We start from the raw sequence: 56,439 nt of genomic DNA, 5'->3' as shown, positions 1-56,439 counted from the left end.
GATGCTGGACAATATGGGGGCCGTACCGGTCGGCATGCCGGCACCGGATATCTACACGTCCATGCAGCGTGGCGTTATCGATGGGCTGAGCTTCCCCTGGGAAGGCCTTAAAGGCTTCCGCATCAATGAGCTGGTCAACTACCACACCGAGGTGCCGTTCTACACGTTGATTTTCGTCGCCACCATGAATCAACGCGCTTACGACAGCCTGACGCCTGAGCAACAAGCCGTCATCAACAATAACGCGGGCATGAAGTGGGCAGAGAACGCGGGCGAGGTATTTGACCGCCTGGACGTTGAAGGCAAGCAGGAAGCGGCCGACGCGGGTCACACCATCCGCGAAATCGACGATCCGCTGGATCATCCCGATTGGCAAAAGCCGCTCAAGGACGGTATCGAAAGCTATCTCACTGAGCTTGAAGAGCGGGGCCTGCCAGGCCGAGAGGTTTACGACGCCGCGCTTGACGCCAGCGAGTCCTGTGCCACCCAACAGGGGTAGTCCGTCATGCAGTCAATCCTGTCAAGGGCCAGCCATTGGCTGGCCCTGTTTTGCCGTCTGGTCGCAGGTGTTGCGCTTATCAGCCTGTTGGCAGTGACCATCGCGGATGTTTCCACGCGTTATTTATCAAAGCTTACCGAAGGGGCCATCGCGTTTCGTGTGAGCGGCAGCGTTGAGCTGGTTAGCTACCTGATGCTGTTTTCTTTATTGGCTGCCATGGCGGCCAATGTCGAGAAAAGCCAGGTGGTGGTGGAGGCTTTCTCCCATGGCCTCCCGGCACCGCTGAAAACGAGGCTGCATGGTGTCTACCTATTGGGCTTTGCAGCCCTTGGTGTGGTGCTCTTCTTCGGCCTGCTGGATTCCGCCGCCTCGGCGGCCCGCCATGGGGAGGTAACGCAAGACCTGCGTATCCCGATGGGGCCGGTTTACTATCTGGCGGCCTTCTTGAGCATATTGCTGGGCATACGCAGTGCCATTCATGCGCTGTTGGGCATGCTGTTTGGCGTTGAAGAGGAGGTGGCCCATGGGGAGTGAAGTAATCGGCGCCATGGGGCTGGGGCTGTTATTGGTACTGATGATTCTGCGTGTGCCCGTTGCCTTGACGATGCTGATCGTCGGCGTGGTGGGGTTTGCCCAGATCATCAGTTGGGATGCGGCTATCGCCCAGCTGAAGACAGTGCCTGTGGAAGTGCTCTCGAACTACAGCTTCAGTGCTGTGCCCATGTTTGTCTTGATGGGGGTGCTGGCCGCGCATTCGGGGATGGCCGGTAAGCTTTTTGATTCGACGCGAACCATCTGCGGCGGCTGGAAAGGTGGCCTGGCCATCGCGGCGGTGGGCTCCTGCGGTATCTTCTCGGCGATTTCCGGCTCTTCGCTAGCCACGGCGAGCACCATGACCCGGGTGGCGCTGCCGGAAATGGAGCGTTATGGCTACAACCGCGGCTTGGCGACAGGTGCCCTGGCCGCAGGCGGCACGCTGGGCATCATGATTCCGCCGAGTATCGCGCTGCTTATCTACGCCATACTGACCGAGCAGTCCGTTGGCGATATGTTCATGGCCGGGCTGATTCCCGGCCTGCTGGGGCTGGTCATGTATGCGTTGACCATTACGGTACTGATGCGGCTGCGTCCCTCACTTGCCGTGGCCGGTGAGCCGACCGCCTGGAAAACCAAGCTCGCTTCACTGACGGGGTTGCTGCCGTTCTTTGGCGTTTTCCTGATCATGATCCTGGGTATCTATTTCGGCGCCTTTACGCCCACCGAAGGGGCCAGCGTCGGCGCTTTCGCGACCTTGTTATATGCCCTGGCCAAAGGCATGCGCCTGAGTGGCTTGTGGCGCAGTCTTCAGGAAACATTGGCGCTTTCTGCCGTGGTCTTCTTCATGCTGGTAGGGGCCGAAACGCTTGGCTATTTCATTTCGGTATCGCGCATCTCGTTCTCGATTACCGAAGTGCTCTACGGCATGGATCTTACGCCGCTGGTGGTCGTGCTATGCATTCTGGCGCTCTACTTTGTGCTGGGCATGTTCATGGACTCCATCGCCATGCTGGTGATCACCGTACCGGTGGTATACCCCATCATCCAGGCCATGGGTATCGACCCGGTATGGTTTGGCATCATCACCGTTCTGACGGTGGAGCTGGGACTAATGACCCCGCCCGTGGGGATGAACGTGTTCGTGATCAAGGCAATGGCGCCGCACGTGGGGCTGGGGGAGATATTTAAAGGGGTGGCACCCTTTGTGGTGTCTGACCTGCTGCGCCTGACGCTTTTGATTCTGTTCCCGGTACTCTCGACCTTCTTTTTGCTATGAGGAACATTGGATGTCGACGCAATAATTGTTGGTTGGTGGCTCCACTTATGATGAGCCTGCGTCCTTCTCGGCTACCGATGGATAGCCCGGCTTCTAAACCTTCTTGATAAGGAAGCTAACCATGCAAATTCAAGCGGCAGTGATTTCTGAGCAGGGGCATGACTTCGAGTGGCAGACGGTCGAGCTGGCAGAGCCCTCTATGGGCGAGGTACGGGTGCGCATCGTGGCCACCGGTGTCTGCCATACGGATGCGGTGGCCCGTGACCTAGGCCTAGCTCCCTTTCCCATCGTGCTGGGCCACGAGGGCGCCGGAGTGGTGGAAGCCCTTGGCGAGGGAGTGAATGGGCTTGAGGTGGGCGATCACGTGGTGTTGTCGTTTGCCCACTGTGGCGGATGCGGTCACTGCCTAACGGGTCATCCCACAGTCTGCGATGCCTTTAACGAGCTTAACTTTGGTGGTGCCATGGATGACGGTAGTCATCGTCTGGCGCGGGGGGATGAGGCGCTGGCCACCTTTTTTGGTCAGTCGTCCTTTGCCACCCACGCCGTGGTTAGCGCTCGCAATGTGGTGCTGGCCGACCCGGAGGTGAACCTGGCGCTGCTCGGTCCGCTGGGTTGCGGCATCCAGACAGGCGCTGGCACGGTGCTCAACCGGCTCAAGCCTGAGTTCGGGTCAAGCTTAGTGGTCTATGGCTGTGGGGCCGTTGGGCTCTCCGCTATCATGGCAGCCAGGATTGTTGGTTGCCGTCAGATAATTGCGGTGGACGTCCACGACAACCGTCTTGAGTTGGCCCTTGAGCTGGGGGCGACTCATGCAATCAACGGACAGCAGGAAGACACTGTCGAGCGCGTGCGGGAGATCACCGGTAGCGGCAGCCAGTTTGCCGTGGAGACCACCGGGGTGCCCATGGTGGTGCGCCAGTCTCTGCAGGCACTGTGCCCGCTTGGCGTCTCGGCCATAGTTGGTGTCACTCCCGAGGTCACTCTGGACGTGCATCATGATCTGATGGCCGAGGGCAAGTCGATGATCGGGGTGATAGAGGGTGACTCGGTACCGCGCGTTTTCATCCCGCAACTAATCGCCTACTTCAAGGAGGGGCGCTTCCCCTTTGATCGGCTGGTCAGGTTCTACGCACCTGAACAGATCCACCAGGCATTCGAGGACTCGAAGAAAGGTACCACCGTCAAGCCGGTCATCCAGATTGGCCAGTGAATCGAGCCCCAGAGTAGCAAGGCCGGAATGAAGACATTGGGTTATGGGTCTGCACGCAACTGTAATTGATGCTCGGCCGCTTGAACAAGGCGCCGTCTACTCGCTCTCGTTCAGTTCGCCTGATCGGGGACTTCTTTACTAGAGGCTATACTATTATTTTGACGCGACCGAAATTCGCGAGGCGAGAACTTGGTATTACGCTTAAAAAAGCGCGTGAAGTAAGCCGGCTCAGAGAAACCTAAGCTGTCAGAGACCTGGCCAATGGTCATATTGGTATAGGTGAGCTGTCGCTTGGCCTCCAGCAGCAGACGCTCATGCAGCAACTGCAGGGCGCTGCGTCCGGCGAGCTGGCGGCAGAGCAGGTTCAGGTGCGCACTACTCACCCCGATCTGCTCGGCTAACTGCTCAATGCTAGGCTGCTCGCGATAGTGTGCTTCGATCAGCACCTGATACTGCTCTAAATGCTGCCGCCCTTTGTCACGCTTGCGGGGGCCATAGCGTTTTGCCGCGCTGCCGGTATACGCCCCAAGGCGCGATAGCTCGACCACCAAGGCTTGAATAAGTGCCTCGAGCAGGCTGTGCCGTCCGGGGGCCGGCTGGCGGTACTCCTGGTCGATCTGAGTGACCAGGGTGGCAATTCGCTCAGCCCGGTTGGTCTGGCTCAGAGGGTAGAAGTCGGCTTTTTTTAGCGTGCTGTTCTCACCCATTAACGCATGTAAGTGGTCAGCCAATGGCTTAGCCAAGGTAATGATGTGCCCCTGCACATCCGGTGAAAAGATAAAGCCGTGAATAGCCATGGCGGGCACCACGATGGCGCTGGCGCTCTGCAGCTGGTGGTTCGTTCCCTCCAGCGCTAACTCAACGCTACCTTGCGCAATAAACAGAATATGCACCAGGTCGGCATGGCGATGCGGGCGGATATGCCAGTCATGGAGCTGGCTGCGTTCGGCGATGGATTCGCAGTGGAGCAAGTCGGGCGTGGGCCAATGCTGTGTCTCGCCATAGAGCTTGAATACCGGAACGGACGTTGCCGACGAGGCAGGCATCATCTGCATCTCCTGTACGACCAAGGTTGAGTAACAAGGCGCTAAATGTCCAATAATTGATCTCGATCATGCCTTATTATGCGGCGTGTTTCATTGAAAAATACAAGTCATCAGTTTAGATAACGACAATGACGAGGTATTCACTATGAAGACACAGGTCGCGATCATTGGCGCGGGCCCCTCTGGTCTGCTGCTGGGGCAGCTACTCCATCGCCAAGGCATTGATAATGTGATTGTTGAGCGGCGCAGCGGTGAGTATGTATTGAGCCGTATCCGTGCCGGCGTGCTTGAGCAGGGCATGGTGGACTTGCTGCGCGAGGCGGGTGTTGACCAGCGCATGGATCAAGAGGGTTTACCCCACGACGGTTTTGAACTTGTTTTCGACAACCGCCGCGTGCGGGTCGCACTGGATGAGCTGACCGGTGGCAGCAACGTCATGGTTTACGGCCAAACGGAGGTAACGCGGGATTTAATGGAGGCTCGCGAAGCCGCTGGCGCAACCACACTCTATGAGGCGGACAACGTTCAGCCGCACGACCTGGAGAGCGACCATCCCTATCTCACCCTTGAGCACAACGGCGAGACGATCAAGCTGGAGTGTGACTATATCGCCGGGTGCGATGGCTACCACGGCGTTTCCCGTCAAGCGATTCCTCAAGAGCGCATCAAAGCGTTTGAAAAAGTCTACCCGTTTGGCTGGCTGGGTATGCTGTCGGATACGCCGCCAGTGTCGGATGAGCTGATTTACTCACGCCATGAGCGTGGCTTCAGCCTCTGCAGCATGCGCTCCGCTACCCGCAGCCGTTACTACCTTCAGGTGCCGCTGGATGAAAAGGTAGAAGATTGGTCTGACGAACGTTTTTGGGAAGAGCTCAAGCGCCGGCTGCCTGACGAGGTGGCCGCCAAGCTGGTCACCGGGCCTTCGATTGAGAAGAGCATCGCGCCGCTACGAAGCTACGTGGTCGAACCCATGCAGCACGGGCGGCTGTTTCTGGTCGGTGATGCGGCGCATATTGTGCCGCCCACCGGCGCGAAAGGGCTGAATCTGGCCGCCAGCGATGTGAACACGCTCTATCGGCTAATGGTGAAGGTCTACCAGGAAGGCCGCACGGATTTGATCGAGCGCTATTCGCAAACCTGCCTGAAGCGTATCTGGAAGGCAGAGCGCTTCTCCTGGTGGATGACCTCCATGCTGCACAATTTTTCGGATGAAGACGATTTCAACAGCCGCATGCAGCTGGCCGAGCTGGACTACGTGACCAGTTCTCAAGCCGGATTGACCACGATTGCGGAAAATTATGTGGGTCTGCCTTACGAGCCGCTCGAATAGTGGGTCTTTGGTGACACTTGCCACCACAATCCACCTGTCAATGTTTGGTATTACTGGCGATGGTACACGCTCGGCAATCTGCATAATCATTGAGCGGTCGAGCGCTGTGTCAAGAAAAAGGCGCGCTCATTTGTTGCTCATGATGGCGATGCCAACATTATTTAGGTGCGTCGCACATTTAGCTTATAACTGCGTCAGCCTTAGCTCATCCATTAGTCGTAAACGATACGTCGTAATTAAGTACGGGTATGCCCTGCATCCTCTTGGGGGTGACGAATAAGGAATGTTCAAAATAGCTAGGTTTTTTCATAAGCCATTGATTTTTGGTAATTGGTAATTGGTTGCGATTATGTCGACTTGCTCAATTAGGTATGCAAATCTACCTGATAGGTATTGGTAGCACAGCCACGCAAAGGTAATACTCACTGGAATTGTTATATCAATGCGGGCAATGAGCACGTCGCAAGTTCTAGGGGGAGACGAACAGACTCTCTATGTGGAAGCCTCCGCTTTCAAGCCGATCTAACTTTTTATGGGAAGCGACATTGGCTTGGGCCTTTTCTTTCTACTGCCTGATACGCTGGATCTTTGCCGTAAAGAATGATTCGTGCTGGCATCTGGCTGAATATAATTGGCCTGAAAGTGATTGTTGTAGAAGGTTTATACGGTTGTGCCAATAGTTTTGGTGTTTCTTTTTAAAGCGCTGCAAATATGTTCATTCTCTGTTGCTCATTGAGCCTAATAACAACATAAAAGAGAGAGTATCTTTATGCCTGATAAAAACTATCTAAACCGGCTGCGCTATGTGGCTTACGCATTAGTGATGCTGGGAAACGCTGGACTTCTTAGTGCTTGTAGCAGCGCAGAAAAGACACCTGTCTCTTCTTTCCCAACGCAAGCAGAGTTACGTCAATCCTGCGCAAGTTTGGCGAGAACAAAGATTCCTGAAAGTGCGATCGGCCTGCCTAGTGGCGCGGCCACTATCACTAATGCTTCCTTGATCGAGACTGCTAATCAGCCACAGTCGCTTCCCGAGTTTTGCAAGATAATCGGTAGTATTGCACCCGTCGACCCAGTGGCTCCGTCGATTACCTTCCAGCTTAATTTACCTCTGGTGTGGAATGGCAAGACCGTGCAGTACGGTGGAGGCGGATTCAATGGCTCGCTCGTAACGGCACTTGAACCGTTGCGCAATGCCCCAGAGGGTGCACCATTGCCCATCACCCAAGGCTATGTCACGTTTGGTACAGACTCGGGGCATCGTATCGAGGATGCCTCAGCAGCGACTGAGGTCGCGGAGTTTGCTCTTAATGATGAAGCATTCGAGAATTTCGCTTACGCTTCCTACAAAAAAGCAAAAGATGTCGCCTTTGAGTTGATTAAGCAATTTTATAAGCGGGAACCACTTTATAGCTATTACGTTGGCGGCTCCGAAGGCGGGCGAGAAGGGTTGACTATGGCGCAACGCTTCCCGACTGACTATGACGGTATCGTGAGCGTGGTGCCAGTGATTCGTTGGACGGGATTGTTTCACGGTTTTCAGCGTAATGCCGTTAACCTACTCAATGGGGGCTGGATGAACGCGGACGAGATCGAGATGCTAGGGCAGAGTGTAGTGAGTGCCTGCGATCAGCTTGACGGTCTGGCTGATGGAGTTATCCACAATTTTCATGCGTGTCAGGCGCAGTTCAATCCGCATTCACTGCGATGCAGCAACGATACCGCCACAGCAATGCCTCACGACTGCCTCACCTCAGCGCAGGTTGACCTAATTGAAACGGCTGGAGAGCGTTACAACTTTCCTTTCCCACTTGCCAACGAACTGACCTCCTACCCGGGCTGGCTCTATGGTGTTGAAGATGTCCCCGGCGGCTTTGCCAGCTGGGTGACCGGCCCCAAGCCACCCTCCTTACCGGTTGACCCTGATCCGCGTAGCACGGCGCGACAGTTTTTGTATGGTGATAATTTTATCCGTTACGTGATCACACAGGATCCGAACTTTGATCTACGCAACTACAATGTTAACGATTATGCGGCCCGTGTGCGGGAAGTCTCGGCGCTAATGGATTCGACAGACCCAGATCTATCCGCTTTTTTCGAGCACGGTGGAAAGTTGATTATACGTGAAGACACTGGCGACTACGCTCAGAGCCCTCTGGCCGGTATCGAATATTTCAACGCTGTCGTGGAGGAGCTTGGAATTGAAAACGTCAATAATTCAGCCCGCCTATATTTGGCGACGGCGACGACTCATGGCGGTACTGGTCAGAGCATGACCGATGGGCGAGTCATTCCAACGAACCATGACATGTTGACCATACTGGATCAATGGGTTGTGGAAGGCGAAACCCCGGATGATGCCCTACTCTTAACGCGGAATAAAACCTCGGCGCCTCATACGCCGTTTGCATCACAGTTGATGTGCCGATACCCCCATTACCCGCACTATATTGGAGGAGACTTACGGGTTGCCTCTAGCTATGAATGTCGAGGGGGTCAGTAACCATCATGTCTTAGCCCTGTATTATTTGTATCGCCATGACCGGTAGCCTGCCTCGCACCTGCTGTGCCCGTCACGGCTTAAGAGCAGATTGAAAGCACTCAGACTGCGTTTGAGGCGCGGGCTACTATTGCCCACTGCCATGTACGCAACAATGACCAAACGCCCTCATCTTACCCAGTAAAGTTTTGTCGATTGGTGAAAGGGCTCAAGAAGCACTGCCCCAGCATGATTATTCAGCGTTCTACCGGCGGGCGATCTGGCGCTGGTGAGGCTCGCGGTGGGATGCTGCCGCTAAAGCCCGACATGGCAAGCCTCTCGGTGGGCTCCAACAATTTCCCCACTCGTGTTTACGAGAATCCGCCCCAGCTGGTGGAGTAGCTTGCCGATGAGATGCTCAAGTACGACGTAAAGCCTGAAATCGAAGCGTTTGATCTGTCGCATATCCATCAGGCGGTTGCACTCTCCAAGCAGGGAAAGCTGAAAGCACCGCTCTATGTGTAGTTTGTCATGGGCGTTAAGAATTCGATGCCAGCGGACAATCCAACGTTTGATTTCTATATCGAGACGCTCAAGCGGCTAGCGCCGGATGAGCAGTGGTGTGGCGCAGGTATTGGCGTTAACCATTACCTGCTCAATGAGTGGTCAATAGCTGCAGGTGGCCATACTCGTATCGGCCTTGAAGACAACGTACGCCTGGATAGCAATACATTGTCACCTTCCAACGCGTCTTTGGTCGAGCGCACCGTCGCCTTATGCGAAAGGTATGAGCGCCCAGTGGCAACCTGGCAGCAGGCCCGTGAGTTGCTGAGTTTATAAACACGACAAAACCCGCAATAAAACCGCAGGAGTAAAGAGATGACAAATGTTACTGTCGTAGGTGATGCACCTGAGATCGATGAGATCAAACGCGTTGTGCAGCTATATGTCGATGGCTTTCAAGGCGGTCGAGAAAAGCTAGAGGAGGCTTTTCATAAGGATGCGTGGATTTTTGCTGTGGATGCTGATGGCAAGTTGGCGACTGACTTGATCAGAGACCGTTTCGAGCGCTGGGCGGCGAGCCACCGTAAAGTGAAGAGCCGCTTTATTGCTGTCACCCAGGCGGGAGAGGTCGCCAGCGTATTGCTAGGCTTTGATAATAGCGACAATCTAGCGGATTCCTGGGTCGATGTGATTGCCCTGGTGAAGGTCGACGGCATCTGGAAAATTACCAATAAAACGGCAGCCCATAGCACCCGCTCCGCGTGGGCGAAGCCGAACTCCTAGGCGTTAATGACCCCTATTCAGAGAACAGAGAAAACATCAGCCCACGCAACCAGCGGTTGCCTGGGTCTTGATGAAAGCGACGGTGCCAGAAAAGATTAATCGGGATTTCTGGGAACGTTAGGGGATGCTCACGAATGGCTAACCCGAAACGTGTTCGCGTTGCCTCGGCTAATTTATCGGTGACCGTCACCACTAGATCGCTGCTGCTGACGATATAGGGAACCGCTGCGAAATGCGGCAGTGTTAACCGAACTGGGCGCACAACCCCAGCATGCGCAAGCTGCTCTTCGATAATGCCATGCCCGGTGCCCCGGGCAACCACCACAGCGTGATGCGCTTTGCGAAACGCCTCAAGGCTAAACTCCTCCGCAGCGAGGGGGTGATGCTCGCGCATTAGGCAAACGTAGCGTTGCACAAACAATCGCTGCTGGTAGAAACCTGCCCCTAGTTGCGGGATCAGGCCAACTGCCAAATCTATCTCTCCCTCCTCCATCTCGTTTTTCAGGTCATTATGGTGACTGCGCACGGTGTTGAGTGAAACCCCCGGCGCATGGCGCGAAAGATGTTGCAGCAAGCGTGGAAGAAATACTATTTCACCGATATCGGTCATGTTGATATGGAAAGTGCGATCACTCTGCGCAGGGTTGAAATCGTCGCATAGGTTCAGGGTGTCGTTCATTCGCGACAACGCATCTGCAATGCCGGGGTGAAGTCGACTGGCACGGGGCGTAGGTTGCAGACCTTGCGACGTGCGCTCGAAAAGTTCGTCCTCCAGCAAGTGGCGTAAACGCTTCAGTGCATGGCTCACCGCCGGCTGGGTGATACCCAAGCGCAGCGCCACCCGTTGGGTATTTTGTTCTTGGTACAACAAGTCAAAAACAACCAGCAGATTCAGGTCAATGTTGGCAAGTTTCTCCATCACCTTGCGCCTCGCAACGTATTCCACAATAGTCGAATGCAGCCGTCAGAGAGGTTTTTAACTGGTTGATTCATCTTGTTATTAGCGCCGTTTATAGTCTGAATGAAGGAAGCTGTGTGGTGGCAGTTGGCGCTTCCGAATAGCGTTAGGGGAGAGCATATCGCTCCACATATAACGGTAATCCCCTGAGCAGAGTTAAACCATGGTAGCTAACAGCAAAGTAGCAAATACACAGCCAAAACGTCTTTCGATCGGCATCATCGGTGGCGGCATCGGAGGGGTCGCCTTAGCCGTTGCATTATCCCGTGATAGCCAGCTTGATGTTCAGCTTTTCGAAGCTGCGCCCCAGTTCTCTGAAATTGGTGCAGGCGTTTCCTTTGGCCCTAACGCTGTAAAGGCCATCCAACGGCTGGGCTTGGAGGCCCCCTATCAACGTATTGCCGACTCCTCGCCCGCTCCCTTTGAGGATGTCTGGTTCGAGTGGCGCCGAGGCAGTGATGATACCTACTTAACTGCCAGCCTGGCGCCAGGCGTTGGCCAATCCTCGGTACATCGTGCTGATTTTCTTGATGCGATTGTTGCCAATCTGCCTGAGGGCATCGCCCACTTCGGCAAGCTCTGTATAGGCGTTCAGCAAGATGCCGATAGCGCCACCGCCAGCTTCGACGATGGTAGCCACTTTAAGGGTGATGTGATCATCGGTTTTGACGGCATTAAGTCGGCGGTGCGCCCCCATGTGCTACCTCCGGAGCAGTACGGCGAAATTACTCCTTTCTGGAGTGGCACTTACGCTTATCGCGGCATGATCCCCACCAGGGATCTAGAGGCTGCTCTAAAGGCTAAAGGCAGCGAGAAGCGCCTGGCATTGGTGCCTCAGATGTATCTTGGCAAAGATCGCCATATTTTGACCTTCCCGGTTAAGCAGTCCCAACTTGTTAACGTCGTGGGCTTCATCACAGATCGTTCGTTACCGAACCCTAAACTGCCCGAAGGTGAAAAGTGGGTTCAAGCCGTCAGCCAGGAGGAAATGCTAAAAGTATTTGCAGGTTGGAGTCCGGCTTGCCAAGCCATTCTTGAATGCATTCCTGAGCCGACGCGCTGGGCGCTACACGAGTTACCTGAGCTTGCCCGCTACCAGCGCGACCGCGTACTGATCGTTGGCGACGCCGCCCATGCACTACTACCTCACCAAGGTGCCGGTGCCGGTCAGGCGCTTGAAGATGCCTACGTGCTGGCCAGCCTACTGACGGATGAGCATTGTGATCGTCAAACGGTAGGCGGTGTATTCGCCGCTTTTGAACAAGTACGCCACGCACGCACCTGCAAAGTCCAGAGAACGTCACATGAGGCCGGGGATGTCTACGAATATGCCGATGTTGGCATCGGTGACGATGAAACCAAGCTGATCAAAAACCTGGAAACCCGTTTCGGTTGGCTCTGGAACCATGATCCTTACCACGATGTTGTGGCGGCATGGCAGTACATATCTCAATTCTAGTTTGGCATATATGAAAGCGGATAGCCCTACGTACCTTATTCTTTTGTCGCAAACACTTTAGCTGACTGACGATACAGGTCCAGTCCATTGTTTATATGGTTATTTTTATATTAAGTATTTGATAAGTATGGATATATTTATATTTCCACGAAGGATGAAGGGTGCTTGAACGTCTCTCAGTAGGAAAGCGGCGACAGTCCTGGGAAGAAAAGACGCTAGTGCTTGGGGTTAATGACCAATGGTGATACCTCCTCGGTATGGACTAGCACCTAAACAATATTGGTTCCGTCTTCCTGGCGCCACCAAACTGACATCAAGTCAACGATTGCCAGACGCTGGAGCCTGCATGTCAACCGTCATTCAACATATTGAGACGCTGCTGGTCGACTTACCGACCATCCGTCCTCACAAACTCTCCATGACCACCATGGCCTGCCAAACCATGGTCATTGTGCGCATGCGCCACTCTGACGGTATCGAAGGGCTCGGCGAAGGCACCACCATTGGCGGTCTTGCCTATGGCCCGGAAAGCCCCGAGAGCATTAAGCGTAATATCGATATCTATCTGGCACCGCTGCTGGTTGGTCAGCCATCCCAAAATATCCACCAGTTGCGTACCCGCCTGAACCGTCATGCTCGCGGCAATATGATAGCCAAGTCGGCGCTGGAAACCGCGTTACTCGATGCCCAAGGCAAGCGGTTGGGACTAAGTGTCGCTGAGTTGCTTGGGGGGGCGCACCGCGAGCACATGCCTGTGCTGTGGACGCTTGCCAGCGGCGATACCGCTAAGGATATCGACGAGGCACTAATGCGCCTTGAGCAGCGTCGACACTGCGACTTCAAATTAAAGATTGGTGCTAATCCGCTCAAGCAGGACGTGCGCCACGTAGCGGCGATTAAAGAAGCCTTGGGCGATCGTGCCAGTGTGCGCGTTGACGTTAATCAGGCTTGGGATGAACCCACAGCAGTGCAGGGCATTCAGGTGTTGCAGGATGCCGGTGTTGAGCTAATCGAGCAGCCCATCCCCGCCCGTGAACATGCCGGCCTTGTGCGCTTAGCCAATCGCTTCAACGTACCCATTCTGGCGGATGAAGCCGTTCAGGATGCCCGTGATGGGCTGGACCTAGCGTGCAACGGCTTTAATGGAGCGTTTGCTCTTAAGCTTGCCAAATCTGGAGGTATTTACGGCGTTTTAGAGCTTGCTCATGTTGCCCAGGCGGCCGGCGTTGGCCTGTACGGCGGCACACTATTGGAAGGCACTATTGGGACTGCCGCCTCGCTACACGCCTGGGCGACACTGCCGGAAATGGCCTGGGGTACCGAGATGTTTGGTCCGCTGCTGCTAAAAGATGACATCGTCGTGAGCTCCCTTAATTACACCGAATTTGGCGTGGAGCTGCCTCAAGGCGCGGGGCTGGGTATCACGCTGGACGAAGATAAGTTAGCTCACTACTCGCGTCATTAACCGCGTGCCTGCCCCATTGGCGTTCGCCGCGATTTAAAAAGGAGAAACTCATGCTGTTCCAAGTAGAGATGACCGTTAAGTTGCCGACCGATATGCCGGCAGAGCAAGCGGCCAAGATTAAAGCCACTGAGAAGGCGTATGCACAAGACCTGCAACGCCAAGGTAAATGGCGCCACCTATGGCGGGTAGCAGGCAGCTACTCGAATGTCAGCATTTTTGACGTCGAGGATAACGGCGAGCTGCAAGAACTGGTAAGCAACTTGCCACTTTTCCCCTACATGGACATCAACGTCAAGCCGTTGTGTCGTCACCCATCTTCAGTGCGTGACGACGACAGCTAAATTAACTGCATAAACGCCGGTTCACTTTAATAAAACACTCCATAACAAACTGAGGGTTTCATCATGACCGTGAAGATATTCGACACCCCCGAAGTTCAAGACTTCCTCAAGGCCATCGCCGGATTTGACCAAAACGGTGGCAACGAGCGCGCCAAACAAATTGTGCATCGCTTGGTTAGCGACCTGTTCAAGCTGATGGATGATTTCGACGTTAGCGAAGAAGAGTACTGGGCGGCCGTCAACCTGCTCAATGCCCTCGGGCATGAAACCCAGTTCGGACTGCTCTCGCCAGGACTTGGTTTTGACCACTTCCTCGACCTGCGCCAGGACGCCATCGACGAGGAAGCCAAGCGCGTTGGCGGTACACCGAGGACCATTGAAGGTCCACTGTACGTGGCTGGTGCCCCCGAGGCGGAAGGCTTTGCCCGCCTGGACGACGGCCAAGATCAGGATGGCGAGACCATGTGGCTGACCGGCCAGGTCCGCGATGTCGACGGCCAGCCGATTGCCGGTGCCAAGGTCGAGATCTGGCACGCGAACTCCAAAGGCGGCTACTCCTTTTTTGACCCCTCTCAGTCCGAGTACAACCTGCGCCGCACGATTTATGCGGATAGCGAAGGCCGCTACACCGCGCGCAGCATCATTCCCTCCGGTTACGGGGTGCCCGAAGGCGCGCCGACCGATGTGGTGCTCAAGTCACTGGGTCGTCACGGCGAGCGTCCGGCGCATATCCATTACTTCGTCTCCGCTCCAGGCCACCAACACCTGACGACCCAGATCAATCTGGCGGGTGATCCCTACACTTATGATGACTTCGCCTTTGCCACTCGGGAAGAACTGGTGGTGCCCGCTGAGCGAATTGAGGACCCGGCCGAGATCGCCAAGCGCGACCTGGACGGCCCGTTCTCCCACGTGGTGTTCGACGTCGAATTGGCTACCACCGACGCGCTGGAGCTGCAGGTACGCCACGCCCGTCCGCGGGCCAAGGAAGACGATACAGACTTGGCTAGTCAGCTTGCCGGTACCGCCAAGGTATAAGTCTCACGCTTTGGTTTAGACAAGCCTTTCACAGGGCTTGTCATAGCGAGACCCATTCATACGAGGAGAGAGATCATGACCACGCAACTTGATCAACTCGAAGCCCGCGTGCGCGGTGCTGTACAAGATGACCCTGACAACGGTATTTTCCGCTGCCATCGCAGCATGTTCACTGACCCTGAGTTCTTTGAACTTGAGTTAAAGCACATCTTTGAAGGCAACTGGCTATTCCTGGCCCACGAAAGCCAGGTTGCCGAGCCAGGTGACTACATGACCGTCACCATGGGACGTCAGCCGGTGGTCATCACCCGCGACAAGCAAGGGGAACTGCACGGTCTCATCAACGCCTGTGCACACCGCGGTGCTACTCTATGTCGTCGCAAGCGCGGCAACAAAGGCACTTTCACCTGCCCGTTCCATGGCTGGACCTTTAAAAACGATGGCACGTTGCTCAAAGCCAAAAACGAAAAGGGCGGGGCTTATCCCGACAACTTCAAGCAGGACGGTTCGCACAACCTCAAGCGCTTACCGCGCTTCGAGAACTACAAAGGTTTTCTGTTTGGTAGCCTAAGCGATGATGTTCAACCGCTCGAAGAGCACCTTGGTGAGACCACCAAGATCATCGACAACATCGTCGATCAAGCCCCCGAAGGCCTTGAGATCCTTCGTGGTACGTCGTCGTACACCTATACCGGCAATTGGAAATTGCAGGCCGAGAACGGTGCCGACGGCTACCACGTTAGCTCTGTGCACTGGAACTATGCCTCCACCATGGAACGCCGCAACTACGACGCTGGTGGCACCCAAGCAGTGGACGCCGATGGCTGGTCCAAGAGTAAAGGCGGCTTCTACTCCTATGAAAACGGTCACATGATGCTGTGGACCCGCCTACTTAACCCCGAAGTGCGCCCAGTCTACCAGAATAAAGACTGGATCCAGGAGCAGGTAGGTGAAGCCCGCGCCGACTCTATCGTTAACCAAACGCGCAACCTGTGTCTCTACCCCAACGTCTACCTGATGGACCAGTTCTCCACGCAAATTCGCGTGTTACGCCCCATCGATGTCAACAAAACTGAAGTCACGATTTACTGCTTCGCACCCAAGGGCGAATCCGCCGAAAACCGCGAAGTGCGTATTCGCCAGTACGAAGACTTCTTCAACGTCTCGGGCATGGGCACTCCGGATGACCTAGAAGAGTTTCGCGCCTGCCAAGAAGGCTACAACGGTGCGCTGGCCGAATGGAACGATCTCTCACGCGGGGCCAAGCAATGGGTTGAAGGCGCCGATGAAAACGCCCAGGCCATCGATATGAAACCCCTGCTCAGCGGTGCTTCACCGGAGGACGAAGGCCTCTATGTGCTGCATCACAAGCACTGGGTCGATGAGATGCTGCGTGCCATCGAAAAAGAGCGCAGCCAATTTATCGCCACCGCGTCCGCCTAAGCGCTCAGCGCCTTAGAAGAGGGGAGAATTATCATGAGTATGACGTATCACGACATCCAAGTCTTCCTATACCGTGAAGCCCGCCTGCTGGACGACCGCGAATGGGATGAATGGCTAGCATGCTATCGCAAAGATGCCGAATTCTGGATGCCCGCCTGGGATGACGACGATCAGCTCACGCGCGACCCACATAGCGAAATCTCGCTGATCTACTACCCCAATCGCGAAGGGTTAGAGGACCGGGTCTATCGGATCAAAACGGAGCGCAGCGGTGCGAGCACACCGGAGCCTCGCACCACGCACCAGGTGAGCAATCTTGAAATCCTGTCGCAAGACGGCGACACGATGGAGTTGCGTTTTAACTGGCACACGCTCAATCACCGCTACAAAAAGACCGACAGCTTTTTCGGCACGTGCTTTTACACGCTAGACGTGTCAGGTGACGTACCGCTGATCACAAGAAAAGTCGTGCAGTTGAATAACGACTATATCCATCAGGTCATCGACGTCTATCACGTGTGACCTGATGTGAGAGGAGAGTTAACCATGAGCTATACCATTGCCCTCAACTTTGAGGATGGCGTCACCCGTTTTATCGGATGTAAAGAAGGAGAAACGGTTCTCGACGCCGCTTATCGGCAAAAAGTTAACCTGCCGATGGACTGCTCTGACGGCGTATGTGGCACCTGTAAAGGACACTGTGAACAGGGTGAGTTCGACATGGGTGACGAGTACTTGGAGGAAGCGCTCTCCGATGAGGAGGTTGCTGACGGACAAGTGCTCACTTGCCAAATGGTGCCGTCATCGGACTGTGTCGTCCAAGTGCCGGTAGCCTCCAGCCTGTGCAAGACTCAGGTCGGCAAGGTTGAGGGCACGCTGTCGGTCGTTGATCAACTGTCGGAAGACAGCATTGAGCTTGTTGTCGATCTAGACGAGCAGGAAGGCCTTGCCTTCCTGCCAGGCCAGTACATCCATATTGACGTGCCCGGCACAGATGCTCACCGCTCCTATTCGTTTAGCTCCTTGCCAGGTGATAAGCGCGCTACCTTCTTGATTCGTAACATTTCCAAAGGGGTCATGAGTGGTTACTTGACTGAACGGGCAGCAGCGGGAGATAGACTCACGTTGACCGGCCCGCTAGGGAGCTTCTACCTGCGTGAAGTGACTCGCCCAGTCCTCATGCTGGCGGGTGGTACGGGACTCGCACCGTTTCTTTCCATGCTGGAGCAACTGTCAGAGAAGGGTTGTGACACGCCGATCCATATGATTTACGGCGTCAACAAAGATGACCACCTGGTCAAAACTGACGCACTCGACGTCTTTGCTGAGAGGTTGCCTGGTTTTACCTACTCCACAGTGATCGTGGATGAAGAAAGTGATCACCCGCGCAAAGGCTATGTAACCCATCACATGGACGCAGAGGTAATGCATAACGGTGATGTGGACGTTTACCTGTGCGGCCCGCCGCCAATGGTGGATGCCGTGCTTAAGCACTTCGATGCTGAAGGAATCGAGCCACAGAGCTTCTACTACGAGAAATTCACCCCTAATGAAGTAGGTGGTGCCTCATGACACAACGTTTTCAAAACAAAGTCATGGTGATTACCGGTGCGGCTCAAGGGATTGGGCAGCGCGTAGCTGAGCTTGCTGCTTCCGAAGGAGCAAAGTTAGCGCTGGTGGATCGTGCTGATGATATCCATGAGGTGGTGAACGGACTTCGTGAGAAAGGTAGCGACGTAATCGCGGTACAAGCGGACCTGGAAACATACGCCGGCGCCGAGGAAGCCATGCAGGCTGTACACGAGCAATTTGGGTGTATTGATATTCTTATTAACAACGTGGGCGGTGCGATCAATTTCAAGCCATTTACTGAGTTTACCGATACCGAGATTGCTGCCGAAATTAACCGCTCGCTGATGCCTACCCTGTGGTGTTGCCGTTCGGTACTGCCCACCATGGTGAAGCAGGGTAATGGTGTGATTGTTAACGTCTCCTCGGCAGCTACACGCGGTATACATCGAATTCCTTACTCAGCAGCCAAAGGGGGCGTCAACGCAATGACCGCTTCGCTTGCGTTTGAATACGCTGAGCATGGCATTCGCGTGGTGGCGACGGCGCCAGGTGGGACGGAAGCGCCGCCACGACGCATTTCGAGAGGCACTCCTAAGCCTAGTAACTCGACAGAACAGGCCTGGTTCCAGGCACATATTGACCAAACCAAGCAGAGCTGCCTGATGAGTCGCTATGGAACGTTGGATGAAATGGCAGCCCCCATTTTGTTTCTTGCATCTGACGACGCCAGCTATATCACCGGTAGCGTACTACCTGTGGCGGGTGGTGACCTTGGTTAGTGGCTATTGGCAACTTAGCTGCGGCTTAAACACAGATAATTCTAACTAAAGCTTAATCGTTAATTTATAACTCTAATCACAATAACCCAGGAGAAAGCCGTGAAACATCTTGAGAAAGGCGTCAGTCTTAGGCATGCACCCCGCGATTTTATACGTGACCTCAATGCTGATAATGCAAGCACAGGTTTGGTTGCAGGCATTTTAGGTCTTAGCGTAGGAGTCGTTCACATTAGCGCTGGTACCTCCGCTGGTCTCGATTCCTCCTTCATTATGATTTGGGTCATAAGCTATCTGATGATCAATGGATTCTTTGGCCTCTTGATGCCAGCCTATTACCGGCTGCCTTTGCCGATGGCTAATTCAATCCCCGGAGCGCTGATGTTTGCTGCGGTCATTCCTGTTGTGGGGCTTGAAGCCGCCTTAGGGGCTAGTTTGATCGCTGGCGCCATAACATTGGTAGCGGGTTTGACCGGTGTGATGGGGATAGTGATGCGCCTTATTCCCATGCCTATCGTGATGGGCATGGTCGGTGGGATGCTGCTTAGCTTTGGCCTTAAGATGGTAAGCCCGCTGGAAGATGCGATAGTGCCAGCGTCTATCATGATCCTTGCTTTCTTTATTTCTGCGCGACTCTTTCGCAAAATTCCACCGTTGATTGTCTCAATGGTCGCAGGTCTGATTTACCTCATGGTGACTGGCGTAGATCTGTCAGGCATTGAAGCGACCATTCGCTTCCCGGAGTTCATTATGCCTGAGTTTAGCGTTGCGGCTTTCCTGACCTACGGCCTGCCCCTGGCCATTATTCTCGTTGGGATGGAAACGCCGGCCGGCGTTGGCCTGGTCAAAGGGATGGGGTATAAAGATGCCCCGGCTAATGCAATTACCGCTGTGGGCGGGTTAGGCACCATGATATCTGCATTCTTCAATCTTCATAGTACCTGCATTGCGGCCCCGATGACTGGGGTGTGCGCATCGCCAGAGGCCGGTAGTCATGATAAACGTTGGGTAGCGGCGGTAATTGCCGGTACCATTTTTATCATTGGCGCGCCTTTCTATGGCTACGTGGTCAGTCTTCTAGAGGCAACGCCAAGCTACTTTATTGCCATTATTGCGGGTTTGGCACTAATGCGGGTCATCACGTCGGCTATGTCGATCGCCTTTGCCGGTAAGAAGCACGAGATGGGTGCATTATTTGCTTTCTTGATCGCCGCTTCTGGGGTTTCAATGTTGGAAATTGGCGCCACTTTCTGGGCACTGGTCGTCGGTGTGATCGTATCGCTTATTTTTGAAACCAAAGATTTTGAGTTCGTCTTTAATCGTGGTGCTCTAAAGAAAACGGGTTAAATTTCGTATCCTCAAACCCATGCCATCTATCTTTCTTGGCCCGTGGCTTTTTATATCGAGCGGGCCTTTTTTGTGTTCCTACTTTGAAAGTGGGCTAAAGCAGAGACTTCAGTGTGGCTAAAGGTTATTCCTTTTATTCTTTAACCCCACTTCGATATTGCTGGTAGGAAAATAGTACAACTCACGTTATTAGGAATTCGTTGCATGCAGCTTTACAAGGATGCCTCTATCCCTGCTATCACTGCTGGCTTTGTAGCGGTGCTGGTCTCTTATTCCGGGCCACTCGCCATCTTTTTCCAGGCGGCTCAGAGCGCCGAAATATCCAGTGCCATGATGACGTCCTGGGTCTGGGCCATCTCAATCGGCGCAGCTGTCTCAGGTATCTTTTTAAGCCTATGGTTAAAAGTGCCGGTAGTGACCGCTTGGTCTGCACCCGGCACGGCACTGCTGGTGACCTTGTTTCCAGGACTTTCGCTAAACGAGGCGGTAGGCGCTTATTTAACCGCTGCAGCGGTAATTTTTGTGATTGGAATTACAGGTTCTTTCGACCGGATTATTCGTCTGATTCCGCCTGGAATTGCTAGTGCCATGATGGCGGGTATTCTTTTTCAGTTTGGTGTTGGAGTATTTGTGTCGTTGGAAAACGTTCCGATGCTGGCGATCGGTATGATCATTGCCTACCTGGCCTTCAAGCGGCTGACACCTCGCTACAGCCTAGTGCTATTGTTAGTGGTTGGCGTCGCGTTGGCTGTCTTCTTAGAAGGCGCGAGTCTGGAGGGCGTTTCTGTTCAGCTTGCCGAGCCACAGTTAATCCGTCCTGAGTGGACGTGGGATGCTACCTTAAGTTTGGCAATCCCGCTGGTGCTGGTCAGCCTTACTGGGCAGTTCCTGCCAGGCATGGCGATCATGCGCAGTTCTGGCTATAACACAGCTGCTAAGCCAATTGTTACCGTCGCCAGCTTGACCTCTTTGGTTACTGCGTTTTTTGGCGGTATCACCACTGTGATAGCTGCCATTACGGCAGCGATATGTACCAGTAAAGAAGCCCATGAAGATCCAGATAGACGCTATGTGGCCGGCGTGGCGAACGGCGTCTTCTACCTTGTGGGCGGTACTTTCGCCGGAACCATTGTGGCGTTATTTACCGCATTGCCAGGAGAGTTCGTCGCTGTGTTGGCGGGTTTGGCACTGATCGGAGCGATTACCAGCAATGTGAGTGCTTTTGCCGCGGAAAAGAATCACTTGGAGGCATCGGTCATTACCTTCATTTCCACGGCATCTGGTATAAGTTTTTTAGGATTGGGTTCGGCTTTTTGGGGTGTCATTTTCGGGGCGCTTGCCTACAACATTTTACATCGTCGTTTTTCTTTTGAGTGACGGTATGAGAAATAGCATCATTGATAAGATCTATGCGGCAATCGACGATAGTAAAGCTTCACTGCATCGTTGGAGCAAAGCGCCAAGGACTACCTTGGCTCGCCGGGCCTACCGTAAGCAGTCAGTGTTAGCCACAAAATACTCAACGAGCCGTCTTTAGGGATAGCGGCCGGAACGACGATTTTCGACCAGAACCTCTAAAATGGCGTTAGCCTCCTGCATCATGAGAGAGGGGGGCTCACCGCGTCGGCGACTACAGATGACGGGGGTAACCAGTGATTTATCTTTCAACGGAATATAGGTGACGCCATCGCGCTGGACGCGCTTGACTTGCTCTGGTACCAGCGTAATGCCAATGCCTGAGGCCACTAGGCTCAGTGCGGTTTGTAGTTCGTTGGCCTCTTGTACAACCTCCACCTTTAACCCCTGGCGGCGGAAGATGCCCAGTACCATGTCTGCCATGCTTGGCCTTGGCTTGGATGGAAAGAGAATGAGTGGGTAGTGGGCGAGGTCTTCGCAGCTCGGTGTCGTGCCTTCTAGGGGGTGTCCGTTAGGCAAGGCGGCAATTAACGGCTCGTTAAAGAGAATCTCTTGTTCGACGTCTGGGTCATCAATGCGTAGGCGCCCAAACCCAATATCAATACGGCCAGCCTTGAGTGCCTGAATTTGCTGAACGGTCGTGAGTTCTGCTAATGAGAGCTCGACATTATCCTTTTGGCGCAAGTCGCGCACCATTATCGGTAGTTGACCATAAAACACGGAAGGCACAAAACCAATGCCAAATAGCATGCGTTTGCTTCGTGCCATGCGACGCGTTCCATCGATGGTCACTTCCACTTTCTCTAATATCTGTAGCGCGTGCTGTTGAAAAAACACGCCTGCAGGGGTCAAACGCAGACCCCGGGTGCTTCGCTCAAATAGTTCAGCGCCGACTTCTTGTTCTAGCTGCTTGATTTGGCGAGATAAAGGCGGCTGAGATATGTGTAAGCGTTCGGCTGCGCAGGTGAGGTTAAGCTCCTCGGCAACAATACAAAAGTATCTCAGGTGGCGCAGTTCCATGATACCTCCAGGGTATGAGCGGCTGCTTAAACAATATTGGTTTTATCTCTTTACTGGCAGCAGTCTGTTTATAGTGGGGGAGTAAGGCAATGCCCAATGCTGCTTCGGATTGATCTGCTAGGCGTATCATACAATTTTTCAGTCGTTAGCGGATTAAATGTCGTCTCATAAACGCGGCATATCGGCAAAAACAAAAGTTTCAAGAAGGGGATTTCATTATGTATGACCGTATTCTCGTTCCTATTGATGGTTCGGAACATGCAAAGCAAGCGTTATCTGTCGCTTGTAAGCTGTTGGGCGAAAGCGGTGCAACGCTTTACTTATTGCACATACCGCAAGTGTTGGCGTACGAAGCCACCTTAGTCTGGGGTGTTGGCGCGCTAAATGCAGAAGCCCCTCTTGATGAACGTATTAAAGCTGGCGACCAGCTACTAGAGCAAGCGCTCGCTTCAGCGTGTGAACAAGGGGCTCAGCAGGTTGAAAAGCATCTCATTCAGGGCGATCCGGTGAGGGTGATTTTGGAGACAGCTAACAACTTGCCGATAGATGCTATCGTTATGGGAAGCCGCGGACTAAGTGACTTGGGAGGGGTGATGATTGGCAGCGTATCGCACAAAGTGAGTCATTCTGCAAAGTGTCGAGTGATCACTGTAAGCCGGTAGTGTCGGTGGACGGTCGGCCAATGCATCAACGCTACCCAGCGCAGGTTATAAATAAGCAAAAAAGGGGGCTTATTGAGCCCCCTTTTTGAACTTCATCTGTTTCTGCATCAGGCGCGTTTCTTCGCCCTTTTGCCATCTGGCTGGCTATCGCTGGCATCGCTTGGCTGGGGCAGCGAAGGCAGCGACTTGGCCAGCATTTCCACGCTGTGGCGGTAGTAAAGCTGGCTTTTGTTATGCTCGCCGAGACTGGCGTAGAGGCGAGCAAGCTCGGCGCAGGCCACACCGCTGGGGCGTTGGCGTTGGCTGGCCTCAAAGTACTCTTGTGCTTTGGTCCATTTACCGGTGCGTAGTGACAATCGCCCGCAGGCAAGCAGCAGCTCGGGGTCGTTAGGCCGTTCCTGAAGCCATTTTTCCGCTTTGACGAGCTGGCGTGACGGATCGACATTGAGCAATCCGTAACGCTTCACAAGCCGGGCATCCCAGTGGTGATCGAGAGAGTGATTCAGCAACCGTTCGGCAATGGTGTCTTCGTTGGCCTGTAGCAGGGCCTCGGCGTACAGCACGATGAGCTCGGTCTTGCCGCGCAGGTAGTCGGGCATGTCTGCCCAGAGGCTGCGAACACGCTCGATATCGCTCGGATTTTTGGCCTCGAAGATAATCAGCTCACGGTATGCTTTGAACTCGAGTTCTTCGCGCTCCTGCTGTGAAATCAGCTTTTGCGCGGCTAACCGGGGGATCAGCCGGCGTAATCCTTCCCAGTCGTTGACGCTCAGGAAGACCTGCTTGAGAAGCTTGAGTACTTGCGGGTGATTAGACAGCTGCTTGTCCAAGCGGTTAAGAATTGCCAACGCTTCTTCAGGCTGCTGGCGGTCGATCAGTAATTGCGCCTGCATCAAGCCAATGGCGGTATCAGCACCTTCCGTCGTCAGTTGGGCTTGATTGATGTGCTCTTGGGATTGGGTGTAGTTGCCTTGATAGTGTGCCGCCAGGGCTGCCGATAGGTAGTTCACCAGCGGCGTGCTGGAATCATCGGCCGCTTTCACCAGCGTTTTTTCTGCGCGTTTCCAGCGCCCTTCGGTCATGGCCACCAGCCCCCGCACAGTGCGCTTCATGGCACGGCGGTTGCGGGCGCGGCTATTCCAGGTGCGAAATCGGCCTACCGGGCGAATCATGCCGCTTAGCAGGCGCAGTATAAAATGCAGCACCAGAAAGGCGGCCAACAGCAGTACAAGGCCAAACCAGAAGGAGGTTTGCACCGAGGTGTCACCGACGCGTATCAGCCAGTAGCCGGGCACTGACATCATCAGGTGGCCAAACAGCGCCCCAACGGCGAGCCCGGCAACAATCAGCAGGATGAGCTTTCTCATGACTCACCTCCCTCTTGTTGCTGGCGCGACTCGTGGCGGTTGTCGATAAATTCCGCCATGGCCTGTTGCGATCCGCTGATATCCGGCAGTTCGGGCTCGACGGTCACCTCCTTGAGTTCTTCAAGGCGCTCGATCACGCGCTGGGTTTCTTCCCGAGAGGTGTCATAGTAACCGTTGATCAGTTCCAACGCCTTGTCGATACTCGCTTCGTAAAGCGACTGCTCTTCTTTGAGCAAGGCTAACTGGGATTGCTCAAGTATCAGCCGCAGACTTTGGCGCAGGTATGATTCCTGCTCCGGCGTGACCAGCGCTTCCAGGGCTTCGTCATGGTGGCGAATCATCACCAGGTCTTTCAGTTCTTCGCCGAAGCGGGCCAGTTGGCGCTCGAAGGTGCCTGTGGGCGGCTGCTCGATGCTCGAGGTCACCGCACGCTCTTCCACTGCCTGGGAAAGGCGCAACCCGGCGACGCGTTCCTGTTGCGCATTCAGCGCCAGATAGACCCCGGTGCGGTCCAGGCGCGGGACAGCATCAAGGGCGGCCAGTTCGTTGGCGATTTCCCGCCGGACGGATGTCAAGGCAGGGTTGTCGGCATCTTCCAGGCGCGCATCGGCGGTGCGCAGCAGCGCAGTGGCACCTTCAACATCACCTTCCAACTGCAGACGCTGGTTGGCGAGGCGCAATAAATAAGCGGCTTCGGCATGCAGCCAGTCGCGCTCATCGGTTTCCTGCTCTTGAGATAGTTGCGCCAGTACGTCGTCCAGGGTGTCGTCGACGTTGCTGCGATAGTTGGCAAACTCATCGCGCAGCTCGCTGATGGTGCTGTCAAACTGTTGCTCGCGCTGGGCTTGAGCGTTTTCAAGCTGCGCGGCAAGGTCGTCAACGGCCTGTTGCGTCGCACTGCTTTCACTGAGTTCATTAAGTCGCTGCTGCTGGGCTTCCAAGCGTAGCCAGCCCTGCCAGGCGACCACGCCCACCGCTATCGCCAGTAGCAGTACCAACACAATGGCAAACCCGCCTTTGCCTTTGCCGCCGCCAGTGGGCGGCGTGGATTGGGACGGCGGGCTTTGCTTGTTGCCGGATGAAGGCGTTGACGACGAAGCAGGACTTTTTGCGCTGCTGGAAGAGGTATCCTGTGAAGAGCCACTCTTCTTGGGATCGCTGGACGCAGAGGCTTGTTGCCCGTCGCTTGATTGATTGGCGCCTTGGTTCTTTGGCTGGGTTGTATCCTGAGCGGCGTTTTTGGCGCTTTTCTGGCGTCGCCGTGAGCGCTGACCACTGGATGAGGAAGCAGGCGTCTGCGACGACGCTGATGTGTTTGTCGAGGGGCTGGAATCGTCGCCATGACTACCAGGGGCGCCATTAGGAGGGGAGCCGGTTGTGGAGGATGACGACGGCGCCGCCTTGTCCTCACCAGCGGTATACGCCGCGTTTTTCTGGGTGTCGTCCTGATCGCTTGTTTGTTTGCTCATCTGTCGCTAGCCCTTGTTAAGTTCCTTGATCGACATCGGCACCCGCTGGGTCTAGGTCCGAGCCAACGCGGCGATTAACGCCGGTGGTGTGGCCCCTGACGCCACAATGGGGTCGCAAAACCCCAGTCTTTCAGCCAGTGTAGCCAAACGGCGACTGGAAACGATTAGCGGTTGGTTCAACGCTGCCGGTTGGCACCATTTTGCCAGATGTTCTAAGAGTTCGCCGCTGGTGACGATCAACGCCCGGTAATTACCCGTTGCGAGCCGCGCTTTTACGGGGCTCGATGGTGTCAGCAAGCGGCGTCGGTAGACGGCCAAAGCGGTCACCTGCGCGCCGCGTTCGGCAAGCGTATCCGCTAATAGCGGTCGACCGCCTTCACCTGCGACTATCAATACGCGCTGGTGGGATAGCCTTTGCAGTGATGCCAAGCGCAGCAGCGCTTCGCTGGTATCCTCACTCTCACGCGGCGGCGGGACATGCACGCGCACGCCTAACTGGTCGTAAAGCAAGGCCGCTGTACTTTGACCAACGCTATAGTAGTCAATGCCGACCGGCAGCTGTGGCCAGTAGCGATCAAGCGCCTCGCTCAAACAGCCAGCGGCAAAGGGACTCACAACAACGATCTTATGGTACTGATCAATATTTAGCCAAACCTGGCGCAAGGTCGTGTCTTCGGGCAGCGCCTGAAGCTGCATCACGTCCAGTGTCTCAGCGTTGACGCCCTCGCGGCGCAGTGCCTCTGCAAGCACTGTCCCTCGAGTACCAGGCCGGGTGATCAGTACCGGTAGCGTCATATCTCGTTGCCGTATACCTCGGCCAGAATCTTGCCTGCTCCCTGGTCAAGCAACTCCTCAGCGATGCGAATACCCAACGCTTCGGGTTCGTGCATCGAGCCGTGGCCCTCCGCGCGGAGCACTTCGGTGCCTTCCGGGTTGCCGACCAGCCCACGCAGCCACATCGTCTCGTTATCAAGGTCCAGCACCGCATGACCGGCAATGGGCACTTGGCAGCCGCCTTCCAGGCGCGTATTCATCGCCCTTTCCGCGCGAACGCGTGTGGCAGTATCAGCATCGTCCAACGGCGCCAGAAGTGCAATTAATTCAGGATCGTGCAGTCGGCACTCAATGCCAAGGGCGCCCTGCCCGCAGGCGGGTAGGCAGATTTCAGGCGGCATCGCCTGGGTAATGCGGTCGTCCAGGCCAAGCCGCTTGAGGCCGGAGGTGGCCAGGATGATCGCCTCGAATTCACCGCTATCCAGCTTGCCCAGGCGGGTCTGGACATTGCCGCGCAGGTTCAGAATGCTGAGATCAGGACGCGCCTCGCGCATCTGTAGTCCCCGTCGCAGGCTGGCCGTGCCAATGCGAGCCCCCTCCGGCAGCTCGTCAAGGCTGCGGTAATGGTTCGAGACAAAGGCGTCGGTGGGGTCGGCGCCTTCGAGAATTATCGACAGGCCCAGGCCTTCGGGGAAATGCATGGGGACATCTTTCATGGAATGCACCGCGATGTCGGCGCGACCGTCCAGCATGGCCTCTTCCAATTCCTTGACAAATAATGCTTTGCCACCAATTTTAGAAAGCGGTGTATCGGTGATCTTGTCGCCTCGCGTGGACAGCGGCACAAGTTCAACCTCAAGTCCGCTGTGCGCCGCCATCAGGCGGTCGCGAACATGCTCCGCTTGCCACATCGCCAGTTGGCTTTTCCGCGTGGCGATGCGTAGTTTGGTGATAGATGCCACGTTATTCTCCTTTTGCCGCTGACACGGCGCGTCAAATTATGATAGTTCTCATCATAAAGCACCCGGCTACCCAGTAAAAATAACCAATACCGCAAGTGATCTTGAATGCGTCCCAAGTTGCTTGCCTCAGGATACCCTATGACGCCCTCTGCACCGTATGGACAGCTGGATCAATTTTTCCTGCTTTCCCATGATTTATTTTTCTGTATTGACCTGGAAGGGCGGTTTTTGCAGGTAAACCCTGCGTTTGAGAACCTGCTGGGTTATTCAGCGGACGCACTCGTGGGTAGGCACTGTGGCAAGGTGGTTGACGTGCGGGACCACCTTCTCATCGAGACAATGTTTGAGCGCTTGATCCAGGGGCACGATGTTCCCATCTTCGAGGTGCGGGCCCGCTCGTCCTCACAGGCGCTTCACTGGTTAGAGGTCGATCCTTCGCTGGGCGACGGGGTGGCCTATGTCATCGCGCGGGTGGTGTCGGATCGCAAAGCCACCGAAAGCCGACTGAAGCTCCTCGAACGCAGCGTCGAGTCAAGTACCAATGGCATGATCATTGCGGATGCGGCCCATGCTGACTTGCCTATCGTGTACGTTAATACCGCCTTTGAGCGGATCACTGGATATACCCGCGAGGAAGCGCTTGGCCGCAACTGCCGTTTTTTGCAAGGCGACGATACCGATCCCAATACAGTCAAGCAGCTACGCCGGGGTGTCGCTGATGGTATAGAAGTGCATGTGGTGATTCGCAACTATCGGCGCAATGGCAGGCCTTTCTGGAACGATTTATACGTTGCTCCGGTGCGCGATACGTTGGGGCAAGTGACCCATTTCATCGGCGTGCAAAACGATATCTCTGAACAGCGCGAGTACCAGGCACAGTTGGCTTATAACGCCAGCCATGATGCGCTGACGGGGTTGCCAAACCGGACGCTGCTGACCCAGCGCCTGGAGCAGGGATGCCTGGTGGCGCGCCGCTACCAGCGTCATCTCGCCGTGCTGTTTATCGACCTGGACGAATTCAAGCCGATCAATGACACCCTTGGGCATGAAGTCGGTGACTTTATTCTGATGGAGGTCGCCAAGCGGCTTGAAGAGGAACTGCGCCCCTGGGATACCGTAGCGCGTTTCGGCAGTGATGAATTTGTGGTCCTCCTGCCGGATCTGGCCCACCACAGCGACGTGATTCAAGTGGTTGAGCGGATTCTCAAACGATTGGCGACACCCTACTGGCATCAAGGCAGCGAGTTGCGCATTACCGCAAGTATCGGTGGGGCGATGAGCGACGGTACCCTCAGTGACCCTTCCCAGTTGATCCAGCAGGCTGACTTGGCCATGTACAAGGCCAAGCGTCGCGGGCGTAATACCTGCCAATGGTATACCGAGGATCTCAACCGCAAGGTCAGCGAACGGGTCAGCCTGCGCAATGCGATGCAGTATGCGATTGAGCAGCAGCAGTTCGAGCTGTATTTCCAGCCGCAAATGCACGGGCCCAGTGGCAGGGTGGTGGGCGTGGAAGCCCTGATCCGCTGGCCGCACCCTGAACGTGGCTTCATTCCGCCCGGGGATTTTATTGGCCTGGCGGAAGACACCGGGCAAATCATCCCGATCAGCGACTGGGTGCTCGCCACTGCCTGCCGCGTTGCCAAGCAACTGAACGAGCTGGGCCTGGGGCGAATCACCATGGCGGTGAATGTTTCGCCGATGCATTTCCAGCGCCCCGGTTTTCTGGAAACGGTTGAACGGGTGCTTGAGGAAAGCGGCCTGGCGCCGGAACTGCTTGAACTGGAACTGACCGAAGGCGTATTGATGGATAGCGCGGAGCAGGCCATTCAAGCGCTGCAGCGCATACGGCAGTTGGGCGTTCACATTGCCATGGATGACTTTGGCACCGGTTTTTCCAGCTTGAGCTACCTTAAACGCCTTCCTATTAACAGAATCAAAATTGATCGTTCATTTGTGCGTGATGTGATTACCGATCGCCACGATGCCGCCATCATTGATGGCGTTGTTGCCATGGCGGGAAAGATGGAGCTAGAGGTGCTGGTCGAGGGCGTGGAAACCGCTGAGCAGTTTGCCTACCTTGCCCAACGTCACTGCGACTACTTGCAGGGCTACTACTTCGCGCGCCCCATGCCATTGAACGCCCTGCTTGATTTCTTAGCGTCGCCCCCGACGTTGTCGACGCCCTAGGCATTGATGCCGTCGTGATAAAAACGGCGTGCCGCTCCCGAGGGTGACTCTGTTACACTTTCCGCTATCGACTCTAATTGTTTTGTCAGCAGGATATGCCTCCGATGAGCCAAGCTACGAACCAGTCTTGGGGCGGTCGCTTCAGCGAGCCCACCGACGCCTTTGTTGAACGCTTTACCGCGTCCGTCAATTTTGATCAACGCCTGGCGCGCCAGGATATCCAGGGATCTATCGCCCACGCGACGATGCTGGCGCGCGTCGGCGTGCTGACCGACGACGAGCGTGACGCGATTATCAACGGCCTGAGTGAGATCAAGGGCGAAATCGAGCGCGATGAGTTTGAGTGGTCGGTGCCGCTGGAAGACGTGCACATGAACATCGAAGCCCGGCTGACCGACAAGATCGGTATTACCGGCAAAAAGCTTCACACCGGGCGTTCGCGCAATGATCAGGTGGCTACTGATATTCGCTTGTTCATGCGCGACGCCATCGACGTCATAGAAGCCGAGCTTGTCCGCCTGCGCGAGGGAATGATCGAGCTTGCTGACCGCGAAGCCGATACCATCATGCCCGGTTTTACCCACTTGCAGACCGCCCAGCCGGTGACTTTTGGCCACCACTTGCTGGCCTGGCAAGAGATGGTCGCCCGTGACCACGAGCGCCTGCTGGACTGCCGCAAGCGGATCAACGTGATGCCCCTCGGTGCTGCGGCGCTGGCCGGTACCACCTACCCGATCGATCGTCACGTGACCGCCGAACTGCTGGGCTTTGAGCGCCCGGCGGAAAACTCGCTGGACGCCGTGTCCGATCGCGACTTCGCCATCGAATTCACCAGCTTCGCCAGTATCCTGTTGATGCACCTGTCGCGCATGAGCGAAGAACTGGTGCTGTGGACCAGCGCCCAGTTCGATTTTATCGATTTGCCCGACCGCTTCTGTACCGGCTCGTCGATCATGCCGCAGAAGAAAAACCCCGATGTGCCTGAGCTGGTGCGTGGCAAGACGGGCCGCATCTATGGCCACTTGATGAGCCTGCTGACCCTGATGAAGTCCCAGCCGCTGGCCTATAACAAGGACAATCAGGAAGACAAGGAACCCCTGTTTGACGCCGTGGATACCGTGCGTGATTGCCTGAAAGCGTTCGCCGACATGGTGCCGGCCATCGAGCCGAAAAAAGCCAGCATGTTTGAAGCGGCGCGCAAAGGCTTTTCCACGGCCACCGACCTGGCTGACTATCTGGTGCGCAAAGGGGTGGCCTTCCGTGATGCCCATGAGATCGTCGGTCAGTCGGTGGCCTATGGCCTGAGGACTGAAAAAGACCTTTCAGAAATGACGCTAGATGAACTCAAGCAGTTCTCGGCCACTATTGAGCAGGATGTATTCGAGGTGCTGACGCTGGAGGGCTCTGTGGCCGCGCGCAATCACATCGGCGGAACGGCCCCCGACCAGGTGCGTGCCGCCGCCCAGCGTGCCCGCGAGGCACTGGCAACCTTGAAAGGGGGGGCACTATGAAAAAAATTGCCTTACTCGCCGTGGTGGCCCTGTTGCTGGTCGGCTGTGGACAAAAAGGGCCGCTCTACCTGCCCGATGACGATAATGTCGATCAGCAGGAGGGTTAAATGGATCATTTTAACGACCGTGACGGCCTGCTTTTTGCTGAAGATGTCCCGCTTGACCGTATCGCCGAGACATACGGCACGCCTTGTTATGTCTATTCAAAGGCAACACTGACGCGCCATTTCCGCGCCTACACCGAAGCGTTGGGCGGCCATCCACACCTGATTTGCTACGCGGTAAAGGCAAACTCCAATCTCGCCGTGCTGGGGCTGTTGGCCAAGCTGGGAGCGGGTTTTGACATTGTGTCGGTGGGCGAGCTTGAGCGCGTGCTCAAGGCGGGCGGTGACCCGGACAAGGTCGTGTTTTCCGGCGTGGCCAAGCAGCCCCATGAAATGGCCCGGGCACTTGAAGTGGGCATCAAATGTTTCAACGTCGAGTCACGCCCCGAGCTCGAGCGGCTGAACGCCGTGGCGGGTGAGCTTGGCAAGATGGCCCCGGTGTCGCTGCGGGTCAATCCCGATGTGGACGCGGGTACCCACCCATACATTTCCACTGGCCTTAAGGACAACAAGTTCGGCATTCCCGTCGACGATGCCCTGACGGTGTACGAACTGGCCGCAAGTCTGCCCAACCTGCAGGTCAAGGGCCTGGATTGCCATATTGGTTCGCAGCTTACCGAAACCGCGCCGTTTCTGGATGCGCTGGAGCGTTTACTGGTGCTCATGGAGCGCCTGCGCGAGCGTGGCATCGAGATCGACCATCTGGACCTGGGCGGCGGCCTTGGCGTGCCCTACCGGGATGAAACCCCGCCGCACCCGTTTGACTACGCAAGCCAGCTACTCTCGCGCCTGTCGCGTTGGGAAGGCGGCGAGCAACTGACGCTGCTGTTCGAACCCGGTCGTTCGATTGCCGCCAATGCGGGGATCATGCTCACCCGTGTGGAGTTTTTAAAACCTGGCGAAACCAAGAACTTTGCCATCGTGGATGCCGCCATGAACGATCTGATACGCCCGGCGTTGTATCAGGCATGGCAGGCCATTGTCCCGGTGGATACGCGATCAGCGCGCGAAACCTCGATCTACGATGTGGTGGGGCCGGTCTGTGAAACGGGCGACTTTTTGGGTCAAGAACGCGAGTTGGCGATTGCCGCGGGCGACCTGCTGGCCGTGCGGTCCGCCGGCGCCTATGGGTTTGTCATGGCCTCCAACTACAACAGCCGCCCGCGCCCCGCTGAAGTGATGGTAGACGGCGAACGTTGTCATCTGGTCCGCGCCCGTGAAACGCTGGAAAGCCTGTGGTCCGGTGAAGCCTTGCTGCCCGAAGGAGGCTGCTAATGCTTTTGCACTTCACCAAAATGCACGGCCTCGGCAACGACTTTATGGTGGTCGACCTGGTCACCCAGCGCGCCCGCCTGCGCGACGAGCAAATACGCCAACTGGCGGATCGGCGTTTTGGCATCGGTTTTGACCAACTGCTGATCGTGGAGCCGCCCCGCGACCCTGATATGGACTTTCGCTACCGGATTTACAACGCTGATGGCAGCGAAGTCGAAAACTGCGGTAATGGGGCGCGCTGCTTTGCGCGCTTTGTCCGTGAACAGCGTCTGACCCACAAGCACGAAATTCGTGTTGAAACCGCTGGCGGACCGCTGGTGTTGAATGTTCAGCACGACGGCCTGGTGCGTGTCGACATGGGGCAGCCGCGCTTTAATCCGGCAGCCGTGCCGTTCGACGCCCCGGGCGACCAGCCGCTGCACGATGTCGAGGTGGATGGTGAAACGCTGCAACTGGGTGTGGTGTCGATGGGCAACCCCCATGCGGTGCTTCAGGTCGATGACGTTGATACCGCTCCCGTCGCGCGTTTGGGTCCGCTGCTCGAAGCGCATCCGCGCTTTCCCAAGCGTGTGAACGTGGGGTTCATGCAGGTGCTGTCGGCAAGCGAAATCCGGCTACGGGTATTTGAACGCGGTAGTGGCGAAACGCTAGCCTGTGGTACCGGGGCCTGCGCCGCCGTTGCCAGTGGTATCCGCCAGGGGCTGTTAAAAAGCCCGGTGCGCGTCCATTTACTCGGCGGCGAATTGAGTGTCGAGTGGTCGTCACCCGAGTCACCGCTGATCATGGTGGGGCCGGCGACGCATGTCTTCGACGGCCGGGTAGCGATTTACTAGCGCTTTTGAACAACCGATAGAGCAAGCAGTCTTTGACTAACCCAAGGAGAACGGCGATGTCCCAAGCCCCAGAACCGCGCAAAACGCTCGACCCCGATCAAGTCGCGTTTTGGCTGGCGCGGCATCCCGATTTTTTCGTGGGGCGGGAAGGGCTGCTGCAGCAGTTGCAGGTTCCTCATCCGCATATTGAAGGGGCGGTGTCGCTCCTCGAGCGCCTGGTGATCGACTTACGCCAGCGCGCCGAGACCGCCGAAGGGCGTCTTGAGCATTTGCTGGAAACCGCTCGCCATAATGAGGCCCAGTACCGACGGCTGCGCGAAACGTTGCTGGCGCTGGTGGAGGCCGACACGCGTGACGCTTTGGCCCAGGCGTTGGCCACGCAGCTTAGTGAGCGCTTCAACACCCCCGCCATGGCGCTATGGTGCCCCGCGACATTAAGCGACGACGAACCCTCACTCCCGCAGCCGCCCCGGCATGTGCTGGATCAGCATGCCAGTGCCCGGTTGGCGGCGTTGCTCGATGGCCGCACCAGTCGTTGCGCCAAACTCAGCGTCAGCGACTGGAAGTGCTTGTTACCCCACGTCAAAGCGCCACGCAAGGCGGGTTCATGCGCCATTTCGCGGCTTTCTGCGGGTGAGCCGCTGGGGTACTTGCTGATTGCCAGCCCCGATGCCGATCAGTACCGCGCCAGTATGGATACGCTGTTTACCGAGTACCTTGGCGATATCGTGGCACGGCTGCTGATTCGCCTGACGCCCACCCATGAATGACGACGCTACCCGCCAGCACGCTGAGGCGTTTCTCGCCTCGCTCGCACGCCACGCAAGCGAGGCGACGGTGGCTGCTTACCGCCAGGATATTGGCGCGCTGTGCGGGTTTATTGAGCGCCAGGACGACGATGCCGCCGCGTTCGACCAGCATCTGCTGCGCGCGTTTTTGGGGGAAGAGCGCCGCCGGGGGCTTGCGCCACGCAGCCTCGCCAGGCGCCGCGCGGCGTTATCGCGCTTCGCCGATTACCTGGTGAAGCAGGGCTTCATCGCCGATAACCCGCTGGATCTGGTCCGTACACCCAAGCAACCCCAGCACTTACCGCGCCCGGTGGATGTCGATACGCTGGCGCGCTTTCTGGATACGCCCCACGATGACTCGCCACTGGCGCGCCGCGATCAGGCAATGCTGGAACTGCTCTATTCGAGTGGGTTGCGCTTGGCGGAGCTGGCGTCACTCGACCTTGAGGCTCTTCAGGACCATCGCGTACGCGTGCTGGGAAAAGGCGGCAAGCCCCGCCAGGTGCCGGTGGGGCGTCGAGCCCGGCAGGCGCTGGCGGCCTGGTTGAGCGTCCGGCCCCAATGGGCGCCTGACGCTGAAAAAGCGCTGTTTGTCGGCCAGCGTGGGGCACGCCTGGGACATCGGGCGATTCAAAAGCGCCTGGCATTGCTTGCCATTGAGCGGGGGCTACCCGAGCATTTGCATCCTCACCGACTCCGCCATTCATTCGCCAGCCATTTACTCGAGTCCAGCCAGGATCTGCGTGCGGTGCAGGAGTTGCTGGGGCATGCCAACCTCTCGACCACCCAGGTCTATACGCGGCTGGACTGGCAGCACCTGGCAACCAGCTACGACGCCGCGCACCCTCGCGCAAAACGCCGCCCACGGAGCGAGCCATGACCTCACTCAAAGCGATTACCTTTGATCTGGACGATACCCTCTGGGATAACAGCGGCGTGATGGCGCGAACGGAAACCGGGCATTACGGCTGGCTGCGTGAAAACCTCGCCGCTTGGTTGGCCGAACGTTGCTGGCCGTCGTGGGGGCTAGGGTTTGATCAAGGGCTTGAGGATTATCTGCAACGCCGAAAGCGACTGGCCTTGGAAGTGCCCGAACGACGTGGCGACTTTACCTGGCTGCGTTTACGTGCCCTGGAAGCGCAGCTCGAGACCCAAGGCTTGCCGCGCAGCGCTGCAACGCTGTGGGCCGCCGCTGCCATGAATGAATTCCATCGTTTGCGCGTACAGGTGACGCCGCACCCCGAAGCCGCCGAGTTATTGTCAGACCTTGGGCAACGCTATCGGCTGGCGGCCATTACCAACGGTAATATTCACCTCAAACGTCAACCGTTGGCGGGTTACTTTGAAGTGGCGATCGCCGCCGGTGAACTATTGGCCCCCAAGCCCGACCCCACGGCGTTTCTGGCCGCGCTTGAACGCTTCGAGGTCGCGCCGCACAACGCCATGCACGTGGGCGATTCCTGGGAAGAAGACATAGTCCCGGCCCTGCGGTTGGGCATGCACGCGGTGTGGATCAGCGAGGAGCGTCACGACGCGCTGCCCAAGGGCGTCCATCAGATTGGCCATGTGAGAGAGCTGCGCGGCGTGCTGGCGGCATTGAAGACGCCTTATTGAGGCGTCTTCAACCACTGGTCCAGACGCTGTGCGAGGGTGTCGACCCCGTCACGCTTGAGCGACGAGAACAGTTGAACCGATACCAGGTCCTCCCACCCCTTCAGGCGTGATCGCACTTGCTGCAACGCCGCGTTGGCCGGGCCCTTTTTCAGCTTGTCGGCCTTGGTGAGCAGAATATGCACCGGCATGTCACGCTGGTCGGCGAACCCCAGCATCATCTGGTCAAACTCGGTGAGCGGATGGCGTACATCCATCAACAGCACCAACCCGCGCAGGCTGAAGCGGCCGCGCAGGTAGTCAGACATGTGCTGCTGCCATTCCAGCTTGACCGTTTCGGGGACTTTGGCGTAACCATATCCGGGGAGATCGACCAGGCGGTATGCCTCATCATTCATGACGCTAAAGAAGTTGATTAACTGGGTGCGCCCCGGCGTACGCGAGGTGCGGGCCAGCGCTTTCTGCTGGGTAAGGGCATTGATCGCACTGGATTTTCCGGCGTTCGAGCGCCCGGCAAACGCGACTTCGGCACCGGTATCGTCCGGGCATAGGGCGAGCGTAGGCGCGCTGGTCATAAATTGCGCGGTGGGGTAATTAAGTCGCACAGCTGAACTATCATGGGGGGTAGGCATGGCATTAATCCTGACAAACAAAGATAAAAACAATCAATAAGGTGACCAACAATGCGCGACAAGATTTCTGCAATTTGGAGGCTTCGCTATACTGCACACAAATGGGTTTCTATGGCCCGCGGGTAGTGTAACACCGTGCTCTGCCGGGCAGCGACCAACGTGTCAGCTTGTGTGTCGTGCGGAGGCTTTGATAACACCAACCATAATGGAATTGCGATGAGAACATTACTGGCAAGCCTGGCCATTTCCCTGGGTGCCGCGGGGAGCGCTGCGGCAGATCCTCGGTCGGAGGCTGACGCGGCCGCCGGTGAAACCCTGGCAACGCCCTGTGCGGCTTGTCACGGGCAAGCTGGTATCAGCCCTACACCGACATTTCCTCATTTGGCGGGCCAGCAGATGTCGTACCTTGCCAAACAAATCATGGATATTCGTGATGGCCGCCGTGAGGTGCCGCAGATGGCGGGTCAGGTGGATAATTTTGATGACCAGGACGCCTGGGACGTGGCCGCTTTTTACGCCGGGCAGGAGCCTCATCTTGGCCAGGCGGATGATGACGAAGCGCTGTTGGCCCGTGGTGAAGAGCTGTACCGGGCCGGTGACAGGGAGAATGGCATTCCGGCCTGCAGTGCCTGCCATACGCCGACCGGCCGGGGAATAGGCAGTGCGGCTTATCCAGCACTCTCGGGGCTGCAAATCGATTACACGGTCAGCACCCTGCAGGACTTTGCCGCCGGCGACAGGGACAACGACCCTAACGGCGTGATGCGTGATATCGCGACAAAAATGAGCGATGACGACATGCAGGCGGTAGCTAATTATCTGCTGGGTTTGAATTAAACGACCGCCCTCAATAAGCTCATGTTATTAATCACTTGTTTTGCCAAGCGTGGAACCCCAGCCGAACGCTGGGGTCACAAGGTCGCTTTCCCACGGAGAAGAGTCACTATGTTGAAAACGTTAATGGTTGCGGTTGCCGGACTAAGCTTGTCAGCGGCGGTCAGTGCCCAAGAGTTGGTTGAAGGACAGCACTACGAAGTGCTCGACGAGCCGGTTGAGACGCAGGTTGAGGAGGGGCAAATAGAAGTGCTGGAGGTATTCTGGTTTGGCTGCCCGCACTGCTATCGCCTGCAATCACATGTTAATGAGTGGTACGAAACCCTCGATGATGACGTGACGGTTGAAAAAATGCCGGCGACCATGGGCGGCGACTGGAATACCCATGCCAACGCCTTCTACGCCGCGAAAGAACTCGGTATTGAAGAGGACCTGCACGCGGATTTCTTCGACGCCATCCACCAGGACGAGCGTTCTCTGACCGATGAAGACGAGATCGCCGCCTTTTTCACCGATTATGGCGTTAGCGAAGAGGAAGCCAAGGAAGCCCTCACGGCCTTTAACGTTCGCAGCAACGTGAACAAAGCCAATAGCCGCATGCGCGATATGCGCCTGATGGGTGTGCCCGCGCTGGTGGTCGATGGTCGCTATGTCGTGACGCCAAGCAGCGCCGGTAGCCTTGAAAACATGCCCAATATCGCCGACGCCCTGGTTGATCAGGTCCGTGAAGCGCGCCAAGAGTAACGCTTTGTGACGCTGCATTCACCACGGGGTTTTGCATGAAAGAGCTGGAGGCACACGCACCGCTGCTGAGCAGCGGCCACTTGCGTCTGTTAACGTTTAATCTCCAGGTCGGTATTCAGACCTCGGCGTATCATCACTACGTAACGCGCAGCTGGCAGCATCTTCTGCCCCATCCCCAACGTTTGCAGCGGCTGGCATTGATGGCCGAGGTGATGGGCAGGTTCGATGTGGTCGGGCTTCAGGAAGTCGATGGCGGCAGCTTTCGCTCAAGCCGCGTTAACCAGGTCGAATACCTGTCCGCCAAGTCGGGATTGCCCCACCATTTCCAGCAGTTGAACCGCAATCTGGGCCGTATTGCTCAGCACAGCAACGGGCTGCTGTCGCGGATGGTTCCCAGTCAGATAGAGGAGCATCGTTTGCCAGGCGCAATGCCGGGGCGGGGTGCCATCCACGCGCGCTTTGGTGAGGGGCCGGATGCGCTGCATATCTTTGTCGCGCATCTGGCGCTGAGCCATCGCGGTCGCGTGCGGCAGCTCAACTACCTCAGTGAAATCATCCAGCCGCTGCGCCATGTGGTGGTAATGGGGGATCTGAACTGCACACCGGATCAGTTGCATGCCCACGAGCGCTTCAATGACGCCCTGCCGCTACACCCGGTAAAACCCCTGCTGAGCTACCCATCCTGGCAGCCGCGGCGAGCGCTGGACCATATTCTGCTCTCCCAGTCCCTCGAGGTGGTGGATGTGCAGGTACTGGATCATCTGTTCTCTGACCATCTGCCCATTGCCGTCGATTTGCCGCTTCCTGAAGCCTGTCTAGCGGCGATTCGCGCAAGCGTTTAATAGATAAGCGCGTCTCGCTGTTCAGGGACGCTGCAATGTCTGCGTATTTGCGCTATTGTCTGGGGCGCTGACTCCTCTTAGCCGTTTTACGCGAGACACTTCCATGTCGGACACAACAAAACTACCTGCGTTGATAGGTGCGCTGGACCGCGCTTCAGAGTGGTTCGGGCGATCCCTTGCGTGGCTGATCATCATCATGATGCTGATTCAGTTCGCGATTGTACTGCTCCGCTATGCGTTCAGCGTGAACAGTATCTTTATGCAAGAGCTGGTGATGTACATGCATGCCAGCGTCTTTATGCTTGCCGCGGCTTATACCTTTCGGCACGACGGTCATGTGCGGGTCGACATCTTCTACCGGGGAATGTCGCCACGCCGCCAGGCCCTTATCAATGTGGTGGGCATTGTGACGTTATTGATGCCGGTGATGGTGTTCATCATTGCATCGAGCATGGGTTACGTGGCCAATTCCTGGCGCATCCTCGAAAGCTCCCCTGACCACGGCGGCATTCCGGCCGTGTTCGCACTGAAAACCCTGATACCGCTATTTGCATTGCTGATGATCGTTCAAGGCGTCATTGAAGTTGTACGCAATGGTTATGTGCTGGCCGGACGGATAGCGCCCGCCGAAGATGATGACCATCATGAGGAGCGCCTTTGATGCTGGAATTCATGCCGATTGTTTTATTTGCCGTCATCTGTATTGTCCTGATGTTCGGCTTTCCCGTGGCGCTCTCGCTGGCGGGCACGGCGCTGCTGTTTGCCGGTATGGGGCTGGGCCTCCAAGCCATGGGAATCGATGCCAATTTCGATGGTGGCTATCTTGCCGCGCTGCCCAACCGACTATACGGCATCATGACCAACCAGACGCTGTTGGCGGTGCCGCTGTTTGTCTTGATGGGGGTTTTGCTCGAGAAATCCAAAGTCGCCGAAACGCTGCTCGATGCCATGGCACTGCTGTTTGGTGCCATGCGCGGTGGCTTGGGTATCTCGGTGACGCTGGTAGGCATGCTGATGGCCGCATCCACAGGCATCGTGGGGGCAACCGTGGTCACCATGGGCCTGATGTCGTTGCCGACGATGTTGAAGCGTGGCTACAGCACCTCGCTTGCGACGGGGACGATTTGTGCCACCGGCACGCTGGGTCAGATTATTCCCCCTTCCATCGCGCTGGTACTACTGGGTGACGTCTTGTCATCGGCGTATCAGCAAGCGCAGCTGGATATGGGGATTTTTAGCCCGAAAACGGTATCGGTGGGTGATCTCTTCATGGGCGCACTGGTGCCGGGTTTAATCCTCGTGGTCATGTACATGGTTTACGTAGCGCTCATCGCGTGGTGGCGCCCGAGCATGGCCCCCGCCGCTGATCGAAAGGAGTTGATGGAAGAGCTTGGTCACACCTCGGGGCTTGGCATGTTGCTGCTCAAAGGTCTGGTGCCACCCGTGGTGCTGATTGTGGCGGTGCTTGGGTCGATCCTCAGTGGCTTTGCGACACCTACCGAAGCGTCCGCCGTGGGCGCCTTTGGCGCCCTGGTGTTGGCGCTAGCCTATCGCCAGTTGGATATGGCGACCCTGAAAGACGTTCTGCGTTCGACGACCAACGTCACCACCATGGTGTTTCTGATTCTGATCGGGGCGGCGCTGTTTTCGCTGGTATTCCGGGCTTATGGTGGCGAGCACATGGTCACCGAGCTGTTTGAAGGTATGCCCGGCGGCGTGGTGGGCGCAACGATCATCGTGATGCTGGTTATCTTCCTGCTGGGTTTCATTCTCGACTTTATCGAAATTACCTTCGTGGTGGTGCCCATCGTCGGCCCGATTCTGCTCGCCATGGGGCTTGATCCGATCTGGCTCGGCATCATGATTGCGATTAACCTACAAACGTCGTTCTTGACGCCACCGTTCGGCTTTGCTCTCTTTTATCTGCGTGGGGTGGCGCCGCCGTCAGTGCCGACTTCGGCGATCTATCGCGGGGTGATTCCGTTTATCCTGATGCAGTTGGGCATGTTGCTGATGCTGACGTTCTTTCCGCAGTTGGCAACGTGGCTGCCCGCGCAGTTCGGCGGCTAGCAATAAGTTGAAAGTCGCCGCTGCTATCAACGCAAGGACGTGACAACCTAGCACTTACGCAGTTAAATAACTCATTAACCATTTGCAGCAAGCCGCTTGGTCCAACGCCTGAAGCACATGGCTGAGCGGTGTTTTCCTACCCATAACAGTAATAATAGAAAGCTAGAGGGTTCATTTATGAAAGTAAAAACACTCCCCGTCGCCATTGCCATGACGACCGCCATGTCCGCCAGTTTGCTGGCGGTGTCGAGTATTGATAATCACGCCCAGGCTCAAGAAGAAGAATTCCGCTGGAAGATGGTCACATCCTGGCCGAAAAACTTCCCGGGTGTCGGCCAAGGCCCCGAGCGTCTTGCCGAGCTTGTGGATGAAATGTCGGATGGCCGCCTGACCATCGAAGTCTTTGGTGCCGGTCAGCTGGTGCCAGGGTTTGAGGTATTTGACGCCGTTTCCGACGGTACCGCTGAGCTTGGTCATTCCGCTTCCTATTACTGGAAGGGCAAAGCCCCCGCTGCCCAGTTCTTTGCCGCTGTGCCGTTTGGCATGAACGCCCAGGAAATGAACGCCTGGCTACACTTCGGTGGCGGGATGGAGCTGTGGAACGAGCTTTACGATGAATTTGGCGTCGACGTATTGGTGGCCGGTGCCTCAGGCGTGCAAATGGGCGGCTGGTACAACAAGGAGATCAACTCGGTTGATGATCTGGATGGCCTGAAAATGCGTATGCCAGGCCTGGGCGGTGAAGTCATGAACCGCATGGGCGTGGCGATCGTGAACATGCCGGGCGGTGAGATTTTTACCTCGCTGCAGTCGGGCGCGATCGACGCAACCGAGTGGATTGGTCCTTATAACGACCTGGCCTTTGGCCTGCACCAGGCGGCGGATTACTACTACTATCCGGGCTGGCACGAGCCGACCGTGATGTTCGAGGCGATCGTCAACGAAGAGGCCATGGCCGAACTTCCGGCGGATCTGCAAGCGATCCTGAAAACCGCGGTACGCGACGTCAATGCCAACGTGCTGGACGAGTACACCGCGCGTAACAATGATGCGCTGGAAACACTGGTCAACGAGCATGATGTCGAGCTGCGACGCATTCCTGATGACGTATTAGCGCAGGCACGTGAACACTCGGCAGATGTCGTTGCAGAGCTGGCAGAATCCAGCGAGATGGCAACGCGGATTTACGAGTCCTATCAGGCTTTCCAGGAGAAGGTCGAGGACTATCACGCGATCTCCGAACAGGCATACTACAACGCGCGTAACCCTGAGGGCGACAGCGCCGAATAATACGCTGAGCCTTGCATGAAATGGCCGCCTTCGGGCGGCCATTTGCGTTTTTAAGGCAGCACAAACGCCTCGGCTTGGGTATCCTAGCTGAATACTGTTTTTATCCGAGGATCCTCATGTCTACTGATTCCCGCCTGCGCAATGTGCTTACCATCGCCGGCTCCGACCCGTCCGGTGGCGCTGGGCTGCAGGGCGATTTGAAAACCTTCTCGGCACTCGGGGTCTACGGTACCAATGTGATTACGGCGGTGATCGCCCAGAATACCTGCGGTGTCGCCTCGGTATATCCGGTGTCGCCCCAGGCGATTCGCGAGCAGTTGGAGAACCTGCTCGACGATGTCGAGATCGATGCCGTCAAGATCGGTATGGTCGCCAGCCGCGACGTGGCCGAGGTGATCGCCGAGGTGCTGGGTCGGCGACGGCCACGCTGGATCGTGCTCGACCCGGTAATGGTGGCCAAAAGCGGCGATATTCTGGTCGATAATGAAGGTATCCGGGCGGTGCGCGATATCCTGGTGCCACTGGCGGACGTGATTACCCCCAACCTGCCCGAGGCCGCTGTTCTGCTCGACGCACCATCGCCCACCGGACTGGATGAGATGGAAGCGATGCTGCCGGGCTTGACGCAGCTTGGCGCGCCCTATGTGGTGCTCAAAGGGGGCCACCTGCGGGGCGAGACCTGCCCCGATTTGCTGGCGACGCCCAATGAGCACCGCTGGCTGCCAGCGTCACGGATCGCCACGGAAAACCTGCACGGCACCGGCTGCGCGCTTTCGTCAGCTATTGCGGCCTGCCTCGCCAAGCTCCCGGCAGGTGCTGAAAATGACGCCCCGGTTGCTGCGATTGCCGAGGCCAAGCAATGGCTGCATGCCGGTTTGGAGGCCAGTGTCAGGCTGAATGTGGGTAACGGGCGCGGCCCGGTGCATCACTTTCACGCCTGGTGGTAAAGCACAGCGCTGCTCGCCGGGGTGGCGTCACCGTTTAGCTTGCGCAATGGACCGTTGCGCACCATGCTGAAGGGTGTTGCTAGCAGGCCGAGGAGCGTTTGCGATGACCCGTACCCTACTGTTTGCCACTGACCTCTCTGCCGAAAACCGCGCCGCCTTTGCCAGAGCGCTGCGCCTGGCTTACGCCGACGGCGCGCAGCTCGATATCGTCCATGTGCTCGATCCCTACCTGCCCCGTCGCGTCTTTCACGAGGTTGAAGCGGCGGTGGTAGACGATATCGCCGCCACTCTCAAAGATGTCCGTGAAGATTACGCCCTCGAAGAACCCAAGACGCTGATCCAGACGGTGGCTGGCGCGCCTTACGTTGAAATTATCCGCGAGGCCCATGAGCGCCAGGCAGACCTGGTCGTAGTGGGTATGCATCGCAAGCGCGGACAGAAAGACCTGCTTGCGGGGACTACCCTGATGCGTATTATCCGCAGTGCGCCTTGCCCTGTGGTGGTTGCCTCGCAGCCGCCTACCCAGCCGTGGGGGTCGATACTGGTGCCCGTCGATTTCTCTCTGACGGCTCGGCACAGTCTGCGGGAAGCGTTGCAGCGTTTTCCTGATGCATCACTGACGTTATTGCATGCCTGGAGCTTGCCGGGCGAGCGTGAACTTGGCTCGCACCCTTACTATGCGCAATGGCGAGATCACGAGGTGACGCGGCTGCGCGAACGGCTCGCTCAGGAAATTGACAGTTTGATGGACGAGCTGGCGGGCGTTCCCGACGTTGAGCTGGTGCTGGAGCACGGCTCCCCGTGTGAGGTCTTGAATGCTTACATCAAGCGCCACACCCCTGATTTGGTGGTGATCGGCAGCCGCGACCAACCGCACCATGCGAGCCAGATGACCGATATGCTATTGAGTGAGCCTCACTGTGACGTGATGCTATGCAGGGCGTAATTATACGGAACTTTTATTTGGTTTTTATGTAGTATAGGTGCTGTCTTGCAACAATAAGAGGTGCCTTGCTATGTCGTTACATGTCGGTTTTCTCAAGCCTTGCGGGTATCGCGTTGGTGTATGGCTGGCGGGCGCGTTGCTGCTGTTTGGGTCTTCAGACCTTTGGGCGCAGACAGTCAGCGAAAAAGGTGAGCGCTTCGAGCGAACCCTGGAAGAGAACGGCCAGCGCTATGCGCTTATCGGCAGCGGCGTTTTTACCTACATGATCTGGACCGCCTATGCCGGGGCGTATTACCAGGCAGAAGGCGAGACTGATCCCCAGCCGCAAAGCGATATACCCCGCCGCCTCGAGTTAGCTTACTTCCATGATATCGAGGCCGAAGAGTTTGCCGACGCCACCACAGAAACGCTGCAAAAAAACCTGACCGCCTATGAGTACTCGCAGCTGGAAGCCGATATTAATACCTTTAACCAACGTTATCAGGATGTCGAGCCACAGGACCGCTATGTCTTGAGCTGGGACGGCGATACGCTGCGCTTGGCATTGAATGGCGAGATTCTATTCGAGGGCGGTAATGCAGAACTGGCCAGTGCTCTCTTTGGTATCTGGCTAGGCGAACGTCCTCTGGGTGAAGACTTCCGCGATGCGCTATTAGGGCGGTAATCAGGTATTGGCAAGCGCGTTATACTGGCGCTTTTGCGAGCGAGGCATAGCGTGAAAGCATTGATTCAGCGGGTAACTCGGGCAAGCGTTGATATCGAGGGTGATACCGTGGGCGCCATTGACCACGGGCTGTTGGCGCTGGTGGGCATTGAAAAGGGCGATAGCCAGGCGGATGCCGACAAGCTGTTGCACAAGTTGCTGAACTACCGTGTGTTCAGCGATGCCAATGGCAAGATGAATCTGAATGTGCAACAGGCCGAGGGCGGCCTGCTACTGGTGTCACAGTTCACTCTGGCCGCTGATACCCATAAAGGCCTGCGGCCCAGTTTTTCCAGTGCCGCGCCCCCCGATGAAGGCGAGCAGCTGTTTAACTATCTGGTGGCCCAGGCGCAATCCGCCTGGCAGAACGTCGCTACCGGCGAGTTTGGCGGCAATATGCAGGTTTCGCTGGTGAACGACGGGCCGGTGACCTTCTTGCTGGAGAGCTGAGCGGGTCTTCAGGCGTTCTCGCTGGCCACTAACTCAGCTTCCATGGCTTCCAGTGCCTCCTCGGCGGCCAGCCACTCGGCTTCGGCGTCGTTCAAGCGCGCCTTGATATCAGCTTGGCGGGCCAGGGCATCGGTCAATTCAGCTTTTCGAGCGTTGTCGGTGTAAAGCTCAGGGTCGGCCAGTATTTCCTCGACCTTTTCCAGTGACTGCTGGGTTTTCTCCATCGCTTTTTCCGCTTGGTCACGCTGCTTTTTCAGTGGACGCAACTTCTCACGTAATTCAGCGGCTGCTTTGCGAGCCGCCTTGCGATCACCGCTGGGCTGTTGGGCCTGGCGTTCGTTTTTCTCGCTGCGGCTGTCGCGGCGGCTTTCTTCAAGGCGTGCTTTCAGCCACGCTCGGTAGTCGTCCAGGTCGCCATCAAAAGGCTCGACGCGATGGTCGGCGACCCGCCAGAACTCATCCACCGTGGCGCGCAGCAGGTGACGGTCGTGGGATACCAGGATGACGGTGCCTTCGAAGCTGGCCAGCGCCTGGGTCAGTGCCTCACGCATTTCCAGGTCCAGGTGGTTGGTGGGCTCATCCAGCAGCAGCAGGTTGGGTTTTTGCCACGCCACCAGGGCCAGCGCCAAACGCGCCTTCTCGCCGCCTGAAAAGGTGACTACCTGACCAAAGGCGTCGTCGCCTTTAAAGCCGAACCCACCCAGGAAGTTGCGGATTTCCTGGTCGCTGACGGTGGGCGATAGCCGCTGTACATGCACGAATGGGGTGGTGGTCACGTCGAGCCCTTCCAACTGATGCTGGGCAAAGTAACCAATCGCCAAGTGCTCGCCGGGCACCCGCTTGCCATTCAGCAATTCGAGCTCGCCAGTGAGTGATTTGATCAGCGTTGATTTACCCGCCCCGTTGGGGCCTAGCAGACCGATCCGACTACCCGGCAGGAGGGTAACATTGACCTTGTCTAGCTGGACGATATCGCCCGCATCGCCGCGATAACCCAGCGTGGCCTGGTCGAGCACCAGTAGCGGGTGAGAGGTTTTATCCGAGGCGGGCAGGGTGAAATGAAAGGGCGAATCGACATGGGCGACGGCAATATCTTCCATGCGCTCCAGCATCTTGACGCGGCTTTGGGCCTGCTTGGCCTTGGTGGCCTGGGCACGGAAACGCGCGATAAAGCGCTCGATTTCCTCGCGTCGTGCCTGCTGCTTGGCGGCTTCTGCCCGCTGGAGGGCAAGCTTTTCGGCGCGGGTGCGCTCAAAAAGTGAATAGTTGCCGCGGTAAAGTTCCATCGTTTGGTGATGCATATGCACAATGTGATCGCAGACGGCATCAAGAAAATCGCGGTCGTGGGAAATCAACAGCAATGTGCCGGGATAGCGGGTGAGCCATTGCTCCAGCCACAGCAACGCATCAAGGTCCAGGTGGTTGGTGGGCTCATCGAGCAGTAGCAGGTCGGAGGGCATGAACAGCGTGCGGGCCAGGTTGACGCGCATCCGCCAGCCCCCGGAAAACGCCGAAAGCGGTCGATCGAGGTCCGCCTGAAAAAAGCCGAGCCCGACCAGCAGCTGTGCTGCGCGGGATTCGGCGCGATAACCGTCGAGGGTTTCAATCAAGCCGTGCAGTTCAGCCTCCCGGTGGGCATGCCCTGCATCCCTGGCGGCCTGTAGGTCCGTTTCGGCCTGGCGAAGGGCGATGTCGCCATCCAGTACATACTCGATAATCGGCCGGTCCAGCGCATCGACCTCCTGAGCCATGTGAGCGATACGCTGTCCACCGCTCAGTTCGACGTCGCCCTGGTCCGGGCCGAGTTCGCCCAGGAGTAGTTTAAAGAGGCTCGATTTGCCTGCACCGTTAGCCCCGATAATCCCCGCTTTCACCCCGTCGGGTAGGGTGAGGTCGGCGTTGTCGAGTAACGTTTGCGTGCCGCGTTGCAGGGCGACTTGGCGCAGTGCGATCATGCGTTCTCCCGAATAAGGTGGGTCATACAATGCCAGATTCTAGTGCGCTTGATTCTACCCGATTCGCGGCGCTTCAGCAGACACCGCTGTGGGATTTCGCGCTAACCTTTTATAGTCGCCCCGGCGTCGAGCAGGCGTGCCTGACGCTACAGGACGACGCAGGCGTGGATGTCTGCGAGCTGTTGTTTCATGGCTGGCTGTATGTGCATGGACTCGAGGCGTTACCAGAGTCGCTTGAAGCGCTGCGCCAGGCGCGCCGTGATTGGCAGACTGGGGTGACAGAAGTGCTGCGCGGGCTAAGGCGCGATTTAAAGCATCACGATGCCTCAAGTGAGACCGTTACCGCCCTGCGTGAGCGGATCAAACAGGCAGAGCTGCTCGCCGAGCGTGAAAACCTTCAACGTTGGCAAACGTGGGCATTGGACAACGAGCAGCCCACTGCACGCCTGAGAAATGTGCCAGTTAGCTCGCAAGATACGGGAAGATGGCTGCAAGAAAACGTTTTATTGCCACAAGATGCGAAAATGGAAGGTTGTGGGTCAAAAACACGACAGGCCCTTCAACACGCCTTTAGCGTGCTAGGTCAGCAACTTGACCCCTTACGGCGGGCGCGCTAGCCTGAAAATTAGCTGCTTTTGAATAACTAACTGTTATTCGGCCTCTGAGATGTGCAGCGCCATTCAGCGATTGCACAGTGGCCACAACACTGCGCGTTGTGAGACGCGCCGATCAAAGCAGATTCCTGCGCACTCGTACAGCGCGCTTACCACTGCAAGGGGAACACCGCATGAAGGCAAGCAAGTTAGTAACGACGGCGAGCGTCAGTGCACTGTTGGTTGGTATGTCGGGCGTCGCTCAGGCAGACAACTGGCGTTACGCGCACGAAGAATATGAAGGTGATGTTCAGGACGTTTTCGCCTATGCGTTCAAAGAGCACATCGAAGACAATTCCGATCATACCGTCCAGGTCTATCGCTTTGGCGAGCTGGGCGAGTCCGATGACATCATGGAGCAGACCCAGAACGGTATTCTCCAGTTCGTCAACCAGTCGCCTGGTTTCACCGGCTCGCTCATCCCTGAAGCACAAATCTTTTTCATTCCCTACCTGCTTCCCACCGACGAAGAAACCGTACTTGAGTTCTTCGACGAGAGCGAAGCCATCAACGAGATGTTCCCAGAGCTTTATGCTGAGCAAGGCTTAGAGCTACTGCAAATGTATCCGGAAGGTGAGATGGTCGTGACGACCAACGAGCCGTTCACCTCTCCCGAGGGGCTGGATAACAAGAAAATCCGTACCATGACCAACCCGCTGTTGTCGGAAACCTACGACGCGTTCGGGGCTACGCCAACGCCGTTGCCTTGGGGTGAAGTCTATGGTGGCCTACAGACCGGCGTTATCGACGGTCAAGAAAACCCGATTTTCTGGATCGAGTCCGGCGGTCTGTATGAAGTGTCTCCGCACCTGACCTTTACCGGTCACGGCTGGTTTACCACTGCGATGATGGCCAACCAGGACTTCTACGAAGGTCTTTCCGAAGAAGATCAGCAACTGGTCCAGGAAGCCTCTGAAGTGGCTTATGATCATACCATCGAGCATATCCAGGGCTTAGCCGAAGAATCGCTTGCCAAAATTCAGGAAGCCTCTGACGAAGTCACCGTCACGCGTTTGAATGAAGAGCAGATTCAGGCCTTCCGTGAACGTGCGCCTCAGGTTGAGGAAGCATTTCTGGAAATGACCGGTGAGCGCGGTGAAGAGTTGCTCAATCAGTTCAAGGAAGACTTGGAAGAAGTCTCCAGCGACGAAGAATAAGCAGCCCTCGCCATACAAGGTGCTGCAACGGAAGGACCAAAGGGGCGGCCAGCGGCTGCCCCTTTCTCATATGATCAATAGCAATATCAATTCGCTTGTTGGAAAGTAATTCGTTCATCCAGCGTTGAACCAGTAACGTTGGGTTACCGCTAGGCTAATTATGTTAGCCGTGGATGGCACAACAATTTCCGGCATTTAGATCGGTGTGGAAAGGTGAAATCGCTAGCGCAAGGCTGCGTGATAAAAGGAGTCCGGCCATGACCGAAGAAGAGTCTGAGAAAAGCTACCGCTCTGGCTTGCCCGGTTTTTTAGGGGTGATTGATACAGCTATCAGCAAATTAGAAGCCGTCATTTTGGCGATGGGTGTTTTGCTCATGGCTCTGAATACGGTCACTAACGTGGTTACACGCTTTGTGTTCGGCCACAGCATCATGTTTACAGGTGAGATTAACCGTATCCTGATTATCATGATTACGTTTGCCGGTATTGGCTACGCCGCCCGGCACGGTCGGCATATTCGCATGTCGGCCATCTACGATGCCCTCCCCACTGGAGGTCGCAAATTACTGATGATCGTCATTGCCTTGTTTACCTCGATGGTCATGTTCTTTTTGCTTTACTACTCGGTGTTTTACATCATCGATTTGTATAGCAAAGGGCGCGTGCTGCCATCCTTGGGGCTACCCATCTGGATCATTTATCTCTGGGTACCGATGGGCTTTTTGATTACCGGCATTCAATACCTGCTAACGGCAATTAAGAACATGACCTCCCGGGATGTGTACCTCTCCACCGGGGTGGTGGATGGTTATAAAGATACCGAAACGGAAGTCTAACGCAGGGCAACGCTGCCTAGGGGAACCGCTATGACGACAATAATGGTCACTACGATGATTGCCCTGCTGTTGCTGGGCTTTCCGATGATGATCCCGTTGATCACCGCCTCGGCCATTGGCTTTTACATGATGTTCAACGGGCTGGGGCAGATGGAAACCCTGATTCAGCAGATGATGGCGGGGATACGTCCCGCATCGCTGATCGCGGTACCGATGTTTATTCTGGCCGCCGATATCATGACCCGGGGCCAGTCAGCCAGTCGGCTGATCGACATGGTCATGTCGTTTATCGGCCATGTGAAAGGCGGCCTGGCCGTCAGCACGGCCGCTTCGTGTACGCTGTTCGGGGCAGTGTCGGGATCGACGCAGGCCACGGTGGTGGCCGTTGGTTCGCCGTTGCGGCCGCGTATGTTGAAAGCGGGGTATTCGGATTCGTTCACTCTGGCGTTGATTATCAACTCCAGTGATATTGCCTTTTTGATTCCGCCGAGTATCGGCATGATTATCTACGGGGTCATTTCAGGTACGTCTATTGGTGAGCTGTTTATTGCCGGGATCGGACCTGGCTTGATGATTCTGATGATGTTCGCTGCCTACAGCATGATTTATGCGACGGTGAAAAACGTCCCTACCGAGCCAAAGTCGACCTGGGGAGAGCGCGGTAGGGCCGTGCGCATGGCGCTTTGGCCGCTGGGTTTCCCGGTCATTATCGTTGGCGGTATTTATGGCGGTATTTTCAGCCCCACTGAAGCTGCTGCGGCCTGTGTGCTGTATGCCGTCTTCCTCGAGTTTCTGGTATTCCGTTCGCTGAAAGTGAATGATATTTACGCCATTGCCAAATCGACGGGCTTGATTACCGCCGTGGTGTTTATTCTGGTGGCCGTGGGTAACAGCTTTTCGTGGATCATCTCGTTTGCGCAGATTCCCCAGGCGATTCTGGAGGCAGTGGGCGTCAATGAAGCAGGCCCCACCGGCGTGCTGATTGCCATTTGTATCGCGTTCTTCGTGGCATGCATGTTTGTCGACCCGATTGTGGTGATCCTGGTACTGACACCCATCTTTGCGCCAGCAATTGCCTCCACCGGGCTGGATCCTGTTTTGGTCGGGATTTTGATTACCCTGCAGGTGGCCATCGGCTCGGCGACGCCGCCCTTTGGGTGCGATATCTTTACCGCCATTGCGATCTTCAAGCGCCCGTATTGGGATGTGATCAAGGGCACCCCGCCGTTTATCTTTATGTTGATTCTGGCGGCCGTGCTCCTGATCATGTTCCCGCAAATTGCCCTGTTCCTGCGCGATATAGCGTTTCGCTAAGTCGTCACAAGGAGAACGCCAATGTTCAACCGCATATTAGTGCCGGTGGATGGCTCCAAGGGCGCCCTCAAGGCGCTTGAGAAAGCCGTAGGCCTGCACATGCTGACCGGCGCAGAGCTGTACTTGCTATGTGTGTTCAAGCACCACAGCCTGCTTGAGGCATCGCTTTCCATGGTGCGGCCCAGCAAGCTGGACATTCCTGACGATGCGTTGAAGGAGTACGCCACGGAAATCGCGGTACACGCCAAGTCCCATGCGATAGAGATGGGGGCTGATAGCGGGAGCGTGCGGGCCTTCGTCAAGGGAGGTCGACCATCGCGAACCATCGTTCGCTTTGCCCGCAAACGTGAGTGTGACTTGATCGTTATCGGTGCCCAAGGCACCAACGGCGATAAAAACCTGTTGTTGGGCAGTGTTTCCCAGCGAGTGGCAGGCTCAGCTCACTGCCCCACGATGGTGGTGTAACGCTCTTCCCCGGAGATATCGCCGGGTAATAACACCCGCCGCCTCGGCAGATGCAGCCTGGGGCGGCGGGTGTTACTCTTTTAAGTGTCCTTTCAATACGCATCCATTACCCTCATCACGGTGCTTCGCACCACGCAAAAAAGGTGTTCTATGAACGTAGCGATTTCCTCAACGGCCCTGGTTGGCTTACTACTGGTGGCTCCCTTGGCCGCTGCGGCGCCGGAAACAGAAGAAGAGCGTTTGGCCTATAGCCTGGGCGTTACGCTGGGTGAAAGCATGCAGGCCGATGTCGAAGATCTGGATATCGACACCTTTACCGACGGCATACGCGATGTGTTTGAAGGTAATGATCTGGCGCTTGATGAAGCGCAAATGAGCGAAGCATTGATGGCTTTTCAGGAGCAATCCATGGCGGCCCGCCAGGAGGAAGCGGCGCAAGCCAGTGAAGCGAACCGTGAAGCCGGTGAAGCCTTCCTCGCCGAAAACGCCGAGCGCGATGAGGTGACCGTCACCGAGTCAGGCCTCCAGTACGAAGTGCTTGAGTCAGGCGAGGGCGAGTCGCCTGGCCCCGAAGACACCGTCGAGGTGAATTACGAAGGCATGCTGCTGGATGGCACGGTCTTTGATAGTTCCTATGAACGCGGCGAGTCGGTCAGCTTCCAGGTCAATCAGGTAATCGAAGGTTGGCAAGAAGCCCTTCAAGCAATGAGTGTGGGCGACAGCTGGATGCTGTATATCCCTTCCGACCTAGCCTACGGTGAAAGTGGCCAGGGCCCGATTGGTCCCAACGAGGTGCTCACCTTCCGTGTAGAACTGTTGGACGTTGAATAGGTGATGCCATTGCCGTCGTGTCTATCTCCGCGCTGTTGGATCAGTGGGTTGCTGTTTATCGGTGGCTTGGAGGGAGCGACGGTTGTTCAGGCAGCGCCCGAGCCGTTAGCCGCGCTAGGCGCTGACAAGAGGGCTGTCAGCGTCGTGGGTATTTCATCCGGTGGGTACATGGCCACGCAGTTGGCCGTGGCCTTTCCTGAGCGCTTCAGTGCAGTGGGCGTATTGGCGGCGGGCCCTTGGGGATGTGCGGAAGGCTCGTTAAGCCGGGCGCTGAGTACCTGCATGACGACATCGGGCGGCGAGCCATCCCTCGACAGGCTTGAAAATCGCCGTCGCCGCTACGAGGCGGCAGGTCAGGTGGGGCCACGGGAAACGCTCAGTCAATTAAGGGTGTTTTTGTGGCACGGCGAGGATGACGATGTCGTGGATCCTGATTTGGGCGATTTATTGGCAGCCCAATGGGAGCGCTGGCTGTCCGGTGCCGATCAGCTGCGCGTCGTTCGGCGTGAAGACACCGGCCATGGCTGGCCGGTCAGGCTGGACGATGAGTTGCCGCCTCCACGAGCCTTGGGCGACTGTCAGCAGGGGGGTGGCAGCTACCTGCTTGCCTGCGATGACGATGTCGCTGGCACCATGATGCGCTTTCTGTACCCCGAGCGCGGAAGGAACGATGAGGGCCAGGGTCACTTAAGCGCCTTTGATCAGTCCGACTTCGCCGTGGCCGGGCTGGCCGATAGCGGCTTTGTTTTTATACCCGAAGTTTGCGAACAGGGCGGATGTCAGGTCACGGTGGCACTTCACGGCTGTCAGATGAATGAAGACGCGATTGGCGATGCATTTGTACGCCACAGCGGGCTCAATGACTGGGCAGTGTTGCATCAGCAGGTCGTGCTTTATCCCCAGGCGGAGAGCAGCATGATGAACCCTCAAGGCTGCTGGGACTGGTGGGGTTATGCGGAGCGTTCCTCACAGTTAGCCCCGATGCACGATACCCGTGAAGGCGTGCAGGTCCAGGCACTAGTGGCCATGCTGGAACGGCTGCAAGCAACGCCTGGGCAGGATTAACGACCCAGTTCATGCGATAGGGCAGCCGTAAGCCCTTGAGGCGTTGGCGAATACAGTACACGTTGCAAGATATCGCCGTCGCGGTCGACCAGGTAGAGTGATGAGCTATGGTCAATGGTGTACTCGATGGCGGAGTCGGGCGCCTCAACGCGCCGCGTAATGACTCCGTAACGGGACATCACGTCATTCAGTTCGGCCTGGTTGCCGCTGGCCCCGATAAAGTCCTCGCCGAAAAACGCCAGGTACTCTTCGAGCCGTTTCAGGGTATCGCGCTGGGGGTCGACGGTGACCATGACAGGCACCACTTTTTCACGTTGCGAGGCTGAAAGCTCAGCCAGCGCCTGGCGCTTGACCGACTGCGTCATAGGGCATACGTCAGGGCAATAGGTATAGCCGAACGACAGCAGCGCAATCTGGTCATCAGCAAGCTGGGACAGCGAAAAGTCGCCTCGGGTGGACGGCAGTTCAATCTCACCGCCAGGCGGCATGTCGCTTTGCGGCGTCAGCGTGGCCTTGTAGAACACGGCACCACTCGCCACAACCAGTGCGGCGGCAGCGCCGACACCAAGCCATAGTTTCGGATAGGCCATGGTATCTCCCTGCAGGCGATGAACTCGACCCTATTGACGACTGGGTAGCTATGTTCATAGTAACAGTAAACCCGCACCTGTCACGGCGTGGGCCAACAAAAGGATAAGGAAGTCCAATGGCAAGCATTAGCGGTGCCCTCGGCCCCCTGTTTCTATTGATCTTGCTGGGCGCTGCGCTGGGCGTCAAACGCTGGCCCAGCGATACGTTCTGGCCGCACATGGAGAGGCTGATCTACTTTGTGCTTTTCCCGGCCATGCTGGTGGCGACGCTGGCAACAGCGGATGTCAGCCAGGTGCCGGTGACCCGCCTGGCGCTGGTGCTGCTCGGCGCGATGGCCGCGTTTGGGCTGCTGCTCTGGCGGCTGCGCGCAAGATTGAAGCTGACGCCGGCGGCATTTACCTCGGTGTTTCAGGGCGCGGTGCGTTTCAATACCTATGTAGGCGTTGCCGGGGCGGCGGCCCTGCACGGCAGCGCCGGCGCCACCACCGCCGCCGTGGCGGTGGCGCTGATGGTGCCAGTGGTCAATATCATGTGCGTGGCCAGCTTTGTTGCCGCCGGCACGCTCGGCAACGCCAGCATTGGCAAAAGCATCATGGCACTGATCAAGAACCCCCTGATTCTGGCGTGCTTGCTGGGTATTGTGTTGAATCTTTCCGGCATAGGGCTGCCGGGCTGGAGCCACGATACCGTCGATCTACTAGGCCGTGCTGCCTTGCCGCTTGGGCTGGTTGCTGTGGGGGTGGCATTGCGCCCGGCAGCGCTGCTGCGCGTTGATCGTGGCGTGCTGGCGACGAACAGCGTCAAGCTGTTGCTGATGCCTGCGTTAGTGCTGGGGCTTGCGTGGCTGGTTGGCCTGGATACGGTGAGTCGCGACGTCGCGCTGTTGTTTGCCGCACTGCCCACGGCGACGTCAGCGTATATTCTGGCTCGCCAGCTGGGTGGCGATGCCGAATTGATGGCTGCGATCATCACCGGTCAGACGCTACTGGCGATGCTGACGCTACCGGTTTGGCTTCAATTGGCGAGCGGATGAAAAAGCAAATAAAAAATATTCGTATTTGTGTTGACGAGGTAAATGAGAACTATTACATTGTGATTGTGGCGTTTGATGAGACGCCACAGACCACGACAGATTTGGCAATCATTACCACTTTCCTGTCATGGTTTCTCCCTCTCATTGCTAGTCACGGTCTTTTGCCGCTCCTCTGGAGCGGCTTTCTTTTTTCTAATAACCACTTTCTTGATCCTTGCCAACAACGCCCTGCGCTGTTCGGGCAGATAATAGGCGCTTTGCCTATGCTGACCTTGAAACCTCGACAGGAGCAACCGCCATGCGCATCGCTGTGTTTAGCGCCAAGCCTTATGACCAAACCTTTCTGACCCTTGCCAATGAGGACAAGCATCACGAGCTGAGTTTTTTTGACGTGCGTCTAAACGCTGATACGGCGATGCTGGCGAGAGGCTATGAAGGGGTCTGCGTGTTTGTGAACGACCATCTGGATTCCACCGTTCTACACCTTCTTCACGACAGCGGAACACGGCTGGTGGCGTTGCGCTCGGCGGGGTTCAATCATGTCGACTTAGCGACCGCCGAACAATTGGGCATGACCGTCGTACGTGTGCCCGCCTATTCACCCCATGCAGTCGCGGAGCACGCGGTAGCCCTGGTGCTAAGTCTTAATCGAATGACTTACCGTGCCTACAATCGAGTGCGCGAGGGTAACTTTTCCCTGGACGGCTTGTTGGGGTTTGACCTGCATGGCAAGACCGTAGGCGTGATCGGAACTGGCAATATTGGGTTGATCTTTGCCGATATCATGCATGGCTTTGGCTGCCGTATTCTGGCCAGCGATCCTTTTCCAAACCCAGACGCCAAAGCGTTTGTGGAGTATGTCCCTCGGGAAATACTCTTTGCGCATGCCGATATTATCTCACTGCACTGCCCGTTGACGCCTGACACTGATCACCTGATCAATGAAAAAGCGATAGACCAAATGAAGCCCGGGGTTATGCTGATAAACACAGGGCGAGGACGCGTGGTTGATACTCAAGCGGTGATCGCCGGG

General features: G+C 56.6%; 55 protein-coding genes and 2 pseudogenes (2 of these 57 only partly in view). 47 read left to right on the top strand and 10 right to left on the bottom strand.

Going from position 1 to position 56,439, the window contains the following annotated elements:
• From IT895_RS18345 to IT895_RS18330, 4 genes are all read left to right on the top strand, one after another.
• On the top strand, window positions 1-499 hold the 3' end of the coding sequence (locus IT895_RS18345) for a TRAP transporter substrate-binding protein (RefSeq protein WP_199284290.1). It extends 530 nt beyond the left edge of the window; 499 of the gene's 1,029 nt are visible here — the last part of the coding sequence; its start codon lies off the left edge, out of view; its stop codon occupies window positions 497-499.
• 6 nt (window positions 500-505) lie between these two features.
• Window positions 506-1,033: a TRAP transporter small permease gene (locus IT895_RS18340; protein ID WP_199284289.1), complete on the top strand. Its 528-nt coding sequence runs from the start codon at window positions 506-508 to the stop codon at window positions 1,031-1,033.
• Window positions 1,023-2,312, top strand: a complete 1,290-nt coding sequence (locus tag IT895_RS18335; RefSeq protein ID WP_199284288.1) for a TRAP transporter large permease — start codon at window positions 1,023-1,025, stop codon at window positions 2,310-2,312. Before IT895_RS18340 ends, IT895_RS18335 begins: the two co-directional genes overlap by 11 nt.
• Window positions 2,313-2,433: 121 nt before the next feature.
• Window positions 2,434-3,525 carry an NAD(P)-dependent alcohol dehydrogenase gene (locus IT895_RS18330; protein ID WP_199284287.1) on the top strand — a complete coding sequence of 364 codons (1,092 nt, stop codon included), beginning with the start codon at window positions 2,434-2,436 and terminating at the stop codon, window positions 3,523-3,525.
• Window positions 3,526-3,635: 110 nt separating this feature from the next.
• On the opposite strand, the gene IT895_RS18325 is transcribed toward IT895_RS18330, so the two are convergent.
• Window positions 3,636-4,574 carry a helix-turn-helix domain-containing protein gene (locus IT895_RS18325; protein ID WP_325073171.1) on the bottom strand — a complete coding sequence of 313 codons (939 nt, stop codon included), beginning with the start codon at window positions 4,572-4,574 and terminating at the stop codon, window positions 3,636-3,638.
• A 142-nt stretch (window positions 4,575-4,716) separates the two neighbouring features.
• Here IT895_RS18325 and pobA point away from each other — a divergent pair, with 142 nt between their 5' ends.
• The 4 genes and pseudogenes from pobA (at window position 4,717) to IT895_RS18305 (ending at window position 9,667) form a co-directional block, all read left to right on the top strand.
• The gene (pobA, locus tag IT895_RS18320; RefSeq protein WP_199284286.1) at window positions 4,717-5,901 is read left to right on the top strand and encodes a 4-hydroxybenzoate 3-monooxygenase; all 1,185 of its coding nucleotides are present in this window, start codon (window positions 4,717-4,719) and stop codon (window positions 5,899-5,901) included.
• Between the two features lie 769 nt (window positions 5,902-6,670).
• Complete coding sequence (locus IT895_RS18315; protein WP_199284285.1) at window positions 6,671-8,404, top strand: tannase/feruloyl esterase family alpha/beta hydrolase; 1,734 nt, start codon at window positions 6,671-6,673, stop codon at window positions 8,402-8,404.
• Window positions 8,405-8,491: 87 nt separating this feature from the next.
• Window positions 8,492-9,220: pseudogene (locus IT895_RS18310) on the top strand (3-keto-5-aminohexanoate cleavage protein).
• Window positions 9,221-9,259: 39 nt separating this feature from the next.
• Window positions 9,260-9,667, top strand: a complete 408-nt coding sequence (locus IT895_RS18305; protein WP_199284284.1) for a nuclear transport factor 2 family protein — start codon at window positions 9,260-9,262, stop codon at window positions 9,665-9,667.
• A gap of 13 nt (window positions 9,668-9,680) precedes the next feature.
• Here IT895_RS18305 and IT895_RS18300 read toward each other — a convergent pair whose 3' ends face one another.
• Window positions 9,681-10,586 carry a LysR family transcriptional regulator gene (locus IT895_RS18300; RefSeq protein ID WP_199284283.1) on the bottom strand — a complete coding sequence of 302 codons (906 nt, stop codon included), beginning with the start codon at window positions 10,584-10,586 and terminating at the stop codon, window positions 9,681-9,683.
• Window positions 10,587-10,788: 202 nt separating this feature from the next.
• Here IT895_RS18300 and salA point away from each other — a divergent pair, with 202 nt between their 5' ends.
• The 10 genes from salA to IT895_RS18250 all read left to right on the top strand — a co-directional run bounded on the left by salA (window position 10,789) and on the right by IT895_RS18250 (window position 21,443).
• Complete coding sequence (salA, locus tag IT895_RS18295) at window positions 10,789-12,084, top strand: salicylate 1-monooxygenase (protein ID WP_199284282.1); 1,296 nt, start codon at window positions 10,789-10,791, stop codon at window positions 12,082-12,084.
• Between the two features lie 346 nt (window positions 12,085-12,430).
• Entirely contained in the window at window positions 12,431-13,549 is a 1,119-nt protein-coding gene (locus tag IT895_RS18290) for a muconate/chloromuconate family cycloisomerase (RefSeq protein ID WP_199284281.1), read from the top strand.
• 50 nt (window positions 13,550-13,599) lie between these two features.
• Entirely contained in the window at window positions 13,600-13,890 is a 291-nt protein-coding gene (catC, locus tag IT895_RS18285; RefSeq protein ID WP_199284280.1) for a muconolactone Delta-isomerase, read from the top strand.
• 63 nt (window positions 13,891-13,953) lie between these two features.
• On the top strand, window positions 13,954-14,928 hold the full coding sequence (gene catA, locus IT895_RS18280) for a catechol 1,2-dioxygenase (RefSeq protein WP_199284279.1): 975 nt from the start codon (window positions 13,954-13,956) through the stop codon (window positions 14,926-14,928).
• Window positions 14,929-15,003: 75 nt separating this feature from the next.
• On the top strand, window positions 15,004-16,371 hold the full coding sequence (locus IT895_RS18275) for a Rieske 2Fe-2S domain-containing protein (RefSeq protein ID WP_199284278.1): 1,368 nt from the start codon (window positions 15,004-15,006) through the stop codon (window positions 16,369-16,371).
• A gap of 33 nt (window positions 16,372-16,404) precedes the next feature.
• Window positions 16,405-16,893, top strand: a complete 489-nt coding sequence (gene benB / locus IT895_RS18270) for a benzoate 1,2-dioxygenase small subunit (protein ID WP_199284277.1) — start codon at window positions 16,405-16,407, stop codon at window positions 16,891-16,893.
• 24 nt (window positions 16,894-16,917) lie between these two features.
• Window positions 16,918-17,943, top strand: a complete 1,026-nt coding sequence (gene benC, locus IT895_RS18265) for a benzoate 1,2-dioxygenase electron transfer component BenC (RefSeq protein ID WP_199284276.1) — start codon at window positions 16,918-16,920, stop codon at window positions 17,941-17,943.
• The gene (gene benD, locus IT895_RS18260) at window positions 17,940-18,722 is read left to right on the top strand and encodes a benzoate diol dehydrogenase BenD (protein WP_199284275.1); all 783 of its coding nucleotides are present in this window, start codon (window positions 17,940-17,942) and stop codon (window positions 18,720-18,722) included. Before benC ends, benD begins: the two co-directional genes overlap by 4 nt.
• A gap of 99 nt (window positions 18,723-18,821) precedes the next feature.
• The gene (locus IT895_RS18255; RefSeq protein WP_199284274.1) at window positions 18,822-20,066 is read left to right on the top strand and encodes a benzoate/H(+) symporter BenE family transporter; all 1,245 of its coding nucleotides are present in this window, start codon (window positions 18,822-18,824) and stop codon (window positions 20,064-20,066) included.
• A 204-nt stretch (window positions 20,067-20,270) separates the two neighbouring features.
• Window positions 20,271-21,443 carry a benzoate/H(+) symporter BenE family transporter gene (locus tag IT895_RS18250; protein WP_199284273.1) on the top strand — a complete coding sequence of 391 codons (1,173 nt, stop codon included), beginning with the start codon at window positions 20,271-20,273 and terminating at the stop codon, window positions 21,441-21,443.
• Window positions 21,444-21,599: 156 nt separating this feature from the next.
• Here the strand turns inward: IT895_RS18250 and IT895_RS18245 are convergent, their stop codons facing one another.
• Entirely contained in the window at window positions 21,600-22,502 is a 903-nt protein-coding gene (locus tag IT895_RS18245; protein WP_199284272.1) for a LysR family transcriptional regulator, read from the bottom strand.
• A gap of 218 nt (window positions 22,503-22,720) precedes the next feature.
• On the opposite strand from IT895_RS18245, the gene IT895_RS18240 reads away from it, so the two are divergent.
• Complete coding sequence (locus tag IT895_RS18240) at window positions 22,721-23,164, top strand: universal stress protein (RefSeq protein WP_199284271.1); 444 nt, start codon at window positions 22,721-22,723, stop codon at window positions 23,162-23,164.
• A 107-nt stretch (window positions 23,165-23,271) separates the two neighbouring features.
• On the opposite strand, the gene IT895_RS18235 is transcribed toward IT895_RS18240, so the two are convergent.
• From IT895_RS18235 to hemC, 4 genes and pseudogenes are all read right to left on the bottom strand, one after another.
• On the bottom strand, window positions 23,272-24,531 hold the full coding sequence (locus tag IT895_RS18235) for a heme biosynthesis HemY N-terminal domain-containing protein (protein ID WP_199284270.1): 1,260 nt from the start codon (window positions 24,529-24,531) through the stop codon (window positions 23,272-23,274).
• Window positions 24,528-26,000: a uroporphyrinogen-III C-methyltransferase gene (locus tag IT895_RS18230; RefSeq protein WP_199284269.1), complete on the bottom strand. Its 1,473-nt coding sequence runs from the start codon at window positions 25,998-26,000 to the stop codon at window positions 24,528-24,530. The genes IT895_RS18235 and IT895_RS18230 overlap by 4 nt, the downstream gene beginning before the upstream one ends.
• A gap of 16 nt (window positions 26,001-26,016) precedes the next feature.
• A pseudogene (locus IT895_RS18225) lies at window positions 26,017-26,795 on the bottom strand (uroporphyrinogen-III synthase).
• Window positions 26,792-27,736, bottom strand: a complete 945-nt coding sequence (hemC, locus tag IT895_RS18220) for a hydroxymethylbilane synthase (protein ID WP_085918070.1) — start codon at window positions 27,734-27,736, stop codon at window positions 26,792-26,794. Before hemC ends, IT895_RS18225 begins: the two are co-directional and overlap by 4 nt.
• A 138-nt stretch (window positions 27,737-27,874) precedes the next feature.
• Between hemC and IT895_RS18215 the strand changes: the two genes are divergently transcribed.
• The 8 genes from IT895_RS18215 to IT895_RS18180 all read left to right on the top strand — a co-directional run bounded on the left by IT895_RS18215 (window position 27,875) and on the right by IT895_RS18180 (window position 36,051).
• Window positions 27,875-29,926 (top strand): putative bifunctional diguanylate cyclase/phosphodiesterase, encoded by a 2,052-nt coding sequence (locus tag IT895_RS18215; protein WP_199284268.1) that lies wholly within the window; start codon window positions 27,875-27,877, stop codon window positions 29,924-29,926.
• Window positions 29,927-30,030: 104 nt separating this feature from the next.
• Window positions 30,031-31,437 carry an argininosuccinate lyase gene (argH, locus tag IT895_RS18210; RefSeq protein ID WP_199284267.1) on the top strand — a complete coding sequence of 469 codons (1,407 nt, stop codon included), beginning with the start codon at window positions 30,031-30,033 and terminating at the stop codon, window positions 31,435-31,437.
• Window positions 31,434-31,544 carry an LPS translocon maturation chaperone LptM gene (gene lptM, locus IT895_RS18205; protein WP_082925969.1) on the top strand — a complete coding sequence of 37 codons (111 nt, stop codon included), beginning with the start codon at window positions 31,434-31,436 and terminating at the stop codon, window positions 31,542-31,544. The genes argH and lptM overlap by 4 nt, the downstream gene beginning before the upstream one ends.
• Window positions 31,545-32,816, top strand: a complete 1,272-nt coding sequence (lysA, locus tag IT895_RS18200) for a diaminopimelate decarboxylase (RefSeq protein ID WP_199284266.1) — start codon at window positions 31,545-31,547, stop codon at window positions 32,814-32,816.
• Window positions 32,816-33,649 carry a diaminopimelate epimerase gene (gene dapF / locus IT895_RS18195; RefSeq protein ID WP_085918074.1) on the top strand — a complete coding sequence of 278 codons (834 nt, stop codon included), beginning with the start codon at window positions 32,816-32,818 and terminating at the stop codon, window positions 33,647-33,649. The genes lysA and dapF overlap by 1 nt, the downstream gene beginning before the upstream one ends.
• 56 nt (window positions 33,650-33,705) lie before the next feature.
• Entirely contained in the window at window positions 33,706-34,419 is a 714-nt protein-coding gene (locus tag IT895_RS18190) for a DUF484 family protein (protein ID WP_085918075.1), read from the top strand.
• Window positions 34,412-35,317, top strand: a complete 906-nt coding sequence (locus tag IT895_RS18185) for a tyrosine recombinase XerC (RefSeq protein WP_199284265.1) — start codon at window positions 34,412-34,414, stop codon at window positions 35,315-35,317. The genes IT895_RS18190 and IT895_RS18185 overlap by 8 nt, the downstream gene beginning before the upstream one ends.
• Entirely contained in the window at window positions 35,314-36,051 is a 738-nt protein-coding gene (locus tag IT895_RS18180) for an HAD family hydrolase (RefSeq protein WP_085918077.1), read from the top strand. Before IT895_RS18185 ends, IT895_RS18180 begins: the two co-directional genes overlap by 4 nt.
• Here the strand turns inward: IT895_RS18180 and yihA are convergent.
• Window positions 36,045-36,680, bottom strand: a complete 636-nt coding sequence (yihA, locus tag IT895_RS18175) for a ribosome biogenesis GTP-binding protein YihA/YsxC (RefSeq protein ID WP_199284264.1) — start codon at window positions 36,678-36,680, stop codon at window positions 36,045-36,047. The two genes, IT895_RS18180 and yihA, sit on opposite strands and share 7 nt — an antisense overlap.
• Before the next feature lie 216 nt (window positions 36,681-36,896).
• Between yihA and IT895_RS18170 the strand changes: the two genes are divergently transcribed.
• The 10 genes from IT895_RS18170 to dtd all read left to right on the top strand — a co-directional run bounded on the left by IT895_RS18170 (window position 36,897) and on the right by dtd (window position 45,506).
• On the top strand, window positions 36,897-37,517 hold the full coding sequence (locus IT895_RS18170; RefSeq protein ID WP_085918079.1) for a c-type cytochrome: 621 nt from the start codon (window positions 36,897-36,899) through the stop codon (window positions 37,515-37,517).
• Between the two features lie 108 nt (window positions 37,518-37,625).
• Entirely contained in the window at window positions 37,626-38,258 is a 633-nt protein-coding gene (locus IT895_RS18165; protein ID WP_085918080.1) for a thiol:disulfide interchange protein DsbA/DsbL, read from the top strand.
• Between the two features lie 35 nt (window positions 38,259-38,293).
• Window positions 38,294-39,100 carry an endonuclease/exonuclease/phosphatase family protein gene (locus IT895_RS18160; protein WP_085918081.1) on the top strand — a complete coding sequence of 269 codons (807 nt, stop codon included), beginning with the start codon at window positions 38,294-38,296 and terminating at the stop codon, window positions 39,098-39,100.
• 103 nt (window positions 39,101-39,203) lie between these two features.
• The gene (locus IT895_RS18155) at window positions 39,204-39,761 is read left to right on the top strand and encodes a TRAP transporter small permease subunit (RefSeq protein ID WP_085918082.1); all 558 of its coding nucleotides are present in this window, start codon (window positions 39,204-39,206) and stop codon (window positions 39,759-39,761) included.
• Window positions 39,761-41,170, top strand: coding sequence for a TRAP transporter large permease (locus tag IT895_RS18150; protein WP_085918083.1), 1,410 nt, complete (start codon window positions 39,761-39,763; stop codon window positions 41,168-41,170). Before IT895_RS18155 ends, IT895_RS18150 begins: the two co-directional genes overlap by 1 nt.
• Before the next feature lie 177 nt (window positions 41,171-41,347).
• Window positions 41,348-42,460, top strand: a complete 1,113-nt coding sequence (locus IT895_RS18145; protein WP_199284263.1) for a TRAP transporter substrate-binding protein — start codon at window positions 41,348-41,350, stop codon at window positions 42,458-42,460.
• A gap of 116 nt (window positions 42,461-42,576) precedes the next feature.
• Complete coding sequence (thiD, locus tag IT895_RS18140) at window positions 42,577-43,407, top strand: bifunctional hydroxymethylpyrimidine kinase/phosphomethylpyrimidine kinase (RefSeq protein WP_085918085.1); 831 nt, start codon at window positions 42,577-42,579, stop codon at window positions 43,405-43,407.
• A 103-nt stretch (window positions 43,408-43,510) separates the two neighbouring features.
• Window positions 43,511-44,353, top strand: a complete 843-nt coding sequence (locus IT895_RS18135) for a universal stress protein (RefSeq protein ID WP_085918086.1) — start codon at window positions 43,511-43,513, stop codon at window positions 44,351-44,353.
• A 70-nt stretch (window positions 44,354-44,423) separates the two neighbouring features.
• Entirely contained in the window at window positions 44,424-45,017 is a 594-nt protein-coding gene (locus IT895_RS18130; RefSeq protein WP_199284262.1) for a chalcone isomerase family protein, read from the top strand.
• A 51-nt stretch (window positions 45,018-45,068) separates the two neighbouring features.
• Entirely contained in the window at window positions 45,069-45,506 is a 438-nt protein-coding gene (dtd, locus tag IT895_RS18125; RefSeq protein ID WP_199284261.1) for a D-aminoacyl-tRNA deacylase, read from the top strand.
• Window positions 45,507-45,514: 8 nt separating this feature from the next.
• Here the strand turns inward: dtd and IT895_RS18120 are convergent, their stop codons facing one another.
• Window positions 45,515-47,461 carry an ABC-F family ATP-binding cassette domain-containing protein gene (locus IT895_RS18120; RefSeq protein ID WP_199284260.1) on the bottom strand — a complete coding sequence of 649 codons (1,947 nt, stop codon included), beginning with the start codon at window positions 47,459-47,461 and terminating at the stop codon, window positions 45,515-45,517.
• A 29-nt stretch (window positions 47,462-47,490) separates the two neighbouring features.
• Here IT895_RS18120 and IT895_RS18115 point away from each other — a divergent pair, with 29 nt between their 5' ends.
• From IT895_RS18115 to IT895_RS18085, 7 genes are all read left to right on the top strand, one after another.
• Complete coding sequence (locus tag IT895_RS18115; protein WP_085918090.1) at window positions 47,491-48,078, top strand: TIGR02444 family protein; 588 nt, start codon at window positions 47,491-47,493, stop codon at window positions 48,076-48,078.
• Window positions 48,079-48,248: 170 nt separating this feature from the next.
• Window positions 48,249-49,271, top strand: a complete 1,023-nt coding sequence (locus IT895_RS18110) for a TRAP transporter substrate-binding protein (RefSeq protein WP_085918091.1) — start codon at window positions 48,249-48,251, stop codon at window positions 49,269-49,271.
• Window positions 49,272-49,528: 257 nt separating this feature from the next.
• Window positions 49,529-50,107 carry a TRAP transporter small permease gene (locus tag IT895_RS18105; protein WP_085918092.1) on the top strand — a complete coding sequence of 193 codons (579 nt, stop codon included), beginning with the start codon at window positions 49,529-49,531 and terminating at the stop codon, window positions 50,105-50,107.
• A 30-nt stretch (window positions 50,108-50,137) separates the two neighbouring features.
• The gene (locus IT895_RS18100; protein WP_085918093.1) at window positions 50,138-51,421 is read left to right on the top strand and encodes a TRAP transporter large permease; all 1,284 of its coding nucleotides are present in this window, start codon (window positions 50,138-50,140) and stop codon (window positions 51,419-51,421) included.
• 21 nt (window positions 51,422-51,442) lie between these two features.
• Window positions 51,443-51,886 (top strand): universal stress protein, encoded by a 444-nt coding sequence (locus tag IT895_RS18095; protein ID WP_066316329.1) that lies wholly within the window; start codon window positions 51,443-51,445, stop codon window positions 51,884-51,886.
• Between the two features lie 150 nt (window positions 51,887-52,036).
• Window positions 52,037-52,717 (top strand): FKBP-type peptidyl-prolyl cis-trans isomerase, encoded by a 681-nt coding sequence (locus tag IT895_RS18090; RefSeq protein ID WP_085918094.1) that lies wholly within the window; start codon window positions 52,037-52,039, stop codon window positions 52,715-52,717.
• Between the two features lie 3 nt (window positions 52,718-52,720).
• On the top strand, window positions 52,721-53,782 hold the full coding sequence (locus IT895_RS18085) for an alpha/beta fold hydrolase (protein ID WP_199284259.1): 1,062 nt from the start codon (window positions 52,721-52,723) through the stop codon (window positions 53,780-53,782).
• On the opposite strand, the gene IT895_RS18080 is transcribed toward IT895_RS18085, so the two are convergent.
• A complete protein-coding gene (locus IT895_RS18080) occupies window positions 53,779-54,372 on the bottom strand; it encodes an SCO family protein (protein ID WP_085918096.1) in 594 nt (197 codons plus the stop codon). The two genes, IT895_RS18085 and IT895_RS18080, sit on opposite strands and share 4 nt — an antisense overlap.
• Window positions 54,373-54,488: 116 nt before the next feature.
• Here IT895_RS18080 and IT895_RS18075 point away from each other — a divergent pair, with 116 nt between their 5' ends.
• The 3 genes in view from IT895_RS18075 to IT895_RS18065 are tightly spaced (each overlapping or abutting the next) and all read left to right on the top strand, a layout consistent with a single transcriptional unit that may run on beyond the window.
• Window positions 54,489-55,406 carry an AEC family transporter gene (locus tag IT895_RS18075; protein ID WP_199284258.1) on the top strand — a complete coding sequence of 306 codons (918 nt, stop codon included), beginning with the start codon at window positions 54,489-54,491 and terminating at the stop codon, window positions 55,404-55,406.
• Window positions 55,403-55,753 carry a hypothetical protein gene (locus IT895_RS18070; protein ID WP_199284257.1) on the top strand — a complete coding sequence of 117 codons (351 nt, stop codon included), beginning with the start codon at window positions 55,403-55,405 and terminating at the stop codon, window positions 55,751-55,753. Before IT895_RS18075 ends, IT895_RS18070 begins: the two co-directional genes overlap by 4 nt.
• Window positions 55,705-56,439, top strand: the 5' portion of a protein-coding gene (locus tag IT895_RS18065; protein ID WP_199284256.1) for a 2-hydroxyacid dehydrogenase. It continues 252 nt past the right edge of the window; 735 of the gene's 987 nt are visible here — the first part of the coding sequence; its start codon is at window positions 55,705-55,707; the stop codon falls past the right edge of the window. The genes IT895_RS18070 and IT895_RS18065 overlap by 49 nt, the downstream gene beginning before the upstream one ends.

It is taken from the genome of Halomonas sp. A40-4, assembly GCF_015767635.1.
GTDB lineage: Bacteria > Pseudomonadota > Gammaproteobacteria > Pseudomonadales > Halomonadaceae > Vreelandella > Vreelandella janggokensis.
This window is presented reverse-complemented; position numbering and strand designations above follow the sequence as displayed.

Bases quoted from the DNA above. Each gene is read 5' to 3' on its own strand.
- IT895_RS18340 (WP_199284289.1), top strand. From the start codon at position 506: ATGCAGTCAATCCTGTCAAGGGCCAGCCATTGGCTGGCCCTGTTTTGC.
- IT895_RS18335 (WP_199284288.1), top strand. From the start codon at position 1,023: ATGGGGAGTGAAGTAATCGGCGCCATGGGGCTGGGGCTGTTATTGGTA.
- IT895_RS18330 (WP_199284287.1), top strand. From the start codon at position 2,434: ATGCAAATTCAAGCGGCAGTGATTTCTGAGCAGGGGCATGACTTCGAG.
- IT895_RS18325 (WP_325073171.1), bottom strand. From the start codon at position 4,574: ATGATGCCTGCCTCGTCGGCAACGTCCGTTCCGGTATTCAAGCTCTAT.
- pobA (WP_199284286.1), top strand. From the start codon at position 4,717: ATGAAGACACAGGTCGCGATCATTGGCGCGGGCCCCTCTGGTCTGCTG.
- IT895_RS18315 (WP_199284285.1), top strand. From the start codon at position 6,671: ATGCCTGATAAAAACTATCTAAACCGGCTGCGCTATGTGGCTTACGCA.
- IT895_RS18305 (WP_199284284.1), top strand. From the start codon at position 9,260: ATGACAAATGTTACTGTCGTAGGTGATGCACCTGAGATCGATGAGATC.
- IT895_RS18300 (WP_199284283.1), bottom strand. From the start codon at position 10,586: ATGGAGAAACTTGCCAACATTGACCTGAATCTGCTGGTTGTTTTTGAC.
- salA (WP_199284282.1), top strand. From the start codon at position 10,789: ATGGTAGCTAACAGCAAAGTAGCAAATACACAGCCAAAACGTCTTTCG.
- IT895_RS18290 (WP_199284281.1), top strand. From the start codon at position 12,431: ATGTCAACCGTCATTCAACATATTGAGACGCTGCTGGTCGACTTACCG.
- catC (WP_199284280.1), top strand. From the start codon at position 13,600: ATGCTGTTCCAAGTAGAGATGACCGTTAAGTTGCCGACCGATATGCCG.
- catA (WP_199284279.1), top strand. From the start codon at position 13,954: ATGACCGTGAAGATATTCGACACCCCCGAAGTTCAAGACTTCCTCAAG.
- IT895_RS18275 (WP_199284278.1), top strand. From the start codon at position 15,004: ATGACCACGCAACTTGATCAACTCGAAGCCCGCGTGCGCGGTGCTGTA.
- benB (WP_199284277.1), top strand. From the start codon at position 16,405: ATGAGTATGACGTATCACGACATCCAAGTCTTCCTATACCGTGAAGCC.
- benC (WP_199284276.1), top strand. From the start codon at position 16,918: ATGAGCTATACCATTGCCCTCAACTTTGAGGATGGCGTCACCCGTTTT.
- benD (WP_199284275.1), top strand. From the start codon at position 17,940: ATGACACAACGTTTTCAAAACAAAGTCATGGTGATTACCGGTGCGGCT.
- IT895_RS18250 (WP_199284273.1), top strand. From the start codon at position 20,271: ATGCAGCTTTACAAGGATGCCTCTATCCCTGCTATCACTGCTGGCTTT.
- IT895_RS18245 (WP_199284272.1), bottom strand. From the start codon at position 22,502: ATGGAACTGCGCCACCTGAGATACTTTTGTATTGTTGCCGAGGAGCTT.
- IT895_RS18240 (WP_199284271.1), top strand. From the start codon at position 22,721: ATGTATGACCGTATTCTCGTTCCTATTGATGGTTCGGAACATGCAAAG.
- IT895_RS18235 (WP_199284270.1), bottom strand. From the start codon at position 24,531: ATGAGAAAGCTCATCCTGCTGATTGTTGCCGGGCTCGCCGTTGGGGCG.
- IT895_RS18230 (WP_199284269.1), bottom strand. From the start codon at position 26,000: ATGAGCAAACAAACAAGCGATCAGGACGACACCCAGAAAAACGCGGCG.
- IT895_RS18215 (WP_199284268.1), top strand. From the start codon at position 27,875: ATGACGCCCTCTGCACCGTATGGACAGCTGGATCAATTTTTCCTGCTT.
- argH (WP_199284267.1), top strand. From the start codon at position 30,031: ATGAGCCAAGCTACGAACCAGTCTTGGGGCGGTCGCTTCAGCGAGCCC.
- lptM (WP_082925969.1), top strand. From the start codon at position 31,434: ATGAAAAAAATTGCCTTACTCGCCGTGGTGGCCCTGTTGCTGGTCGGC.
- lysA (WP_199284266.1), top strand. From the start codon at position 31,545: ATGGATCATTTTAACGACCGTGACGGCCTGCTTTTTGCTGAAGATGTC.
- dapF (WP_085918074.1), top strand. From the start codon at position 32,816: ATGCTTTTGCACTTCACCAAAATGCACGGCCTCGGCAACGACTTTATG.
- IT895_RS18190 (WP_085918075.1), top strand. From the start codon at position 33,706: ATGTCCCAAGCCCCAGAACCGCGCAAAACGCTCGACCCCGATCAAGTC.
- IT895_RS18185 (WP_199284265.1), top strand. From the start codon at position 34,412: ATGAATGACGACGCTACCCGCCAGCACGCTGAGGCGTTTCTCGCCTCG.
- IT895_RS18180 (WP_085918077.1), top strand. From the start codon at position 35,314: ATGACCTCACTCAAAGCGATTACCTTTGATCTGGACGATACCCTCTGG.
- yihA (WP_199284264.1), bottom strand. From the start codon at position 36,680: ATGCCTACCCCCCATGATAGTTCAGCTGTGCGACTTAATTACCCCACC.
- IT895_RS18170 (WP_085918079.1), top strand. From the start codon at position 36,897: ATGAGAACATTACTGGCAAGCCTGGCCATTTCCCTGGGTGCCGCGGGG.
- IT895_RS18165 (WP_085918080.1), top strand. From the start codon at position 37,626: ATGTTGAAAACGTTAATGGTTGCGGTTGCCGGACTAAGCTTGTCAGCG.
- IT895_RS18160 (WP_085918081.1), top strand. From the start codon at position 38,294: ATGAAAGAGCTGGAGGCACACGCACCGCTGCTGAGCAGCGGCCACTTG.
- IT895_RS18155 (WP_085918082.1), top strand. From the start codon at position 39,204: ATGTCGGACACAACAAAACTACCTGCGTTGATAGGTGCGCTGGACCGC.
- IT895_RS18150 (WP_085918083.1), top strand. From the start codon at position 39,761: ATGCTGGAATTCATGCCGATTGTTTTATTTGCCGTCATCTGTATTGTC.
- IT895_RS18145 (WP_199284263.1), top strand. From the start codon at position 41,348: ATGAAAGTAAAAACACTCCCCGTCGCCATTGCCATGACGACCGCCATG.
- thiD (WP_085918085.1), top strand. From the start codon at position 42,577: ATGTCTACTGATTCCCGCCTGCGCAATGTGCTTACCATCGCCGGCTCC.
- IT895_RS18135 (WP_085918086.1), top strand. From the start codon at position 43,511: ATGACCCGTACCCTACTGTTTGCCACTGACCTCTCTGCCGAAAACCGC.
- IT895_RS18130 (WP_199284262.1), top strand. From the start codon at position 44,424: ATGTCGTTACATGTCGGTTTTCTCAAGCCTTGCGGGTATCGCGTTGGT.
- IT895_RS18120 (WP_199284260.1), bottom strand. From the start codon at position 47,461: ATGATCGCACTGCGCCAAGTCGCCCTGCAACGCGGCACGCAAACGTTA.
- IT895_RS18115 (WP_085918090.1), top strand. From the start codon at position 47,491: ATGCCAGATTCTAGTGCGCTTGATTCTACCCGATTCGCGGCGCTTCAG.
- IT895_RS18110 (WP_085918091.1), top strand. From the start codon at position 48,249: ATGAAGGCAAGCAAGTTAGTAACGACGGCGAGCGTCAGTGCACTGTTG.
- IT895_RS18105 (WP_085918092.1), top strand. From the start codon at position 49,529: ATGACCGAAGAAGAGTCTGAGAAAAGCTACCGCTCTGGCTTGCCCGGT.
- IT895_RS18100 (WP_085918093.1), top strand. From the start codon at position 50,138: ATGACGACAATAATGGTCACTACGATGATTGCCCTGCTGTTGCTGGGC.
- IT895_RS18095 (WP_066316329.1), top strand. From the start codon at position 51,443: ATGTTCAACCGCATATTAGTGCCGGTGGATGGCTCCAAGGGCGCCCTC.
- IT895_RS18090 (WP_085918094.1), top strand. From the start codon at position 52,037: ATGAACGTAGCGATTTCCTCAACGGCCCTGGTTGGCTTACTACTGGTG.
- IT895_RS18085 (WP_199284259.1), top strand. From the start codon at position 52,721: ATGCCATTGCCGTCGTGTCTATCTCCGCGCTGTTGGATCAGTGGGTTG.
- IT895_RS18080 (WP_085918096.1), bottom strand. From the start codon at position 54,372: ATGGCCTATCCGAAACTATGGCTTGGTGTCGGCGCTGCCGCCGCACTG.
- IT895_RS18075 (WP_199284258.1), top strand. From the start codon at position 54,489: ATGGCAAGCATTAGCGGTGCCCTCGGCCCCCTGTTTCTATTGATCTTG.
- IT895_RS18070 (WP_199284257.1), top strand. From the start codon at position 55,403: ATGAAAAAGCAAATAAAAAATATTCGTATTTGTGTTGACGAGGTAAAT.